The organism is Myroides sp. WP-1, from assembly GCF_014145635.1.
In the GTDB taxonomy this organism is placed as follows: Bacteria; Bacteroidota; Bacteroidia; order Flavobacteriales; family Flavobacteriaceae; genus Flavobacterium.
Genome location: NZ_JACHTC010000003.1, coordinates 56,698 through 114,368 on the forward strand (window position 1 = coordinate 56,698; position 57,671 = coordinate 114,368).

Annotated in this window: 45 protein-coding genes and 4 tRNA genes (2 of these 49 only partly in view); 5 read left to right on the plus strand and 44 right to left on the minus strand. The window is 36.4% G+C overall.

The genetic code is table 11. The features are described from left to right. The 27 genes from H4K33_RS03750 to H4K33_RS03880 all read right to left on the minus strand — a co-directional run. Nucleotides 1-707, minus strand: the 5' portion of a protein-coding gene (locus tag H4K33_RS03750; protein WP_182647153.1) for a mannose-1-phosphate guanylyltransferase. The gene continues 364 nt to the left of window position 1, outside the view; only the first 707 of its 1,071 coding nucleotides appear in the window; it begins with the start codon at nt 705-707; its stop codon lies beyond the left edge, outside the window. Between the two features lie 10 nt (nt 708-717). Continuing rightward, nucleotides 718-1,341 carry a SprT-like domain-containing protein gene (locus H4K33_RS03755; protein ID WP_182647154.1) on the minus strand — a complete coding sequence of 208 codons (624 nt, stop codon included), beginning with the start codon at nt 1,339-1,341 and terminating at the stop codon, nt 718-720. 11 nt (nt 1,342-1,352) lie between these two features. Continuing rightward, complete coding sequence (locus H4K33_RS03760) at nt 1,353-2,030, minus strand: SDR family oxidoreductase (protein ID WP_182647155.1); 678 nt, start codon at nt 2,028-2,030, stop codon at nt 1,353-1,355. 1 nt (nt 2,031) lies between these two features. Next, entirely contained in the window at nt 2,032-2,979 is a 948-nt protein-coding gene (locus H4K33_RS03765; RefSeq protein ID WP_182647156.1) for a M28 family metallopeptidase, read from the minus strand. A 118-nt stretch (nt 2,980-3,097) separates the two neighbouring features. After that, entirely contained in the window at nt 3,098-4,729 is a 1,632-nt protein-coding gene (locus tag H4K33_RS03770; RefSeq protein ID WP_182647157.1) for a pyruvate dehydrogenase complex dihydrolipoamide acetyltransferase, read from the minus strand. Between the two features lie 9 nt (nt 4,730-4,738). Continuing rightward, nucleotides 4,739-5,737: a pyruvate dehydrogenase (acetyl-transferring) E1 component subunit alpha gene (pdhA, locus tag H4K33_RS03775; protein ID WP_182647158.1), complete on the minus strand. Its 999-nt coding sequence runs from the start codon at nt 5,735-5,737 to the stop codon at nt 4,739-4,741. A 972-nt stretch (nt 5,738-6,709) separates the two neighbouring features. After that, on the minus strand, nt 6,710-7,021 hold the full coding sequence (locus H4K33_RS03780; RefSeq protein WP_182647159.1) for a DUF3467 domain-containing protein: 312 nt from the start codon (nt 7,019-7,021) through the stop codon (nt 6,710-6,712). Nucleotides 7,022-7,024: 3 nt separating this feature from the next. Further along, nucleotides 7,025-11,320 (minus strand): DNA-directed RNA polymerase subunit beta', encoded by a 4,296-nt coding sequence (gene rpoC, locus H4K33_RS03785; RefSeq protein WP_182647160.1) that lies wholly within the window; start codon nt 11,318-11,320, stop codon nt 7,025-7,027. A gap of 70 nt (nt 11,321-11,390) precedes the next feature. Continuing rightward, entirely contained in the window at nt 11,391-15,203 is a 3,813-nt protein-coding gene (rpoB, locus tag H4K33_RS03790; protein ID WP_182647161.1) for a DNA-directed RNA polymerase subunit beta, read from the minus strand. Nucleotides 15,204-15,330: 127 nt separating this feature from the next. After that, a complete protein-coding gene (gene rplL / locus H4K33_RS03795) occupies nt 15,331-15,699 on the minus strand; it encodes a 50S ribosomal protein L7/L12 (protein ID WP_182647162.1) in 369 nt (122 codons plus the stop codon). Nucleotides 15,700-15,784: 85 nt separating this feature from the next. Further along, nucleotides 15,785-16,273 carry a 50S ribosomal protein L10 gene (gene rplJ / locus H4K33_RS03800; protein WP_182647163.1) on the minus strand — a complete coding sequence of 163 codons (489 nt, stop codon included), beginning with the start codon at nt 16,271-16,273 and terminating at the stop codon, nt 15,785-15,787. A 22-nt stretch (nt 16,274-16,295) separates the two neighbouring features. Continuing rightward, nucleotides 16,296-16,985 carry a 50S ribosomal protein L1 gene (gene rplA, locus H4K33_RS03805; RefSeq protein ID WP_002987567.1) on the minus strand — a complete coding sequence of 230 codons (690 nt, stop codon included), beginning with the start codon at nt 16,983-16,985 and terminating at the stop codon, nt 16,296-16,298. An 18-nt stretch (nt 16,986-17,003) separates the two neighbouring features. Further along, nucleotides 17,004-17,441, minus strand: coding sequence for a 50S ribosomal protein L11 (gene rplK / locus H4K33_RS03810; RefSeq protein ID WP_182626779.1), 438 nt, complete (start codon nt 17,439-17,441; stop codon nt 17,004-17,006). 54 nt (nt 17,442-17,495) lie between these two features. Then, on the minus strand, nt 17,496-18,050 hold the full coding sequence (nusG, locus tag H4K33_RS03815; protein ID WP_002987569.1) for a transcription termination/antitermination protein NusG: 555 nt from the start codon (nt 18,048-18,050) through the stop codon (nt 17,496-17,498). 13 nt (nt 18,051-18,063) lie between these two features. Continuing rightward, complete coding sequence (gene secE, locus H4K33_RS03820; RefSeq protein ID WP_002987570.1) at nt 18,064-18,261, minus strand: preprotein translocase subunit SecE; 198 nt, start codon at nt 18,259-18,261, stop codon at nt 18,064-18,066. Between the two features lie 15 nt (nt 18,262-18,276). Continuing rightward, nucleotides 18,277-18,347, minus strand: a tRNA-Trp gene (locus tag H4K33_RS03825). A 57-nt stretch (nt 18,348-18,404) separates the two neighbouring features. Continuing rightward, nucleotides 18,405-19,592 carry an elongation factor Tu gene (gene tuf / locus H4K33_RS03830; protein ID WP_182647164.1) on the minus strand — a complete coding sequence of 396 codons (1,188 nt, stop codon included), beginning with the start codon at nt 19,590-19,592 and terminating at the stop codon, nt 18,405-18,407. 58 nt (nt 19,593-19,650) lie between these two features. After that, nucleotides 19,651-19,722 (minus strand) — tRNA-Thr (locus tag H4K33_RS03835). Between the two features lie 23 nt (nt 19,723-19,745). Next, nucleotides 19,746-19,826: transfer RNA gene (locus H4K33_RS03840), tRNA-Tyr, on the minus strand. A 31-nt stretch (nt 19,827-19,857) separates the two neighbouring features. After that, nucleotides 19,858-19,931 (minus strand) — tRNA-Thr (locus H4K33_RS03845). A gap of 93 nt (nt 19,932-20,024) precedes the next feature. Then, nucleotides 20,025-20,324, minus strand: a complete 300-nt coding sequence (hpf, locus tag H4K33_RS03850; protein WP_182647165.1) for a ribosome hibernation-promoting factor, HPF/YfiA family — start codon at nt 20,322-20,324, stop codon at nt 20,025-20,027. Nucleotides 20,325-20,346: 22 nt separating this feature from the next. Next, on the minus strand, nt 20,347-21,246 hold the full coding sequence (locus H4K33_RS03855) for a tyrosine-type recombinase/integrase (protein ID WP_182647166.1): 900 nt from the start codon (nt 21,244-21,246) through the stop codon (nt 20,347-20,349). A gap of 68 nt (nt 21,247-21,314) precedes the next feature. Beyond that, nucleotides 21,315-21,509: a 30S ribosomal protein S21 gene (rpsU, locus tag H4K33_RS03860; protein ID WP_182626785.1), complete on the minus strand. Its 195-nt coding sequence runs from the start codon at nt 21,507-21,509 to the stop codon at nt 21,315-21,317. 159 nt (nt 21,510-21,668) lie between these two features. Continuing rightward, nucleotides 21,669-22,415 carry a LytTR family DNA-binding domain-containing protein gene (locus tag H4K33_RS03865; RefSeq protein WP_182647167.1) on the minus strand — a complete coding sequence of 249 codons (747 nt, stop codon included), beginning with the start codon at nt 22,413-22,415 and terminating at the stop codon, nt 21,669-21,671. Nucleotides 22,416-22,420: 5 nt separating this feature from the next. Further along, nucleotides 22,421-23,497: a sensor histidine kinase gene (locus H4K33_RS03870; protein ID WP_182647168.1), complete on the minus strand. Its 1,077-nt coding sequence runs from the start codon at nt 23,495-23,497 to the stop codon at nt 22,421-22,423. Between the two features lie 22 nt (nt 23,498-23,519). Then, entirely contained in the window at nt 23,520-24,140 is a 621-nt protein-coding gene (locus H4K33_RS03875) for a tetratricopeptide repeat protein (RefSeq protein WP_182647169.1), read from the minus strand. Between the two features lie 47 nt (nt 24,141-24,187). Further along, a complete protein-coding gene (locus tag H4K33_RS03880; RefSeq protein ID WP_182647170.1) occupies nt 24,188-26,320 on the minus strand; it encodes a TonB-dependent receptor in 2,133 nt (710 codons plus the stop codon). Between the two features lie 340 nt (nt 26,321-26,660). Between H4K33_RS03880 and H4K33_RS03885 the strand changes: the two genes are divergently transcribed. Continuing rightward, nucleotides 26,661-27,860 carry a dicarboxylate/amino acid:cation symporter gene (locus H4K33_RS03885; protein ID WP_182647171.1) on the plus strand — a complete coding sequence of 400 codons (1,200 nt, stop codon included), beginning with the start codon at nt 26,661-26,663 and terminating at the stop codon, nt 27,858-27,860. A 66-nt stretch (nt 27,861-27,926) separates the two neighbouring features. On the opposite strand, the gene H4K33_RS03890 is transcribed toward H4K33_RS03885, so the two are convergent. The 10 genes from H4K33_RS03890 to H4K33_RS03935 form a co-directional block, all read right to left on the minus strand. Continuing rightward, nucleotides 27,927-29,069 (minus strand): acyl-CoA dehydrogenase family protein, encoded by a 1,143-nt coding sequence (locus tag H4K33_RS03890; protein ID WP_182647172.1) that lies wholly within the window; start codon nt 29,067-29,069, stop codon nt 27,927-27,929. An 11-nt stretch (nt 29,070-29,080) separates the two neighbouring features. Further along, the gene (locus H4K33_RS03895) at nt 29,081-29,983 is read right to left on the minus strand and encodes a helix-hairpin-helix domain-containing protein (protein WP_182647173.1); all 903 of its coding nucleotides are present in this window, start codon (nt 29,981-29,983) and stop codon (nt 29,081-29,083) included. 41 nt (nt 29,984-30,024) lie between these two features. After that, nucleotides 30,025-30,246, minus strand: a complete 222-nt coding sequence (locus H4K33_RS03900; RefSeq protein WP_182647174.1) for a PspC domain-containing protein — start codon at nt 30,244-30,246, stop codon at nt 30,025-30,027. A 27-nt stretch (nt 30,247-30,273) separates the two neighbouring features. Then, nucleotides 30,274-31,566 (minus strand): DUF2851 family protein, encoded by a 1,293-nt coding sequence (locus H4K33_RS03905; RefSeq protein WP_255493537.1) that lies wholly within the window; start codon nt 31,564-31,566, stop codon nt 30,274-30,276. 96 nt (nt 31,567-31,662) lie between these two features. Next, nucleotides 31,663-33,471, minus strand: a complete 1,809-nt coding sequence (locus H4K33_RS03910; protein ID WP_370576661.1) for a putative porin — start codon at nt 33,469-33,471, stop codon at nt 31,663-31,665. Between the two features lie 340 nt (nt 33,472-33,811). Next, nucleotides 33,812-34,108, minus strand: a complete 297-nt coding sequence (locus H4K33_RS03915) for a hypothetical protein (protein ID WP_182647176.1) — start codon at nt 34,106-34,108, stop codon at nt 33,812-33,814. Nucleotides 34,109-34,372: 264 nt separating this feature from the next. Continuing rightward, entirely contained in the window at nt 34,373-35,893 is a 1,521-nt protein-coding gene (locus H4K33_RS03920) for a RagB/SusD family nutrient uptake outer membrane protein (RefSeq protein WP_182647177.1), read from the minus strand. An 18-nt stretch (nt 35,894-35,911) separates the two neighbouring features. Continuing rightward, on the minus strand, nt 35,912-39,145 hold the full coding sequence (locus H4K33_RS03925; RefSeq protein WP_182647178.1) for a SusC/RagA family TonB-linked outer membrane protein: 3,234 nt from the start codon (nt 39,143-39,145) through the stop codon (nt 35,912-35,914). Nucleotides 39,146-39,762: 617 nt separating this feature from the next. Further along, the gene (locus H4K33_RS03930) at nt 39,763-41,283 is read right to left on the minus strand and encodes a RagB/SusD family nutrient uptake outer membrane protein (RefSeq protein WP_182647179.1); all 1,521 of its coding nucleotides are present in this window, start codon (nt 41,281-41,283) and stop codon (nt 39,763-39,765) included. A 6-nt stretch (nt 41,284-41,289) separates the two neighbouring features. After that, complete coding sequence (locus H4K33_RS03935) at nt 41,290-44,343, minus strand: SusC/RagA family TonB-linked outer membrane protein (protein ID WP_182647180.1); 3,054 nt, start codon at nt 44,341-44,343, stop codon at nt 41,290-41,292. A gap of 446 nt (nt 44,344-44,789) precedes the next feature. On the opposite strand from H4K33_RS03935, the gene H4K33_RS03940 reads away from it, so the two are divergent. Next, a complete protein-coding gene (locus H4K33_RS03940; RefSeq protein ID WP_182647181.1) occupies nt 44,790-45,389 on the plus strand; it encodes a ribonuclease HII in 600 nt (199 codons plus the stop codon). A 58-nt stretch (nt 45,390-45,447) separates the two neighbouring features. On the opposite strand, the gene hemL is transcribed toward H4K33_RS03940, so the two are convergent. The 3 genes from hemL to H4K33_RS03955 are packed head-to-tail and all read right to left on the minus strand — an operon-like array spanning nt 45,448 to nt 48,541. Then, nucleotides 45,448-46,728 (minus strand): glutamate-1-semialdehyde 2,1-aminomutase, encoded by a 1,281-nt coding sequence (hemL, locus tag H4K33_RS03945; RefSeq protein WP_182647182.1) that lies wholly within the window; start codon nt 46,726-46,728, stop codon nt 45,448-45,450. Between the two features lie 6 nt (nt 46,729-46,734). Then, a complete protein-coding gene (locus H4K33_RS03950; RefSeq protein ID WP_255493540.1) occupies nt 46,735-47,631 on the minus strand; it encodes a glucosaminidase domain-containing protein in 897 nt (298 codons plus the stop codon). A 25-nt stretch (nt 47,632-47,656) separates the two neighbouring features. Continuing rightward, a complete protein-coding gene (locus H4K33_RS03955; RefSeq protein ID WP_182647184.1) occupies nt 47,657-48,541 on the minus strand; it encodes a 1-aminocyclopropane-1-carboxylate deaminase/D-cysteine desulfhydrase in 885 nt (294 codons plus the stop codon). A 216-nt stretch (nt 48,542-48,757) separates the two neighbouring features. Here H4K33_RS03955 and H4K33_RS03960 point away from each other — a divergent pair, with 216 nt between their 5' ends. Both H4K33_RS03960 and H4K33_RS03965 read left to right on the plus strand, forming a co-directional pair. Next, entirely contained in the window at nt 48,758-50,746 is a 1,989-nt protein-coding gene (locus tag H4K33_RS03960) for a urocanate hydratase (RefSeq protein ID WP_182647185.1), read from the plus strand. Between the two features lie 23 nt (nt 50,747-50,769). After that, the gene (locus tag H4K33_RS03965) at nt 50,770-51,327 is read left to right on the plus strand and encodes a DUF4136 domain-containing protein (protein ID WP_182647186.1); all 558 of its coding nucleotides are present in this window, start codon (nt 50,770-50,772) and stop codon (nt 51,325-51,327) included. Nucleotides 51,328-51,659: 332 nt separating this feature from the next. On the opposite strand, the gene H4K33_RS03970 is transcribed toward H4K33_RS03965, so the two are convergent. Next, the gene (locus H4K33_RS03970) at nt 51,660-53,009 is read right to left on the minus strand and encodes a carboxypeptidase-like regulatory domain-containing protein (protein WP_182647187.1); all 1,350 of its coding nucleotides are present in this window, start codon (nt 53,007-53,009) and stop codon (nt 51,660-51,662) included. A gap of 345 nt (nt 53,010-53,354) precedes the next feature. Here H4K33_RS03970 and H4K33_RS03975 point away from each other — a divergent pair, with 345 nt between their 5' ends. After that, on the plus strand, nt 53,355-55,103 hold the full coding sequence (locus tag H4K33_RS03975) for an aromatic amino acid hydroxylase (protein WP_182647188.1): 1,749 nt from the start codon (nt 53,355-53,357) through the stop codon (nt 55,101-55,103). Here the strand turns inward: H4K33_RS03975 and H4K33_RS03980 are convergent, their stop codons facing one another. The 3 genes from H4K33_RS03980 to alaS all read right to left on the minus strand — a co-directional run. After that, entirely contained in the window at nt 55,104-55,736 is a 633-nt protein-coding gene (locus tag H4K33_RS03980) for a DUF4230 domain-containing protein (protein WP_182647189.1), read from the minus strand. A 14-nt stretch (nt 55,737-55,750) separates the two neighbouring features. Beyond that, nucleotides 55,751-56,707 (minus strand): GSCFA domain-containing protein, encoded by a 957-nt coding sequence (locus H4K33_RS03985; RefSeq protein WP_182647190.1) that lies wholly within the window; start codon nt 56,705-56,707, stop codon nt 55,751-55,753. A 63-nt stretch (nt 56,708-56,770) separates the two neighbouring features. Next, nucleotides 56,771-57,671, minus strand: partial view of an alanine--tRNA ligase gene (alaS, locus tag H4K33_RS03990; protein ID WP_182647191.1) — the end only. 1,736 nt of this gene lie beyond the right edge of the window; only the last 901 of its 2,637 coding nucleotides appear in the window; its start codon lies beyond the right edge, outside the window; it ends in the stop codon at nt 56,771-56,773.

The window sequence follows — 57,671 nt, forward strand, 5'->3', positions numbered from 1 at the left end:
GCCTTTTCTTGCTCTGTATTAAGCAAATCATAGCCTGCATCGAAAAGTTCGGTCATTTCTGGTTGAAAGTTAGAGAATGCATCTAAAATTGCACTAACACTCCAAACAAATATTCCTGAATTCCACAAGAAGTGTCTACTTTGAATAAACTTTCTCGCTGTAACATAATCTGGTTTTTCACGGAATTGAACAACCTTTTTAATTGGTCGAGAATCGAGTTTATTAAATTCGATATATCCATATCCAGTATTGGGAAACGTCGGTAAGATCCCTAGAGTCATCAATACTTGATCTCGTTCACAAACGTCAAATGTACGCTGTAAATTAGACACAAATTGAAGCTCATCTTCAATCCAGTGATCACTAGGTGCAACGACCATAACAGCATCAGGATTAAGTTTTTTTATTTTCATAGCTGCATACAAAATACACGGAGCGGTATTTCGCATGGCAGGTTCTAAAATGATATTATTGGGTTCTACTGAAGGCAACTGTTCTTGTACAATTGTTTTGTAATTCTCATGCGTCAATATCAAGATATTTTCTTTGGGTATTAACTGAGACAATCTCATGAATGTTTTTTGAATCAGTGTTTCTCCTGATCCTAACATATCGTGGAACTGTTTAGGGAATTCTGGAGTACTAACTGGCCAAAAACGCGAACCAACTCCTCCCGCCATTACAACAGCATAATAATTCGAACTCATACTATTCTTCTTATTGTTTTACAACATAATGTGTCATCATTTCAACTTCGGCATTTGCTTTAAACACAAATAATCGCCCGGTTGCTATCTCCAAACACTCAAATCTTTTTACACGCAATGGACCGCGTTTAAACACCTTGCCATTATATGTTTTGAAATGACTCCCCAAGGGAATTTCATACACAAAACAACGGTTACTACTTTTATCGACTGGGTCGTACATCTTCATCGCTATGGATAAGCGTTCGTCTGTATCGCTACTTGCAGAGGGATTTCTGAAATGATTAGCCAAAAGCGGCAATAACCGATCTGGAAAAACTTCTGGTCTTAAAAAAGGCAACATGAGTAAGCGAAACGTTTGTTTCCACTCTACTCCATGGGGTTTAATATGGCGTCCATATTTTTGAAAAGCTACTAAATGAGCAATCTCGTGAATTAATGTCATTAAAAAACGATAGGGATTCAAATTGGAATTGATGGTAATTAAATGTTTCCCATCCAATCCTCGTGTATAATCTCCATGACGTGTTACCCTTTCATTTACAATTTTTAAATGAATGTGATAATGCTTAATTAATTCAAAGGCTGCCTCTAGCGCTGGTTCAGGTAAATAAGGCTTGAGTATCGTAATCAATATTCTTTTTTTTAAGGGGTAGTACTAGATGCTTGTAGTACTTTTCCATTAAAATATTTATTTCCCGTAAGTGCAAAATCACTTATATATTCACCTATTTCTTCTGGCATCAATGGTGCTTGATATCCAGGAAATGCTTCTTCTAACATTTCGGTTTGAACTGCTCCTAATGCGATTACATTAAACGCAATTCCTTTCTCTTTGTATTCTTCTGCTAAGAGTTCGCTTAGTATAATCACTGCTCCTTTACTTGAGCTATAAGCTGCTAAGCCCCCAAACTTCATTGTTCCTTGAACTCCTCCCATGCTACTGATAGTAACAACATGGCTATTCACCACAAAATAAGGGATACACAACTGAACCAAACGAGCTAACCCAAATACATTTACTTTATACACCCATTCAAATTCATCTTGCGTGATCTCTTCAAAAGGTTTATTCACTAAGGCACCTGCATTGTTGATCAAAATGTCTATATGTCCCCACTGTGTAGCGACATATTCTTTTACTTGTTGTAGATCAGCCTCAATAGTAAGATCTATCTCTAGACAAGTTACATTTTCTAATACAGCTAAATCAGCAGATTTCTTGCGAGAAATAGCGAGTACTTTGTGTCCTTTAGCTGCTAATATCTTAACTGTTTCTAAACCAATACCGCGGCTTGTTCCCGTAACAATAATATGTTTCATTTTAGTTTTTCAATCTAATTTCACCAGAAGGTAAGTTAATCAATTTTTCTACGACAGGAACAAATTTCTTTGTTAGTTCTGTCATAAAAGGTACATCCATCAAATGCGCTTCATCCTTGACATGATGATAGTATATAAAATTTTCAAAGTCAGAAGAGCTAAAAGTTTGACTTGGTATTTTATAAGCCTGATAAAAAGGGTAATTATCAGAACGCATAAATAGTTTCATTTTTTCTGCATCTTCAAATCGTCCAGCAAGAGGTTCTCCTGCTAACGCATTTATTTTTTCTGCTAGATTGCTTTGATCGTACCCGGTAATAAAAGTGGTATACTCTCTTTTCATAGGAACTCCAAGCATTTCGAAATTCAGCATGAGTACAACATTGGCATTTTCATTTTTTAAGCGTTTTGCTAAGTGTTCTGATCCTAAAAGCCCTAATTCTTCAGCAGTAAAAAAGCAGACAACAACGGTGCGCTTTAAATCTTTTTGAGACAAATTACGCGCTAGTTCTAACAGAACACTTACTCCCGAAGCATTGTCATTAGCACCATTGGCAATAGAATCACCTGCAATTGGTTTTTGAATGCCAATATGATCATAATGTGCACCTAGAACAACTATTTCGTTTTTCAATTTTGAATCTGATCCAGGAATCACTCCCACTACATTCCAAGTATTTTCAACAGCAGTTAGCTTGTCTTCATAACTTTCATAATAAGGTTGAATACCATACTCCTTTAACTCTTTTGCCAAATAAGTAGCTGCTTTCACATTACCTTCATGTCCCGAATCTCTACCTAGTAATTCATCAGACGCCAAATAATTCAGGGATGTATTAATTTTTACCGATGAAACCTCTACTTGAGACTCATTTGGCAGATTAGACGATACACTACAAGAAGTAGCTACGATCGCCACTAAAAAACTAAAATATTTCACTTTAAACATGGCTCAAAAATACAAAATACACTTGTTATTTTACAGTATTTTAGCTTTAGTTTGTATTAAAAAAACAAAAAAAAGCTTGCAATATGCAAGCTTTTTGATTTTATTCTGTAAGAATTGACTACGCCAGCATTGTAACTGGGTTTTCAATATAACTTTTCAGTGTTTGTAAGAATTGTGCACCTGTAGCACCATCAACTGTTCTGTGGTCACAAGCCAACGTTACAGTCATTGTATTACCTACAACAATTTGTCCATTTTTAACTACTGGTTTTTCTACAATAGCTCCAACAGATAAAATGGCTGAGTTAGGTTGATTGATGATCGATGTAAACGATTGAATTCCGAACATTCCCAAGTTTGAAACTGTAAATGTACTTCCTTCCATCTCTGCAGGTGTCAATTTTTTTGTTTTTGCTTTACCTGCCAATTCTTTTACTTTTGTTCCAATATGCGTTAACGACATTTGATCTGTAAAAGGCAATACTGGCACAACTAGTCCATCCTCTACTGCAACAGCAACTCCCACTGCAATGTGGTTATTGTAGATTGTAGCATTGTCAGTCCATTGTGTATTTACTTGTGGGTGTTTACGCAAAGCCATAGCACATGCTTTAACCACCATATCATTAAACGATACCTTTGTATCTGGCATCTCGTTAATCAACTTACGAGAAGTCATGGCGTTATCCATGTCAATTTCGATAGTCAAGTAATAATGAGGTGCTGTAAATTTAGATTCCGCTAAACGACGTGCAATTGTTTTGCGCATTTGAGAGTTTTTCACTTCTTCGAAGCTTACTTCTCCAGCAGGAATAAAAGGTTTTACCTCAGGTGCAGTAGCAGTTGCTTGAGCAACTGGAGCAGCCGTTGAAGTAGTTGTTTGAGCAGCACTAGGTACGAAATTCTCAACGTCTCGTTTAATAATACGACCATTTTCACCACTTCCTTTTACTTGAGTCAAGTTAATTCCTTTCTCTTCTGCTATTTTTTTAGCTAAAGGCGAAACGAAAACGCGTCCACCTGTAGTAGAAGTTTCAGTTGCAACAGCTACTGTAGTTGATTCAACTGCTTTTGGTGCTTCCACTGGCGCTTCAGTTGTTGTAGCAACTGCCCCTCCATTTTTAGCTCCTTCAACTAAAGCCGTCACATCAGTTCCAGCAGGTCCTAAGATAGCTAAAACACTATCGATAGGCGCTGATTCACCTTCTTGTATACCAACGTATAAAAGCGTTCCTGATTCGAAAGCCTCAAATTCCATTGTTGCTTTATCCGTTTCAATCTCCGCTAAAATATCGCCTTCTTCGATTTTATCTCCTACTTTTTTGATCCAACTAGCCACCGTACCTTCAGTCATCGTATCACTTAAACGAGGCATTGTGATCACTTTCACACCGGCTGGAATAGCTGGTGCTGCAGTGGTGGTTTTTACTTCTGCTTCTGGAGCTTCTACTTCTGCTACTTTTTCAGCAACAGGAGCTGCACCTCCACCAATTAAAGCCGTAATATCCTCACCTTCTTTTCCAATAATAGCAAGAAGCGAGTCAACTGGAGCAGCTTCCCCTTCTTGTAATCCAATGTATAACAATGTACCTTCGTAAAAAGATTCAAATTCCATTGTTGCTTTGTCTGTTTCGATTTCAGCAAGGATATCTCCTTCAGAAATCTTATCTCCAACTTTCTTTAACCAAGCTGCAACAACACCTTCTGTCATGGTGTCGCTTAAGCGTGGCATTGTAATTACTTCTGCCATATTATTTTATTATAATCTATGAGGTAAAAAAGGGTAATTCTCTTGTTCGTATACTACGTCGTACATTACGTTTAGTTCTGGGAATGGAGATTCTTCAGCGAATTTCTCACATTCAGCAACTAAGTCTTTTACGCGTTGATCCATCGCTTCGATTTCGCTTTCAGTTGCATAACCGTTTGCTTTAATTACATCTAATACTTGTGTAATTGGATCTATCTTTTTGTACTCTTCAACCTCTTCTTTTGTACGGTAATGTTGAGCATCTGACATCGAGTGACCTCTGTAACGGTATGTTTTCATTTCAAGTAGTGTTGGTCCATCTCCACGACGCGCTCTTTCGATTGCTTCGTACATAGCCTCTGCTACTTTTACAGGGTTCATTCCATCTACTGGTCCACTAGGCATTTCATATCCTAATCCCAATTTCCAGATCTCTGAGTGATTTGCTGTTCGTTCTACTGATGTTCCCATTGCATATCCATTATTTTCAATAATAAATACTACAGGTAACTTCCAGTTCATTGCCATATTGAATGTCTCGTGCAATGATCCTTGACGTGCAGCCCCATCACCGAAGTAACACATCGTTACTGCTTTTCTATCAAAATATTTATCTGCGAATGCTAATCCAGCTCCTAAAGGAATTTGTCCACCTACAATTCCATGTCCTCCATAGAAGTTATGTTCTTTAGAAAAGATGTGCATTGAACCTCCCAAACCTTGAGAAGTACCTGTCCCTTTTCCTAACAATTCAGCCATAATTCTTCGTGGATCAACGCCCAGTCCGATTGGTTGTACGTGATTTCTGTATGCTGTAATCATTTTGTCTTTTGACAAATCCATTGCGTGTAAAGCTCCAGCCAAAACCGCTTCTTGCCCGTTATACAAATGTAAGAATCCTCTTACTTTTTGTTGAATATATAAAGCTGCAAGCTTGTCTTCAAACTTTCTCCAAAATAGCATGTCTTCATACCACTTTAGATAAACTTCTTTTGTAATTTCTTTCATATGACTTTACTTTTCATGAGTAGTGAACCTACTCTAAATACAGACTTTGCTAAATACCCACTATACTGTGGAAAGGCAAAAATAGCACATCTACTTTAGATTGAAAAATTTATTTGAAGTATTTTAAATTGTAGGTATTATTCTTTATATTTTTTAAGAAAACATTTCATTTTTATTGAACATCCCCTCTTAACAATACTATTAATATAGTACACCAACTAAGTTTAGACCCCATTATTCACATTCATTTTATTCTTTTTATACGAAAGTTATACTCCAAACTCGATACGCTATTCTTTTCCTAAAATTCACCTTCTATCTATTTTGATTCCAAGCATCATTATATTCTATTTTAATCCATAATTCACAGCATTTTATCCAAAAAATAAGCCCTTTTAGAGAATTTCTCTTCAAGGGCTCGATTCACGCTTAAAATAAAATATAAATTAGGTCATTACTTTACTGCTTGTATCAAACGAGTGGTAACAACGACTATCCTAATTTGGGTTTTATTGTAAGATCAAAAGAAATACACCAGCGCTCACTTAATGCTCGCTTATTTGGATTCCTATACACTTACTTCTCCATTTTTGTTGTGTTGCGTAGTTCTTTTATTTTCGTGAGACAAAGCAAGTCAATTTCAGCACAACTTCCAATTAATTCAAATTAAGGTATAGTTAACCGATATCAATTTTAAGTTATCAAATTAAGCGATCACCGCAGATCGCTGTGACAAATCAGATCCGTTAGGTATTTCAGATAGGAGCAAATATCAAAAATAATGTAACTGGCTATTCAATTCGACTACCAAAACCATGGATTTAGCAATAAAACAACACTAATAAGAAGAAACAAGCAATAACAAGAGAATTTTAAAAGGTTAATACAGGGGTAACACAAAGCAAGACGAAGCAGAACTACATAAAAAAAGCCTCACACTTTCGTGCGAGGCTTTTCTTTATATAGCGCTAATTAAGCTTCTCCTTTTGGACCAAAGTTGATAGGAGGCATTGCATTATTACTTGAATCGTAATCTTTAATTGCTCCATTAGACTCTTCGAATCTACTGATATTATCTTCCAGTGCTCGTAATAGTCTTTTAGCATGTTGCGGTGTCAAGATAATTCTTGATTTCACTCTAGCTTTTGGTACACCCGGCATGATGTTCACAAAATCGACCACAAATTCAGTGTTTGAATGATTGATTATTGCCAGATTGGAATAAGTTCCTTCTGCCGTTACTTCATCCAATTCGATATTGAAGTTATTTTGATCTTCAGCCATGTCTTAGAAGTTTAATTCTTGTTCTTGCGTTAATAAATCTCCATTTTCATTTGAAGAAACAATGATACTTTCATACTCACGCATACCAGTACCAGCAGGGATTCTATGTCCAACAATTACGTTTTCTTTTAATCCCATTAATGTATCAATCTTACCAGCTACAGCTGCTTCGTTTAACACTTTTGTTGTTTCCTGGAATGACGCTGCAGAGATAAACGACTTCGTTTGTAACGAAGCTCTAGTAATACCTTGTAGAATTGGAGTACCAGTAGCTGGCATAACATCTCTAGCGATTACTAAGTTTTTATCTTCGCGTTTTAACAATGAGTTCTCATCGCGTAATTCGCGCATTGAAACAATTTGTCCTTCTTTCAAGTTCTCAGATTCACCAGCATCAACAACAACTTTCATACCGAATAAACGATCGTTTTCAACGATAAAGTCACTTGTGTGAATTAATTGATCTTCTAAGAACAAGGTATCCCCTGGATCTTGAATTTGAACTTTACGCATCATTTGTCTAATAACAACCTCGAAGTGTTTGTCATTAATTTTTACCCCTTGTAAACGGTAAACTTCTTGAATTTCGTTTACTAAGTACTGTTGAACAGCTGAAGGTCCTTGGATACGTAAAATATCATCTGGCGTAATTGCTCCGTCAGACAATGGTAAACCTGCTCTTACGAAGTCATTCTCTTGAACTAAGATTTGGTTAGAAAGTTTAACTAAATACTTTCTTACATCTCCTGTTCTAGATTCAACAACGATCTCTCTGTTACCTCTTTTCACTTTACCGAAAGATACTACCCCATCAATTTCAGAAACTACAGCTGGATTCGACGGATTACGCGCTTCTAAAAGCTCTGTAATACGAGGTAAACCTCCTGTAATATCCCCTGCTTTTGAGGTATGACGAGGAATCTTAACTAAAACTTTACCAGCTTTAATTTTCTCTCCGTCATTTACCATTAAGTGAGAACCTACTGGTAAGTTGTATGAACGAATTAACTCACCGTCTTTACCGTAAATTAATAAAGTAGGAATTAATTTTTTGTTTCTTGATTCGCTAATTACCTTTTCTTGGAAACCAGTTTGCTCATCGATTTCAACCATGAACGTTTGTCCTTGTTCGATATCTTCATAAGCAACTTTACCTGTGAACTCAGAAACGATTACACCGTTATAAGGGTCCCACTTACAGATAATAGCTCCTTCTTCAACAACATCTCCGTCATTTACAAAGATTGTAGAACCATAAGGGATATTGTTTGTTGTTAACAAAATTCCTGTATTTGAATCGTACAATTTCACCTCTGTAGAACGAGAGATAACGATGTTGATCTTCTTTCCTTCGTGGTCTTCACCTTCAACTGTTCTAAGTTCTTCGATCTCTAAACGACCTTTAAACTTAGCGTTGATTGTAGAAGTTTCAGAAATATTTCCAGCAGTACCCCCAACGTGGAAGGTTCTCAATGTTAACTGTGTACCAGGCTCCCCAATTGATTGAGCAGCAACAACACCAACAGCTTCACCTTTTTGAACCATTCTTGCTGTAGCAAGGTTACGTCCGTAACATTTCGCACAGATACCAACTTTAGCCTCACATGTCAATGGAGAACGAACTTCAACCGATTCGATAGGAGCTGCGTTGATTGCTTTAGCGATTGCTTCAGTGATTTCCTCACCTGCACCAACGATTACTTCTGAGTTTAAAGGATTCACTACGTTGTTTAACGCAACACGTCCTAATACTCTTTCTCCTAATGTTTCAATTACCTCTTCGTTTTTCTTTAATGGCATTACATCAATACCTCTCAAAGTACCACAATCCACCGAGTTAACGATTACATCTTGTGCAACGTCATGTAGACGACGAGTTAAGTATCCAGCATCCGCTGTTTTTAACGCCGTATCCGCAAGACCTTTACGAGCACCGTGAGTAGAAATGAAATACTCTAAAATCGATAGACCTTCTTTAAAGTTAGAAAGAATCGGGTTTTCGATAATCTCACCACCACCTGCTGTTGATTTTTTCGGCTTAGCCATCAAACCACGCATACCAGTTAACTGACGAATCTGCTCCTTAGAACCCCTCGCTCCAGAATCCAACATCATGTATACTGAGTTAAATCCTTGTTTATCTTCGCGAATGTTCTTCATCGCTAATTCAGTTAACATAGCGTTTGTCGATGTCCAAACGTCAATAACTTGGTTGTAACGCTCATTATTTGTGATAAGCCCCATGTTATAGTTCATAGTAATATGATCTACTTGTTGGTTTGCATCATCAATCAAATCTTGTTTTTTCTCTGGAACGATAATATCACCCAAACTGAATGACAATCCTCCGCGGAAAGCGTAACCATAGCCCATTCCTTTGATATCATCTAAGAATGCAGCTGTTGTAGGTACGTCAGTTGTAGCTAAAATACCTCCAATAATATCACGAAGTGATTTTTTCGTTAATACCTCATTGATATATCCTGCTTTTTCAGGAACTACCTCGTTAAACAAGATACGTCCAGCAGTAGTTTCAATGATTCTATACGCTAATTCACCTTTTTCGTTATAATCTTTCGCACGTACTTTAACACCAGCATTCAAGTCAAGTTTCCCTTCGTTGATAGCAATGTGTACTTCCTCAACAGAGTAGAATGTTAATCCTTCTCCTTTTACAATTTCTTCTGGTGTAGACTTACGTAACTTAGTCATATAGTATAGACCAAGTACCATGTCTTGAGAAGGTACTGTAATAGGCGCACCATTCGCTGGGTTCAAGATATTGTGTGAAGCCAACATTAACAATTGAGCTTCTAAGATTGCCTCTGGTCCTAATGGCAAGTGAACTGCCATCTGGTCACCATCGAAATCCGCGTTAAACGCCGTACACACTAATGGGTGTAACTGAATCGCTTTACCTTCAATCAATTTCGGTTGGAATGCTTGAATACCTAAACGGTGTAACGTAGGGGCACGGTTCAATAGAACAGGGTGTCCTTTAATCACGTTTTCTAAGATATCCCAAACTACTGGCTCTCTCTTATCAATAATTTTCTTCGCAGATTTTACTGTTTTTACGATACCTCTCTCAATCAATTTACGGATTACGAACGGTTTGTAAAGTTCAGCAGCCATATCTTTTGGCAATCCACACTCGTATAATTTCAATTCAGGTCCAACGACAATTACCGAACGAGCAGAATAATCCACACGTTTACCAAGTAAGTTTTGACGGAAACGTCCTTGTTTACCTTTTAATGAATCAGATAATGATTTTAATGGACGGTTAGACTCAGTCTTAACAGCAGAAGATTTTCTTGTGTTGTCAAATAGTGAATCTACAGCCTCTTGAAGCATACGTTTTTCATTACGCAAGATTACTTCAGGAGCTTTAATTTCCATTAATCGTTTTAAACGGTTGTTACGGATAATCACACGACGATATAGGTCATTCAAATCCGACGTTGCAAAACGACCACCATCTAATGGCACTAATGGACGTAATTCAGGTGGAATAACAGGAATCACTTTTAGGATCATCCATTCAGGTCTATTCTCGCGATTCTCGTTTGATTCACGGAAAGCCTCAACCACTTGAAGACGTTTTAATGCTTCGGTTTTTCTTTGTTTAGATGTTTCGTTATTAGCTGCGTGACGCAAAGTATAAGACAATTGATCTAAGTCAGTTGTCGCTAATAAATCCATAATACATTCAGCACCCATTTTAGCGATGAATTTATTTGGATCTGTATCATCTAAGAATTGATTTTCCATCGGAAGAGAATCTGCGATATTCAGATATTCTTCTTCAGTTAAGAAATCAAGGCGATTTAGCGCTTCACCCTCGGCATTTTTAGCAATACCTGGTTGAATTACGACATAACGCTCGTAGTAGATGATCATATCTAGCTTCTTAGACGGAAGACCTAAGATATAACCAATTTTATTAGGTAAAGAACGGAAATACCAAATATGTGCAATAGGCACAACAAGGTTGATATGCCCTACTCTATCTCGACGTACTTTCTTTTCAGTAACTTCAACACCACAACGGTCACAAACGATTCCTTTGTAGCGAATTCTTTTATACTTACCACAAGCACACTCGTAATCTTTTACAGGACCAAAAATACGCTCGCAGAATAAACCATCACGTTCTGGTTTATGCGTACGATAGTTAATTGTTTCTGGTTTTAAAACTTCCCCTCTTGATTCAGCAAGAATCGATTCAGGTGAAGCTAAACCAATTGAGATTTTATTAAACCTTTTTACGGTATTTTTCTCTTTATTTCTATTCATGGTAAACTTACTTGTTAAAGTGTATGATAAAGAGTAAGCAGCAAAAACTGCTTACTCTAAAATCTATAGTTTATTCTTCTAATCTGATGTCTAATCCAAGACCTTTTAATTCATGCATTAATACATTGAATGATTCAGGCAATCCTGGTTCTGGCATAGTTTCACCTTTAACGATAGCTTCGTAAGTTTTCGCTCTACCAATAACGTCATCCGATTTTACCGTCAAAATCTCACGTAATGTACTTGATGCTCCGTATGCTTCTAGAGCCCAAACCTCCATCTCTCCAAAACGCTGACCTCCAAATTGAGCTTTACCTCCTAATGGTTGTTGCGTAATTAAAGAGTATGGTCCGATTGAACGCGCGTGCATCTTATCATCAACCATGTGTCCTAATTTCAACATGTAAATAACTCCTACTGTTGCTCTTTGGTGGAAACGTTCTCCTGTTCCTCCATCGTACAAATAAGTATGTCCAAATCTAGGAATACCAGCTTCATCTGTAAGCGCATTAATTTGATCTAATTCAGCACCGTCGAAAATTGGAGTAGCATATTTTTTACCCAATTTTTGTCCAGCCCATCCTAATACAGTTTCATAGATCTGACCAATGTTCATACGAGATGGTACCCCTAATGGGTTTAACACGATATCCACTGGCGTACCGTCTTCTAAGAATGGCATGTCTTCATCTCTAACGATTCTAGCAACAATACCTTTGTTACCGTGACGTCCTGCCATCTTATCCCCAACTTTTAACTTACGTTTTTTAGCAATATAAACTTTTGCAAGTTTTAAGATTCCAGATGGTAATTCATCCCCAACCGTAATCATAAATTTCTCTCTACGTAAAGCACCTTGTAAGTCGTTCAACTTAATTTTGTAGTTGTGGATCAAATCAGTAATCATACTGTTTGTCTCTTCATCAACTGTCCATTGTCCTTTCGTTAAGTGAGCGAAATCATCTACAGCATGTAACATTTTTTGAGTGAATTTCTTTCCTTTCGGTAAGATTTCCTCTCCTAAATCATTCAATACACCTTGTGATGTTTTACCATTCACGATGAAGAATAATTTTTCAACCAAACGATCTTTTAACTCATTAAACTTCACTTCGAATTTTGTTTCTAATAAAGCTAAATCATCTTTGTCTTTTGAGCGTTTGCGTTTGTCTTTTACAGCTCTTGCAAATAATTTTTTATCTAACACAACTCCTCTTAATGAAGGCGAAGCTTTTAACGATGCATCTTTAACATCTCCAGCTTTATCACCGAAGATTGCGCGTAATAACTTCTCTTCAGGTGTTGGATCAGACTCACCTTTCGGTGTAATTTTACCAATAAGGATATCACCAGGCTTAACTTCAGCACCGATGCGGATCATACCGTTTTCATCTAAGTCTTTTGTTGCCTCTTCACTTACGTTCGGGATATCATTAGTCAACTCTTCGTTTCCTAATTTAGTATCACGTACCTCAAGTGTATAGTCATCAATGTGGATAGATGTAAAGATATCTTCACGCACTACTTTTTCAGAGATCACGATAGCATCCTCGAAGTTGTACCCTTTCCATGGCATAAAAGCCACTTGCAAGTTACGTCCAAGCGCTAACTCTCCGTTTTGTGTAGCATATCCTTCACATAATACTTGTCCTCTTGTTACTCTATCTCCTTTGCGAACAATAGGTTTCAAGTTGATACAAGTACTTTGGTTGGTTTTTCTAAATTTAATTAGATTGTATACTTTTTCGTCTGGATCGAAGCTGATTAAACGCTCTTCATCCGTACGATCGTATTTAATAATAATTTTTTGAGCGTCTACATACTCAACAACTCCTTCACCTTCAGCGTTAATTAAAACACGTGAATCCGAAGCAACTTGTCTTTCTAAACCTGTACCTACGATTGGAGAATCCGCACGTAATAAAGGCACAGCCTGACGCATCATGTTTGATCCCATCAACGCACGGTTGGCGTCATCGTGTTCTAAGAACGGAATCAATGAAGCTGAAATTGAAGCGATCTGGTTAGGAGAAACGTCAGTATAGTGTAATTCTTTAGGTTCAACCACTGGGAAATCCCCTTCTTCTTTTACAACTACACGTTCTTCTGTAATGTTTCCTTCGCTATCCATTGGAACGTTCGCTTGAGCGATTAACATTCCTTCCTCTTCTTCAGCACTTAAATATACTGGATCGTTCACGATATCCACTTTTCCTTCCACTACTGGACGGTATGGAGTTTCGATGAATCCCATGTTATTCACTTTTGCATACACCGCAAGAGATGAGATCAAACCAATGTTTGGTCCCTCTGGCGTTTCAATAGGACATAAACGTCCGTAGTGTGTATAGTGAACGTCACGTACCTCGAAACCAGCTCTTTCTCTAGATAAACCTCCAGGTCCTAAAGCTGATAAACGACGTTTATGTGTAATCTCTGCCAATGGATTCGTTTGATCCATGAACTGAGATAACTGGTTCGTTCCGAAAAATGAATTAATCACTGAAGATAATGTCTTCGCGTTAATTAAGTCGATTGGAGTAAACACTTCGTTGTCACGTACGTTCATACGCTCGCGAATTGTTCTAGCCATACGTGCTAAACCAACACCAAATTGAGCTGATAATTGCTCACCTACAGTACGTACACGACGGTTTGATAAGTGGTCAATATCATCAATCTCAGCCTTCGAGTTAATCAATTCAATCAAGTATTTAACAATAGTGATAATATCTTCTTTTGTCAATACCTGTTTGTCAATTGGGGTATCAAGATTAAGTTTTTTATTCATTCTGTAACGACCTACCTCACCTAGATTGTAACGTTGGTCGGAGAAGAATAATTTATCAATAATACCGCGTGCAGTTTCCTCATCAGGCGGTTCTGCATTACGCAACTGACGGTAGATGTGCTCTACTGCCTCTTTTTCAGAGTTAGTAGGGTCCTTCTGTAACGTATTATGAATGATGGCATAATCTGCCTGATTATTGTCTTCTTTATGTAGGAGGATATTCTTAACGTTCGCCTCAATGATTTCTTCGACATTATCTTTATCTAGGACTGTATCACGGTCTAAGATAATCTCATTTCTCTCAATTGAAACTACTTCTCCTGTATCTTCATCTACGAAGTCTTCATGCCAAGTGTTTAACACACGTGCAGCAAGTCGACGACCGATGTATTTTTTCAATCCTGTTTTTGATACTTTTACCTCCTCTGCAAGGTCGAAAATCTCTAGGATATCCTTGTCTCTTTCGAATCCAATTGCACGGAATAAGGTAGTAACAGGTAATTTTTTCTTTCTATCAATATAGGCGTACATTACGCTATTGATATCAGTAGCAAACTCAATCCATGATCCTTTGAAAGGAATAACTCTCGCCGAATACAATTTAGTTCCATTAGCATGGAATGACTGTCCAAAGAACACACCAGGTGAACGGTGTAATTGAGACACTACCACACGCTCAGCTCCATTGATTACAAATGTACCGCTAGGCGTCATATACGGTATAGTTCCCAAATACACATCTTGAACGATAGTCTCGAAATCTTCGTGTTCTGGATCAGTACAGTACAATTTTAAACGCGCTTTTAACGGAACGCTATACGTTAGTCCTCTATCAATACATTCTTCAATTGAATAGCGAGGAGGATCAACAAAGTAATCAAGAAACTCCAATACAAACTGATTTCTCGTATCAGTGATCGGGAAGTTCTCCATGAAGGTATTATATAAACCTTCATTACCTCTTTCTTCTGATTTCGTTTCTAACTGAAAGAAATCCTTAAAAGACTTAACCTGGATATCCAAGAAATCTGGATAAGCAGGAATATTCTTTGTAGAGGCAAAATTTAATCTTTCATTCTGATTTGTGATCATCAATGGACAATAAATTTTGTTTATAATGTTTAATAAGATTTACGCACAAATCGATTTATACGCAAAATGGTTTAGGCCTTTGGGATTGCTCCCAAGACCTAAACCTAAAATATTTTGGTTAAAAAGCTTATTTAAGCTCAACAACAGCTCCAGCTTCTTCCAATGCTTTTTTAAGACCTTCAGCCTCATCTTTAGAAACACCTTCTTTGATGTTTGCAGGAACTGAATCAACCATATCTTTAGCTTCTTTAAGACCTAAACCAGTTAATTCTTTAACTGCTTTAACTACTGCTAATTTAGAAGCACCAGCGTCTTTTAATACTACTGTGAATTCAGTTTGCTCTTCAGCAGCTCCAGCGTCTCCACCAGCAGCTACAACTACAGCAGCAGCTGCAGGCTCAATTCCGTATTCATCTTTTAATATAGTTGCTAATTCGTTAACTTCTTTAACTGTTAAGTTAACTAATTGTTCTGCGAATTGTTTCAAATCTGCCATTTTTTCTATCGTTTAAATGATTTGTAAAAATATAATTTATTAATGTGCGTTCGTTTATGGAACATTCAAACACAAGAATCTTTTTTTATTCTTCGTCTTTGAATTGATTTTGTAGAGCTGAGATAACTCTTTGAGCAGGTGATTGTAGTAATCCGATGATTTCTCCAATAACTTCCTCTTTAGATTTGATAGCTACTAACGAATCTAATTGGCTATCACCGATATAGATTTCTTCGTTAATGTAAGCTCCTTTCAATAAAGGTTTGTCGCTTTTCTTTCTAAAATCTTTGATAATTTTAGCCGGTCCGTTAGCAACGTCCGAAATAAAGATCGCGCTGTTTCCTTTTAATACTGAAGGTAAATCCTCATAGTTTTTCTCAGATGATTCCATTGCTTTAGCAAGCAACGTATTCTTAACTACTTCAACTGTGATACCTGCTTTATTACAAGCTCTTCTCAAGTTTGTAGTAACCTCTGCATTTAATCCTGAAATATCAGCTATATAAAAGATATTAGCATCTGCTAATTTTCCTTTAATGTCTTCTATCGCTACTGCTTTTTGTTCTCTAGTCATACGTAAAAATTTTTTCTACCAATTATACTGCTTTAGGATCTAAAGCAATAGCAGGGCTCATAGTACTAGATATATGAATAGACTTAACATAAGTACCTTTAGCTGCTGTTGGTTTTAATTTGATTAATGTTTGAATCAATTCAGCTGCATTTTCTTGAATCATATCAGCACTAAACGATACTTTTCCAATACCTGCGTGAACGATTCCCGTTTTATCAACTTTAAAATCGATTTTACCAGCTTTCACTTCTTGAACTGCTTTCGCTACGTCCATAGTTACAGTACCAGTTTTAGGGTTTGGCATTAATCCTCTAGGACCTAAAATACGTCCTAATGGTCCTAATTTACCCATAACAGCAGGCATAGTGATGATAACATCAACATCTGTCCAACCGTCTTTGATTTTTTGTAGGTACTCATCTAATCCAACATAGTCTGCTCCAGCAGCTGTAGCTTCAGCTTCTTTATCCGGAGTAACTAATGCTAACACTCTAACATCTTTTCCAGTTCCGTGTGGTAAAGTAACTACCCCACGCACCATTTGATTAGCTTTACGTGGATCTACACCCAAACGTACAGCGATATCAACAGATTCGTCAAATTTTGCAGAAGCAACTTCTTTAATTAAAGCAGAACCTTCTTTTAAAGAATAAAATCTACCTTTCTCAATTTTAGCAGCAGCTTCCTTTTGCTTTTTTGTTAATTTTGCCATTTCTTTTTTCTTTTACAATTAAAAAGGAGCTGTTCCCGTTACTGATATACCCATAGATCTTGCAGTACCCGCGATCATTGACATCGCTGATTCAACAGTAAATGCGTTTAAATCCGGCATTTTGTCTTCTGCGATAGCACGTACTTGTTCCCAAGTTACGCTAGCTACTTTTTTTCTATTAGGCTCACCAGATCCAGATTTCACTTTTGCAGCCTCTAATAATTGAACAGCAGCAGGTGGCGTTTTAACAACAAATTCGAATGATTTGTCTTTGTACACAGTAATTTGTACTGGTAAAACTTTACCGGGTTTATCTTGTGTTCTAGCATTAAATTGCTTACAGAACTCCATGATATTAACTCCAGCAGCCCCCAAAGCAGGTCCAACCGGTGGCGAAGGATTCGCAGCACCTCCCTTAACTTGTAGTTTAACTACTTTACTAATTTCTTTTGCCATTTCTAAAAAAATTTAGCACATCTCTTTTGGAAGCAAAGATGCGTCTATGTAACATTATATTTTTTCTACTTGTGTAAAGCTTAATTCCAAAGGTGTCTTTCTTCCAAAAATCTTCACCATTACCTCTAGCTTACGCTTATCTTCATTTATGTTTTCGATGGTTGCATCGAAACCTTTAAATGGACCATCAGTCACTTTTACTGACTCACCAACTTCATAAGGGATTGCACCTGAATCAACTTTCACAGCTAATTCATCGACTTTTCCTAACATGCGATTAACCTCAGACTCTCTTAAAGGCACGGGATCTCCTCCTCTTGTTTCTCCAAGAAAACCAATAACTCCTGTTATTGATTTAATAGCATGCGGAACTTCTCCTGTCAAGTTAGCCTCAATCATCACATAGCCTGGAAAGTAAACGCGTTCAGTTGTTTTCTTCTTACCATTCTTATCTTCAGAAACCACTTTTTCAGTTGGTACTAAAACTTGCGAAAGATAATCTGACAACCCTAAACGAGAAATTTCAGTTTCGATATAATTCTTAACTTTATTCTCCTGTCCACTTACCGCACGAACCACATACCATTTTTTGACATTTGTATCAGCCATAATATTTTTCTCCTTATGATCTTATCCAATTATAAAACTTCCCTAACAAGTCCCCAAACAAACTATCTACTCCCCAAGTAGCAAGTGCCAATACGATTGCAAAAATTGCAATCACGATGGTATACTTTTGCACTTCAGCCCAAGGAGACCAAGTTACATTTGATTTAAGTTCTGTAAAAGCTTCTGATATGTAATTAAATACCTTTGCCATGTTATATTGTTTTTGCACGGGTGGAGGGATTCGAACCCCCATCAACGGTTTTGGAGACCGCTATTCTACCCTTGAACTACACCCGTTTGTTATAAAAGTCAGCGGTTACCCGCTGACTTTAAAAATTTATTTATACTAAATAATTAGTCTAAAATTTCAGTTACCTGACCAGCACCTACTGTTCTACCACCTTCACGGATAGCGAAACGTAAACCTACTGATAAAGCGATTGGGCTTAACAACTCAACAGTGATAGTTAAGTTATCTCCAGGCATAACCATCTCAGTTCCTTCTGGTAATTGGATTGTTCCAGTTACGTCAGTTGTACGAACGTAGAATTGAGGACGGTAGTTGTTATGGAATGGAGTGTGACGTCCACCTTCTTCTTTTTTCAAGATATAAACCTCAGCTTTGAATTTAGCGTGTGGTTTAACTGAACCTGGTTTACAAATAACCATACCACGACGGATATCAGTTTTGTCAATACCTCTCAATAATAAACCTACGTTATCTCCAGCTTCTCCACGGTCTAAGATTTTACGGAACATCTCAACTCCTGTAATAGTAGAAGTTAATTTGTCAGCTCCCATACCGATGATTTCAACAGCATCTCCTGTATTAGCAACTCCAGTTTCGATACGTCCTGTAGCAACAGTTCCACGTCCTGTAATTGTAAATACGTCTTCTACTGGCATTAAGAATGGTTTTTCGTTGTCACGTACTGGCTCTTCGATCCAAGCGTCAACTTCATCCATTAATTGCAATAATGCATCAACCCATTTTTGCTCTCCGTTTAAAGCTCCTAAAGCAGAACCTTGAACTACTGGTCCATTATCACCGTCATATTGGTAGAAAGATAATAAATCTCTAACTTCCATTTCAACAAGCTCTAATAACTCAGCGTCATCTACTAAGTCAACTTTGTTTAAGAAAACAACAATTCTAGGAATACCTACTTGGCGTCCTAATAAGATGTGCTCACGAGTTTGTGGCATTGGTCCATCAGTAGCAGCAACTACTAAGATAGCACCATCCATCTGAGCAGCACCAGTAACCATGTTTTTCACGTAATCCGCGTGACCTGGACAGTCAACGTGTGCATAGTGACGGTTTTTAGTTTGGTACTCTACGTGAGAAGTATTAATTGTAATACCACGCTCTTTTTCTTCTGGAGCATTATCAATTGAATCAAATGAACGAGCTTCTGAGAATCCTGCGTCAGCTAAAACTTTAGTAATAGCAGCAGTAGTAGTAGTTTTACCGTGGTCAACGTGTCCGATAGTACCGATGTTTAAGTGCGGTTTCGAACGATCAAAAGTTTCCTTTGCCATGATCTAATAATTTAATCTTAGTTATATAATTAGTGTTCAAATATAATAAAAAAACCTGAGCCAATGACGGGATTTGAACCCGTGACCTCTTCCTTACCAAGGAAGCACTCTACCCCTGAGCTACACCGGCTTATGCATTTTTATATTTAGTCGTGGGGAGAGCAGGATTCGAACCTGCGAAGGTTTCCCAACGGATTTACAGTCCGTCCTCGTTGGCCGCTTGAGTATCTCCCCTCAAACCTTTGGTTTTCACTTGTTTCTTTTGAGCCGATGGAGGGACTCGAACCCACGACCTGCTGATTACAAATCAGCTGCTCTAGCCAACTGAGCTACACCGGCATTTTACTCAATAGAAAAAGTCCGCTATTTCTAACGGACTGCAAATGTATATATTTTATTGATTAAAAAAAACAATTTACTGATTTTTTTCCATTAATGTGCTTTCATTTTCTCTTTGTACTTCACAACCATGCGTTCGATAGCATCCGCACCTAAATCAACTCCCTCTTCAAATGTTTTACACGTTTTTTTCGCAAGAATATCATCACCTGGAACTAATAATTTAACCTCAACTGTTTTGTTTTCTTTCTCATTTGTATTTTCCAATTTTAAAAATACGTCTACAGAAATCACTTTATCGTAAAACTTACCTACTTTTAGCATTCTCTCGTTGATAAAATCCACTAGTTTACGATCCACATTAAAATTAACTGCTTGAATGTTTACTTTCATAACGTTTTGTTTTTAAGGTTCTTTATTTGTTTTTCCTCAACCTCGGATGCGTCTTCATATACGTTTCTTTCAATTCTTTTAGATTTACATGCGCATAAACTTCAGTAGAAGCTAAGCTTTGATGCCCCATCAACTCTTTGATCGAATTAATATCAGCCCCGTTTTCTAAAAGATGAGTGGCAAATGCATGCCTTAACATATGAGGACTATTTTTTTCCTTGGTTGTCGTCTTACTAAAATATAAATTAATCACTCGATAAACAAATATTTCATCAACTTTAGCACCCTTACTATCTATTAAAAAATAGTTAATTTCTTGAAAATCTCTCAAAACGTTCGCACGTTCAATCAAATAGCGTTTTAAAAGTGCGATTAAAGTATCGATCATAGGCACGTAACGCACCTTATTTCCCTTTCCAGTGATGCGAATCATTTTGGTGTAAAAATCTACATCAACCACTTGTACTCCACAGAGCTCACTCCGACGTAAGCCCAGACAATACAACATCTCCACAATAACCAAATCGCGCAAAGCATCAAACCCCTCTTGCTCTTCTAAGTCAATGCGAACTGCATCAACTTCTACCATTGAAAAAGGCAATTGCAATTTCTTCTCGACTTTTAAGGTCTTGTGCTGTTGGAGCGGACTTACCTCTACTTCGCTAATTTTCATCAAAAACTTATAAAATGCTTTTAATGCACTCATCTTTCGATTAATGGATCGCTTACTCATACCTGTTTCCATCAATACGACAATCCAAGAGCGAACTGCATCGTATTTGATCAACAAGTAATTCTTTTCACTTTCTTCCAAATAACCCAAAAAAACAGCAATATCATTTTGATACGCCTCTATCGTATGCCGCGAGTAATTCTTCTCTTTCGCTAAGTACTCTAAAAACTTTTCTAAATTTTTGTCCATAAAAAAACCGTTGTAACAAAGATAATACTTTATTACAACGGCCTTATACTTTAATCCTACGTTTAAGACTAGATTTCTACTGAATCTCTTAAGTGTTGGATATATGCAGCTTTTTGCATTTTGTCTCTTTTTAAAACAGACGGTTTAGTAAAGTGCTGACGAGATCTTAATTGACGTAACGTACCTGTTCTGTCAAATTTTCTTTTGTAGCGCTTTAGTGCTCTATCAATATTTTCTCCGTCTTTAATTGGAATGATCAACATGTTTTCATACACCTCCTCTCATTTGGTGATGCAAAAGTAATGCTTTTTTTATACAACACAACAAAAAAACACTTTTTTTCTACTCTTCCCTTTTATTTTACATTAATTTTTCCTTTTGCTAATTCCTTCAGCTACAATTTAAAACAAGTATATTTTAAACTAATTAGCCCCTAACCACAGCTTAAAATCACTTATTCGTTCTCTACTAACCATCACTTCTTCCTTATAATTCAACAACGTTACTTTTAATCGCGATGTAGAAAGGTGAATCATCTGCTCAATAAAATCTATAGCTATAATTTGGTACCGGTTGACTCTAAAAAATTGAGATGGATCTACCATTTTCACAATAGCCTCTAACGAAGATTCGTCTAATAGATGACTTTTTCCTTCCTTCGTTACAACATACACTCCTCTATCTTCTCTATAGAAACAAACCACATCTTCAACCAAGATCATTTTTAATTGCATGCCTATCTTGACCATAAATCGCTTGGGATATGTAGCCTTTGGTATTGTGCGTCTCAACTGCTCTACCTGCTGCCCTATTCGATGGCAATGCGCCTTAAACTTAGTGATCGCCCCCAACAATTCACTGGAGTCTATCGGTTTCAATAGATAATCAATGCTATTGAGCTTAAAAGCTTTTATCGCATAATGATCAAAACTTGTTACGAAAATAATAGCGCTGTGTTGCAGTTCTACTTGTTCAAAAATTTCTAAAGACAAGCCATCTGTCAATTGTATATCGGCAAAAATCAAATCGGGCTGTTCATTTTGAACAAACCAAGGAATTGCTTCACTAACAGAATGCAAGGTTTGTTGCACGCTAAAGCCTAATTTGTCTAACTCGCGTATTAACAATCTTGCTGCGGGTTTTTCGTCTTCAATAATAACTATATTCATCGATATTACTTTTTTTGTAAGGGAATACTCACGCTAAAACTAGCTATTAAATCTTTAATTTCAATTTCTCTTTTGAACAACAATTGACATCGTCTTGATAGATTCGATAATCCTACTCCTGTAGAATACTCCTGTTTTGGTTTACTGTATTTTTGATTTTCCATGACCAAATGTTCCTTCTCCACCTTTAACGTCACCGTTATTTTTCCTTCTGATGGAATTGCGTTGTGCTTAACCACATTTTCAATTAACAATTGCAAGCTCAATGTTGGTATCTGTACCTCCCCCCAATTAGTCACTTCATCGTCAATGAGAAAATCAATGGCTTGATCATATCTAACATTGAGAAGATAAATATAATCTTTGATAAAGGCGACCTCTTCCCCTACGGAACAGGAAGAATTGTCTAAACGTTCCAAAACATAGCGGTATATTTTTGAAAAAGAACGAGCAAATTGTTCTGCTTTAATCGGATCTTCTTGAATCGTGCTAATAAGCACATTGAGATTGTTAAACAAAAAATGCGGTGACAACTGTTCCTTCATATGGGCAATTTGGCTTTTCTGTAACGCAATTTCCATCTCTTTATTTTTAAGTTCTAACGCTCTTAATTGATCGTTGTATGAAAAAACAAAGACAATCATAATAATGAAAAAACTCACAAGAATAACACCTAAAAAATCGCTAAGGTGTAAATGTTCTGTGGTATAGAAGGACTGGAAAGGCACTTGGAAAAAAAACCACAAGAAAAGACTCAAGAAGAAATAGTATGATACAATAGAAACAAATAATCCGTTGGTAAAAAACAAAATATTTCGAACCATTCGACTAAAAGGAATTTTCCTCTTTCGATTTATTTTATTCAAAAGAAGATCTAACAATATGCTTGCACCGACATTTGCCCCATAAATACACACGGTAATCAAAAAAGACAACCATGCATTTTTTGAAAAAAGATAGTCTGTGTAAGACGCATGACTAAGATGTTTAGTCTTGTTAAAGAAATAGTATGAAGTAGACAAACTACTCATCACACCAAAATTAATCGCTAACACACTGTGTCTATACCAATTGATTTTCATTGTTCCTTCTGTTCTTTGTTACTTACTTTTTCTCATAGACTGTTAGTGTTTTCAACGCCCATTCTCTTCCCCAAGATGGATAAAATGGCTCCTGCTCTTTTTGTTGATCAAATAGCTCAATGGATCTTCGCAAATCTTTTATACATTGTTCCTCATCGATTTTCATAAATTTCGAACTATTCAAATAAAAATTCGCCAAAGAATAAACGGCTCTAGGATTATCCGAATCGAGTTTGATTGCCTTTTGATAGGCTGCAATGATTATGGGACTTTGGCTCATGCCTTTGTTCATAGGATCAGTCATAAGGTCAAGTGTTTCATTCATTCCTTGCAATACATACCACTCATCGTCCTTTTTGTCCAACCATCGTTCAATAAGCATGCGATTCTGTTCGACGATAGACGCTACTGTTTCGCTTCTTGGATTTTGGAATCCTTGCGTTATGTTTATCAATACCTGATAATATACAGGAATCCAATCGGCTGGTTTTGCATCAGAGATTCGCTCTAATACAGCTAATGCCTCTTTGGTGTTTCCCTTATGCCATTCATTCATTGCCTTTTTCATTCCCTTCTCATAATTGGTCTGTCCGAAAGACAGGATACTCCAAACACTAAAAAATAAAATTAATACCTTTTTCATTTGATTAAATATTTAAATGTGAAATAAATTAATAGGACTCGTTCAAACTAGAGATTCTCTAACTGGTTTGTTTTTTTGTTGGCACTGATTGTCCACATGAACCCCACATAGACAAATCGTTTAGCAGATGCTTGCACCAAGTCTGGTTGTTGCTTTGTTGTATTAAATTGATATGCGTATACTGGATTTCGCCCCAATAGATTATCGATCGATAAGTAGAGAATTTTTTGAGGTCGTACTAAATAGGCCCAACTCATACTTAAATTGTGTATAGGGCTACTTTTATAGGTTGTATATTCTGTGGTATTTGGAGTGTGAAACAATCGAGGCGTACTGTAATTATAGGTCATACTTATCTGAGATTTCCACGTGTTAATCCAGTATTTTGTAACGATAGATAGGTTGTGTTTCGTTACATAAGAGGGTTGTATATTTTCTTTACTATACATTTCCTTTCTTTTGGAATCCATATAGGTATACGTAATCCAATAGCTGAAATTCTCGATTGTGTTTTGATCTTTCCAAAAAAGATCAAACCCTTTGACGTAACCTTTTCCTTCTTGATTATACGGATTTGTTGAACTGGAATCTACAAGTAACAACTTTGTATAATCTTTATAAAAGGCTTCTATACGCAACAAGCGTTTATTAAAATTGTAGGTATAATTAAGGATATAATGCTGTGCCTTCATCCACTCTTGTGGTTTTACGTCTATCAGGTATTCTGAACTCAACGCTTGGTGAAATACCCCGTAAGATCCTACTAATTGCTGTTTGGAATTAATTTGATATAGCAAAGTAGTTCTAGGTTCAATCACTCCTTGAGATATTGCGGAAAACTTATTTATTCGCACTCCAGCTTTCCATGTTAAATCAGTCGTTATACGCCATTGATTCTCGAAGAAAAAAGCTAGTTGGTTGGCCGTCTTCTCATCTTGTTGTTGTAGTTGCTCTATCGCTTTTTTCACTTTTAATTGTCCTATTTGAAAATCTATCCCCAAAAAAGAGTGCCAACGACCACTCCATTGATAGGATAATTTAAGCTTCTGATTCAAATCCCAATTTTTAGTATTGATGTACTTTTCATTTATCTCTCCACTATAAGTAGAATACCCTATCCCTGTTCCGATATCGACTCGCATAAAAGGGGTTATTTTTTTAAAATACGCACTGTTCATATACAGATTGTTATTGTTCATTGACAGGGCATCAATGCGATGACTCGGGTATCTTTCTTGCTCATACGCTATTGATGAATGATCTATCGCTGCATAGAATTTATACCCTGCGTCTTTAAGTTCTCTTTTATACACTATTTCACCTGACTGTGTTGAAAAGGGTTTCTTGGTTTTATATCGCTGTTCAACAAGTGCGGTATAAGCGCCCAAATTGAGATAATTAACATTGTAAGACAGCGAATTCTTCTTCCATTGATGTGTTTGTCCAAAACTTCCTCCAACGGATGAAATTGAAATATCTTTACGTGAGGGATCGATCTGTTCTGTGGTTTCCATCTCTAATATCCCTGATAATGCTCCTCCAAACTCAGCACTATATCCCCCTGCTGAGAACGACATACCTTTAAATAAAAAAGGATTAAACTTAGATCGTACAGGCATGTTTTCTATTGTAGCGGTATAAGGTTGGAAAACTTTAATGCCATTGACATAAATACCGCTTTCTTCTGCTCTACCTCCGCGAATTAATAATCGTCCATCTTCTCCATTAACCTGAGCACCTGGTAAAGTGCTCAATGCGCCTATTATGTTTCCTGGACTCCCTGCGGTACTCACTACATCCATTGCATTTAGCTCCAATCGTTCGCTGTTCCCTCTCTTGGCATTACTTGTTGTCTTAATGACAATTTCTTCTAAGTAGTCTTCTCCTTCCTCCATCACAAACGAATAGTTACTGTCTTGTGTTACGCGAATAGGAAGTACTATACTGGAATAATTAACGCGCTTCAATTTGAGCGTTCCTTCAACAAGACTGTCTTGTACTGCAAATACAAAATATCCTTGTTTATCAGATAACGCTCCATCGAAACTCTCTTCTATATACACATTAACTCCTTCGATGGGTTTGTTTTTCCTATCTACAACGGTTCCTGAAATTTGAAGAGATTGAGCCTGCAAAAAACTTCCAATTAATAACAACAACAAACTAAATAGTGTTCTCATTTTACGTGTAATTCTACATTAGATTACAAACGTAATTTACCTGTATTGCTCTTCAAAAAAAGTGTGCGCGAATGGTTCTTTTAACTGTCCGAACGGTAGATAACGTTGTATTACTTCTTTAATTCACCGCTTTTGTGGTTGATCATCATCTATTCCTAGTTAAAAAACAAACTTCTTCTACTTGATTGCTACAGAAAATTAATTACAATATTTGATTACATAAAGCAGCACTTCCGTTCTTAGAGCAGGAACTACCATCTATATGGTATTTTATTACTAACGCAATAAAAAAATAGTACTTCCTTTTTATTTTTACATCAAATTCTTAAAAATAGTACAGATGCGAAAAATATTAAACAACACCATATTCAGATTATTGATAGGGGTAGTACTTGGACTTATCCTAGGGAAATATTTAAATGAAACAGGTTTACAGATTACTCTATCAACTCGACATATTCTAGGTCAGCTTATTCTGTTTTTAGTTCCTTTAATCATTTTGGGTTTTGTGGTTTCTTCTATTACCAAACTCAATAAGGATTCTGTCAAGATTATTAGTTTTTCTGTTCTTCTTGCGTATGCCTCGAGCATAGGGGCTGGTTTTTTCAGCTCTACGTTAGGATATGAATTGATTCCCCGATTAGAAATTGCCAATACAGCTGAGGAACTCAATGAAATTCCAACCATGCTATTTACTTTAGACATTCCTCCGGTTTTTGGTGTTATGACTGCACTTACTTTAGCGTTGATGATTGGAATTGGAATTTTATGGACGGAATCCAAACCTTTAGAAAAGGCCTTTGATCAATTTAAAGATATTGTCCTACTATTAGTCAATCGCTTTTTAATTCCCATCTTGCCTTTTTACATTATGAGTAATTTTGCCTTACTGAGCTACGAAGGGTCCATACAATCGCAATTACCCATATTTCTAACTGTCATTTTAATTGTTATTGTAGCTCATTTTGTTTGGTTAGCGGTTCTTTATACACTTGCGGGAATTTACAGTAAAAAGAATCCGTGGGAAGTTTTAAAGCACTATGGTCCTGCTTATTTAACAGCTGTAGGAACGATGTCTTCTGCTGCTACTTTAGGTGTCGCTCTTCATTCTGCTCACAAAAGCAAGGTGTTGAATCCATCCATCACAAATTTCACAATTCCATTTTTTTCCAACATTCACTTGTGTGGTTCGGTACTAACAGAGGTATTTTTTGTCATGACTGTTTCTCAAGTTCTATATGGTTCTCTACCTGATCTGGGAACTATGGTGATCTTTATACTACTATTGGGTATTTTTGCTGTTGGTGCTCCAGGGGTACCGGGCGGTACAGTAATGGCTTCTTTGGGAATTATTGCTTCGGTTCTAGGTTTTGATGATGCTGGAATTGCATTAACACTTACCATTTTTGCATTACAAGATAGCTTTGGTACGGCTTGTAATATTACTGGTGATGGGGCTTTAAGCTTAATGGTCACTAGATTTAATGAAAAGAAAAGGGAAGATGAAATCGGAGTTTCATTGAATACCCCAGAAAAATAACTCAATGAGATATAAATAAAAAGGTCAGCCGAATGGCTGACCTTTTTATTTATATCATTAAAGAAACTAGTCTTTCAAGATGTTTCTAGAAATAACTAATTTTTGAATTTCTGTTGTTCCCTCTCCAATTGTACACAATTTAGAATCACGGAAGAATTTCTCCACTGGGAAATCTTTCGTATATCCGTATCCACCGTGAATTTGGATTGCATCAGTAGAAACCTTTACACATACTTCAGAAGCATACATTTTTGCCATTGCTCCTATTTTTGTCATCGGTTTATTATTATTTTTTAAGAAAGCTGCTTTGTGTAATAACAATTCAGAAGCTTCGATTTCTGTAGCCATATCTGCCAATTTGAATCCGATTGCTTGGAAATCGCTGATTGGTTTTCCAAACTGCACTCTTTCTTTTGAGTATTTCAATGCTGCTTCATAAGCTCCTTTAGCAATACCTAAAGACAAAGCTCCGATTGAGATACGTCCACCATCCAATACTTTCATTGCTTGGATAAATCCTTCTCCAACTTCACCTAAACGGTTTGCATCAGAAACACGACAGTTGTCAAAAATCAACTCTGCTGTTTCAGAAGCGCGCATTCCCAATTTATTTTCTTTTTTCCCACTTGAAAATCCTGGCGTTCCTTTTTCAATTACGAAAGCAGTCATTCCGCGTGAATCACCTTTTTCTCCTGTACGTGCAATAACTACAGCAACATTACCAGAAATTGCGTGTGTAATGAAGTTTTTTGCTCCATTTAATACCCAATAATCTCCATCTTTTACAGCTGTAGTACTCATTCCTCCAGCATCAGATCCTGTATTGTGCTCTGTCAATCCCCAAGCACCAATCCACTCTGCAGTAGCTAATTTTGGCAACCATTTTTTCTTTTGCTCTTCATTACCGAAAGTCAAAATGTGATTTGTACATAATGAATTGTGAGCTGCTACAGATAAACCAATAGATGAATCTACTTTTGAAATCTCTTCTACGATTGTAATGTATTCGTGATAATTCAATCCTGATCCTCCATATTCTTCTGGAACAAGTACTCCCATATACCCCATTTCTCCAAGTTTCTTAAATAAATCAACTGGAAAAATCTGCGCTTCATCCCACTCCATAATGTATGGACGTATATTCTGTTCTGCAAAATCTCTAATAGACTCAGCAATCATTGCTTGAGTTTCATTGTATTCAAAATTCATGGTTGTTTAATTTAATTCCTAATTTCCAAATATAAACTAATTATATGAATCCTGTCAAGTGGAATTTTTTCAATTTCTTTTAATTGTTCTTTATTAACAAAATCACCATGCAAACTTCTGTATTTCACAATCTCTCTTGCGAGATAATAATTCAAATACGGGATATTTTTCAATTCATTTACCCCTGCTTGATTGAGATCAACTTGATTTATTTTTGGAGGAGTGAGAACGGAATACTGTTCTACTAGCTTTTCAACCACTTGTTCTGATAAACCATACACCCATTTGAATTGATCTTGATGTACATATCCTCCCCATCGATCTCTATCTTCAATAATGCGCTTGGCTAATACGGGGCCTATGCCGTAAATTTCTTGTAAACTCTGTTGGGTCGCTTGGTTGATGTCTTTTAAAATTAAGGAGGTGGGTCTTGCTTCTTTTTTAACTTGTAGATATTGTTTGGTTGTATGGTGTCCTTGAGTACCTGATGGAGAACGAAATACAAAATAGGAACTATACTTCTTCATCCATTCATCCGAAACAGCTGTTACCCGTTGAAAGTCTTCCTTGGAATTGATATACTGTTGCTTTTTTCTAAACGCGAATAATCGATCAATTTCTTCGACAGATAGCTCCAGAACATAGCCTTTAAAGTCCGTAATGTAATTCGGGTTAAATGGATAAATCGTATCTTTCTTATTTGCGGCTTGAAGACGCAAACGATCGACTTCTTTCTGAAGTTCTTGTTGTTCTTCAGAGGTTAATGTATCTTGGTATTGTACTTGAGGTCGATAATACGCCATCAGACACAAACTCAAATGGATCGTTAGTACCACAATAACAAGCGCAATAAACCCACGTCTTTGCGATTGTGTATAATAATACCATTGATAGAAATAGGGATTTGATTTCATACACAACAGTTTTTGTGTACTACATCCAAACTTTAGAACGATTAAAGATCAAAAACAGAGCTTCTTTTTGTATACACCAAATCTTTTAGGCGAACAACAAAAGCGAGTGTGAGGTATAAGGCAAAAGCCAGTCCTAAAGTAAAAAAGGAAAGGTAGATAAAAAACAAGCGAATATTAGTTACCCGAATTCCCAAGCGATCTCCCAAACGGGTAGATACTTTGAATCCGTGTTTCTCAAAAAAGTAACGCAAATTAGTTATCATTTTTTCGTTTTTTATTGCAGTACAAATTTAGTTCTTTTTATTTAATATTGCCATACCGATTGCGCAAGACAAACACCTATTGAGATCGCAATATTTCTTTTTTAGTTGAATAATTGCTTGACTATCATTTGCATTTTGAATTTCTACTCCTTCTCGTTTAAACAGATCAGTAATAGCATTCGATTCCGCTTGTAAAAAAGAGCTCATTTCAATGATTTTTTCAACATCATCTACTGCATTTTTATAGCTTGCCCACACATATTGTAAAGGGATAATAGTATTGAGCAGCACTAATTCTTTAAATGCTAAGGTTAACCTTTTCTTATGGGGTTTACTTTGCTTATCAAAAGTATAATGCGTTTCCCAATAGGGGCTAACTGTTGCATCTACTAACTTCAACAACGTTGATTGATCTCTACTCTCCCACAATTGATAAAAGTTGTGCTTCTGATAAAAAAACCACGAAGACAACTGAGCCAATCGGATTGTAGGAAAATTAGCAGGTCTTAGCTTAAAGAAATGCATTGCCTTGTCGTTACGTGGTAGCAATTGATACTTATGTTGATAAAACTTCCATCGCTTGACGAGTTCTTCATAATATCGATCTATTCGGTCATTATTTTCATTTAAAAAACCAGCCATACCAAAAAACAGCGCTTCTATATTGATCAATTCATCACCTTCTTTAAATAACAGCTGAATAGGCAATGCTTTTGCAAGATCAAAAAAAGCGTCTCCATTCATGTTCAATCCAAAACTTTTGGCCACCAAACACAGCAAAACTTGATTCCAATTGAATGTAGTTTCTTGCAAGAGCTGTTCAATTTGTAACGTTTTGTCTTGTAATCGTTCAACGTAGAGTGTTTCCTTCCATTTATGCCAATATACTGGAGTTAAAGCGTTTTTTAACAGGCGCTGGCAATTGATTGTTGATTTAGGAGCAAAGAGCTCTTCGGCTCGTTGCATCACCCCAGTTTGTACGTACTTTGCTACTACCAAGGTTGGTATTTCACTACCTCTAGAATTGTATACGGGTGTATCGTACTCCCAAACCACATGTAAGATCACATTGTCATAGCGGGAATCTCTTTCGTGGTGATGGCGATACCAATCTGAAGATTGGAGGTGAACTTCCACATTACCAGCCCAACGTTGACCATCAAGAAGAATTTGCGCATAGAAAAAATCTGGTCCAGCAAGTGTAGACCATTGTCCCGTATGAATAACAGACAGGGTATGTTTCTGTTCTGTATGCATCGTTAACGTTACAAACAATTGTTTCTCCCACACATATTGTACAAAGGCTTCTTTCATCATCATGGTTTTAGTACGACTATCCTACACCAAAACAAAAATCTATCCAAAACCAAAGCCATAGGTATAAAAAAAGGCTAGCTGATTGCTAACCTTATCTTTTTAACTAAAGAAGTTCCATACTAACCCAAATCTAAAGGTAAAATCCTTGTAAGGATAATTAGGTGCTGTATAATATTTGTATCCAGACATGCTACTGTTAAAGTGCTCAAGGATGAAATAAATACGAGCCGTACGAACTTTCATATCAATAAAAAAGTCGAACACCGGGTAGTCTCCGATTTTTACTTTGTCTTGTACATAGAAATCCCCTATAACGGGATTGTAATCATTTCCGTAGAATTTACTAAAATAGGTAAAGGTAATTCCCGTTTGAAATTTCAATGCCTTATTAAACATTGCTCCTTTGTAGTAAAACGTATTACGCGTTAGTAGCTTTGGTACATTGAGAATTGCATCTGCTTGATCTACTTCTTGGTAAAGGATGGTATTATCTAGTCCAAATCGTCCAAACTTAATTTCTTTAGACGCTTGTAGGGAAAGATAGTTGATTGTGTTTCCATATTGTTTTGGAGTAATCAACAATTGTTTGGCAATTCCAAATTCATTGTAATCAGGATTGTCGTTAGAGAAGTACAACTTATCTTTGATCACTTGATAGCTACCTTCTAATGTTACCCAAGGTGTTGTCAACTTTGCGTCAAATTGATTGATTTTCTCATTGTTGAAACTATTATTCCAGTTGTAGTGCAAGTAGTCACTTTGATATAAATAATAGTTGAGATTTCCCATGCGACTTAATTTCTGGTATCCCGCTTGCAAACCGATATTTTCAGCTAATGAATAATCGATATTAGCCTGTATATTGCTTGTATTATCACTTCCCAATGAATTATACACTAATAGGAAGGCTTTCCAATTTTCTTTTTTATAGGTATACTTTCCTCCAATGAGCGTAATATTCTTTTCAAGTAAATTTGGAATAGTTGCATTGTTAATAAAAGCAACACTTCTATAGTTGTAGTTGTACTTATAAAAATCTGCATACACTTCTACACGGCCCAACAATCCCGATTGAAATGCCGCTCCCACTTTATTAGATAGGGTATAATACCTTGTTTTATTGTCAATCGTCGTTTGAAAAGAAGTTCCAAAACGCTCTTTATCGGTATAGTTGCTATTCAAGTCCTTTTGGGTATACTGAAAGAATTTATCTTCATAGGTAAATTCATGCGTCAATAGAATCCCATTAGCTAGCGAACTGTTTAACTGATATTCGTGATGCAAAAACAAGCGCTTTCCTTTCAACAAGGTTTCTCCATCGCGGAAGTATACGTTTAATCGTTCTCTTTTATTGTAGGGTTTCTCACTTGATTCAAATAAGTCTAAATCGGTAATTCCGCCATTCTCTTGGTTGAGGATATCTTGCGCTACAAAGTGTGTAAATAGCACATAGCGTTTATTGGGAGAAAAGTAACTTCCACCAATTCGGAAGTTTCCAGTAGAAGACAACTGACTCATGTATTTCCCTAGAGAACGAAGTCCTTTATACGCTACAAACATATTGAGGTGTTCACTTGTATTTAAGGTAATAAATGCATCCAAGCTCTGTCCTTGCTTCATCACGGTTTTGTAGTACAACTCCGTACGTGGTGTTGGACTAGAATGGTAGGTAATATCTTCAGCTTTGAGGTAATTAAACTGTTTGGCTTCGAACCCAAAATCAGGTAATACCGCATTAGCTTTTAAGTTGTATTTTAATGTAGCATAGGTTTGCCCTTCATTTGCAAAAGGCAACAAGCCAAAATTGTCTTTTCTCAAGTAATTAAACTTGTAGTAACTTTTGAGCGCTAAAGTGGTATCCACAGAAACCGTATCACGGAGAATCGTAATGATTTTATAGTCCTTCATAGGTGCTATAGAATCTTTCTTTACCTTTTCACGTAAACTTCTTTTTTCCTTTGGTCCCTCTTGAGGGTTTTGGTCGTTTGGGTCGCCAAAATTATAGTTTGGATCATTTGGATCACCAAAATTTGTTGTATTACCTCGATCTAATCTTGCTGGTTGAAATTGAGCATGAGCTACAAAGCTAAAGCACAGCAAACAAAAAAACAAGTAAAGACACTTTCGCATAAAAATCTAAATTTAAGCAAAGGTAAATTTATTTTTATTATAATGGTGGTACAGTGTCAATTTAAGGAAAAGAAAAAACCTTATCTTACGCAGATAAGGTTCTTTACAATACCTATAATTATATATCACATTCATCTCCACTTATGATAGTATATCTATAGAATTTTTGTGCTCTTTGAAAGAAATCAAAAACAGCTCTAGTTGCCTCTGCTCTTGTCATACAAGCGTGATCTTGAAAAATCAGTTGTTCATAAGGTCTATCATTCATAAAAACATCTTCATATATTTCTATAAGATACATTCGCTTAGTTTGAACTATCTGTTCATTCTCTACCGTCAAATCTTTTACATTATCCCCTGCAAATACAGTGGAAGTAAATAAACACAAAAACAAAATAATAAATAAATTTCTCATAATTAAGTTTTTTAAAATTACTACTTTCATAAATATAGCAAAAAATTAACAATAACACAATCTCACATAACACGAACTCTTTTTCAAAAAAGGCATACAATATACAACTGTTCGCGATTAAAGAACCTTTATTAAAAAGCACAACTTCCTAAAAGTCAACTAAGCTCCAAATACCCTATAATGTCAGACAGGTTCAAATACTCCTCATAAGAAAGATAGAGGGTAAAAAATAAGAGGGTGGCCCTAGGGCCACCCTCTTTATGTTTAGTTATTGTAAACTGGGTTGTTTAAAATTTCTGCTTGTGGCACTTTAAAAGTAACTCGAGCATCATTATATGGAATTATATTATTTGAGTAATACAAATGATTTGATCCATATTTAAAATCTTTCTTGTTACGTTTAATTGCTGCGTATGTTTTTCCTTCTCCCCAGAACTCAATTCTTGTTTGTAAAAGAATTTCATCTAAAAGAGCTGATCCACTTAAACCATCAATGTAAGAAACATCAGGCAAACGAATTTCCATGAACTTCTTCAAGGTTGTCTGTGCCACTCCGTCATTGTTTAAACGTGCATTAACTTCTGCATTTAACAAATACATTTCTTCCACACGCATATACACATAATCCGATTGAATGATACGAGCTCCCATTAATATTTTTCCGTCAGAAGCAAAGAACTTTCCAACAGGAAGGATTGACAACTCACCGTAATCTTCCGAATCACCGTTAATATCTTCAAACTCTGGACCTTCCTTAAATTGTTGTTTACGAACATCATTATCAGGAATTGCTTCGAATAAATCTCTACTAATTCCTTTAGTATCTCCTACAGCAGCGTAGCTATAAGTGTAAATATCTACTTGTCCCCACCAAGATACTAAGTCTAAGTTAGTTTGAAGATCAATTACTCCAGACCACATCCAGTTTGGATTATCATTAACCTTGTTAAAACCTTTCACTAATACATCTTTAGTTGCTAAAGGATATTTAGCCATAACATCCTCTGATAATCTAGCTGCTTCAACCAAAGCCTCATTCGTTCCTTTACTAGCATAAACATACGCTAACATCGCTTGTGCTACATTGTAATCAACAGTTCGTCTTTGATTCATAGTTGCACGACCAGCTGCCTCATATAAAGCCAATGATTCTTTCAAATCATCAATCATCAATGCATATACCTCTTGTGTGTGTTTTGCAGGAGTATTAAAGGCTACAGGCGCCGTATAAATAGGTAAGATCTTTTCATTTGCATCATATCCTAATGTATACATATTAACTAAGTTATAATACATATACGCACGAAGTGCTTTTGCTTCAGCAACCACTGCCTTATCTTTATCAGATTCAGGAATTTTCTTTCCATCCACTCCAGCAAAATCCGTAATAATTTGATTTGTACTGCGAATCATGAAGTAGTAAAAACGCCAAGGTTTAAAGTTGGGATTTGCAGCATAGTTTTGCATGTCCGTAAAATTGGCAATTCCTCTGTACCATCCGTAGATCGCACTATTCAAGTTCATATCTCCACTCAACATATCGGTGTAGATATCATATCCTTTTTGTCCAAAGTCATCATGTCCTGTAGTTCCTCCACTAAAGGCCAACATATTATACGCATAAAGACCATTTAAACTTCCATCTTTTAAATGCGGTGAATACTTCGAAATCTCATCAATATCACTTTTTGATATATATCTCGTAGAACTAATGTCTAAATAATCTTTAGAACACGCTCCCAAAAGCAATCCTGCTCCAAGAGCAACCATCAATATTTTTTTCATTTATCTATTTCTTTTGGATTAAAACTTAACTCTTACACCACCAGTGATAGTAGTTAAAGGAGAATATCTATAAGTATCAGAAGTACCAAACTCATTTGTAGCAGGATTAAAACCGTCGCGTTTTGTAAACAAGAATAAGTTATCTCCAGAAACATAGAAGCTCAAATCAGCTAAGCCCATATTTTTCACTACATTCTTAGGTAAAGTATAACCTAAACGAATATTGTTAATGCTTAAGTAATCTGCTTTAGTCAAATAACGCGTTGAAATTGATGCGTAGTTTGGATCTACACCACTTGATAAACGAGGTACATCGGTAATGTCACCCGGTTTTTGCCAACGGTTTTCGATATCTTTATGCCAGTTATTTCCACCAATTTGTCTATTGTCCATTAATCCTGCATAAGTATCATCATATGCATATCCACCCAAGCTGTATAAAGCTTGAACGCTTAACTCCCATCCTTTGTATCCAGCATTTAAGTTAATACCTCCTCTAAGGGTAGGGATTGCAGATTTCCCAACAAATTTCTGTGTTGCATCAGCATAACTCGTTGTTGTTTCTCTTTCAATAGTTCCTGCCAAGTTTGGATTTCTATCCAAAAAGTCAGTCATTGATTCAATTTTTTGTCTATCCCCATTTGCATCTTTATAGGTATACATATACCATTGTGCTTGACCTGTTTGAGCATCAACACCAGCCCACTCTCTCATATAGAAATCTCCGATAGAATGTCCTGCAGCACGTCCAAATACACCACCAATATCCACTGGTTTTTCACTATTAGTCATTGGATCAATTGGCATATTGTTTAACTTATTTTTCAAGTGCTCCCCGTTAATTGATAAATCAATATAAGCATCTTTTGTTTTCAATAAATGCCCTACCACATTAAATTCAATACCTTGGTTTGTTAAACGTCCGTCATTTACTGTCAACCCTTCATAACCAACAGAAGGTCCTAACTTACGATTGAAGATTAAGTCATCTGTTTTCTTCAAGTAGTAGTCTACGCTTGCATCGATATATTGACCTAAACTGAACTCAAGTCCTACTTGGAACATTTTAGACTTCTCCCATGTCAAATCAGGATTACCTACTTTATCTTCATAAATTGCTAAACCACCGTTGTAGTTCCAAACTTGCCATAAGTTTTCACCTGGGTGATAAGCCTCTACGTTTTTACCATCGATCATCGTATATGACGTTTGATCCCCTGTTAAACCGTAACTCGCTTTTACTTTCAAGTTACTGAATAAGTTTTGATCCATCATAAATTCTTCACGTGTTACAACCCAAGCAGCACCAACTGAACCAAAAGTTCCCCATTTGTCGTTTTTGAATTTAGATGATCCATCACGACGGATAACACCTCCAAGGTAATATTTCCCTTGGTAATCGTAATCTACTTTTGCGAAATAACTCTCTAAAGCGTATTGATCTAACCAACCAGCACTCGGGCTACTAATTGCCGCATTATTTAATTGCGTAGAGCTTGGATCAGCTAAAGCGTTTTTACTCATTTGGTTTACTCTAAATTCATAAGAGCTATTCTCGTGAGCAGCTAATACTTCTAATCCATGATCTCCGAATACATTTTTATAACGCAACATTTTTGTCCAGTTGTAAGTAAATAATTCTGATTTCACTTTGTAAATCGAACCACCCATAGATGCCGCTGAACCGTAGAAAACACTGTTCAACACATCTCTTGTATTGCTGTAGAACTGTCCTCCGATATTAGTTTCAAATGTTAAACCATCGTAAATGTCTACCGTAAAAGAAGCATTTGCAGAAATTTCGTCTTTTGTGCTTTTATCTTTTCCATACATTGCATCACCAATAGCATTAGTTAATGCACCAAATCCACGACCTGAACCATAATCATACTGGCTTCCACCATAGATATCTGGAATTTTATTTCCTTTACTATCTCTTGTAAATAAAGGATAGATTGAAGGAATATTATCCGTAAACCAGAAAATACTTCCAGAATCTTCTGTTTGTCCAGGGCTATTTGTTTCAGCATGCGTATATCCTAAATTCATTTTAGCATCCAACCATTCTTTTGGTTTGTGCTGTAAATTTAAACGCGCAGTTAAACGCTCATAATCTGAATTAACTGAATATCCTTCATCTTTCAAATAACCTAATGAACTGAAATAAGAGGTTTTCTCTGTAGATCCTCCCATTGTCAAGTTCGCTTCAGTACGAATAGACGCTTTAAAAGCGTGATCTTCCCAATTTTCAGGGTTGTATTTTCTTGTAACACCTGGACGAACTCTTCCTGTAGTAGGATCTATCAACTCTCCACCATCAGCTACATTCCACATATTATATCGTGGATGAATTCCATACCCTTGGTGAAATAACGTATTATTTGCCCAATCTGTTGCCTCAGCATCTTCATATAACAAACTAGGGTGATATTTTCCAAATCCTTTAGCAGCTTCCCAAGAAAGCTCTGCATAACGCTCAGGAGATTTAATCACATCATAACGAGGTAAAGCTCTCCAGTTCACCCCTGTTTTAGTTTCTACTTCGATAAAAGAATCAGACCCTCTACCTGTTTTTGTGTTAATGATTACAACTCCGTTCGCTCCACGAGAACCGTAGATTGCGGTAGCTGTAGCATCTTTCAATACAGTCATTGAACCGATATCCGAAGGGTTAATTGAACTGATACTTCCCATAAAAGGAACACCATCTACAATGTACAATGGATTTCTGTTTCCGTTTACTGATCCAAATCCACGAATACGAACTGTTGGTTCAGAACCTGGCTGACCACTTGTTGTAATTACGCGAACCCCAGCAGCCTCACCTGATAAAGCAGATACCGCATTAGAAACGTTTTTGTTCTCAATACGTTTGCTATCAATTTGAGTAGCTGAACCTGTAAACGATTCTTTTTTCGCTGTACCGTATCCTACAACGATTACTTCGTCAAGTACATTGTCTTCTGCAGACATTGTTACATTGTGCATACCTGCATTTCCTACAGTATACTTAACGTCTTGCATACCAATAAAAGAAAACACAAGCACTTGTCCTGGTTTTGTTTTTAAGGTATACTTTCCATCTAAATCGGTTTGTGTCCCCTCCTGGGTTCCTTGAATCACAACCGTTACTCCTGGTAGTGGCATACCATCCTCAGTCACCACTCCAGAAAGTGTTTTCTCTTGTGCAAACCCCACTTGTACAAGTAGGATCATTATGCACGCATAAATCCACTTAATCTTCGATCTCATTCTTAAAAAATTGATTAGTTAGTTAAACAAATCTAAACATTTTTTCCCATACCTCCTAAATCATTTTCACTAAATCAAGATAAAAAAGCAGTCACAAAAAGATAATATCTAAAAAATCTTTAGTTTTATTGCTAATTTAAAAGGATTCTCTCAACTCTATTTCAATAAAACAAATAGTATATGTAAGACTCTAAATATTAGACTAATCAATTATTTAATATATTTTTAGCATAATACTAGAATTTTCATTAACGATTCTAATCTAAACTTTACTTCATAATAAGTATTAAAAGAAATATATTAAATAAATAAAAACAACCAAAACCAACTAAAATGACAATATCAACTCCCAAATCAACAGCAATACCTAACTAATGTTAAAAACTCTATTTTTCAGTCTATACTTTATGTATAAAACACCAAGCGGTATACTATGGCACTGTTTTTAAGCAACTAAGCTTCACTTGCTGACAGTCATTTTAAAAGACTACCAAAAACACGAAAATAAACCTCTTAAGCTTCATTTGCTTACACAAATAAAAAAACCCCGTCTCCATAAGAGACGAGGTTTACTTGCAAGAGAATTTTCTCTACTTGTATCTACTACAAAAGAATTATTAATATCCTTTGTTTTGATCAATTTTACTAGCGTTAATCTCATTACGAGGAATAGGGAACGCCAATTTTGCTGCTCCATATTTCATTCCGTCTTTTGATTGTGGTGTACTTGCTAGGTTTTCTTTATTACGCATTTGATCTTCGAAACGGAAACCTTCAAAAACCAACTCTTTGCGTCTTTCATTCAGCACCTCCGCTAACGTAAGTGCATTATATTTAGCTGAAGGGTTTCCTTCATAACGCTCAGCAGCAATTTTATTCAACAACGTTAAAGCTGCTCCTTCTTCTTTTTTCAAGCGAACAGCGGCTTCGATAAAGTTAAATGCTAACTCTTCATAACGCATTACTTTAATATTTGAACTAATCACTGTGTATTTACCAAAATTACGGTATTGTTCAAAGTTATAGCGAATTGCTGGGTCTACAGGAACAGTTCCGTCCAACTCTTTATCTGTTAATTTGATGTATTTGTTCTCACCTACTTTTTTGTAGTTTCCTTCTGCATTCTGCACTAAATTATTATAACCTTGCATTTCTAAAGAAGAACGAATATCAGTTTGATCTTCGAACAAATCCTGTAAGTTTCCTCCTAATCCTACAACGTCTCCATATCCATTGTATGAATAGATGTTATACAAAGAGTTATTACCTGGATTATTGATATTATCTTGTGCCAATTCAAATACTGCATTACTTTGTGGTTCTTCTGCTCTAAACGAAGCAACGTAAGCACTTCTTTGAACAATACTTCCACCTAAGTCCATAGCTGATTTAGCACTTTCTAATGCGATGTTGTAATCGCTTGGATCAAAAGCACCGAAGAACAAAGCTACTCTTGATTTAACTCCTTGAATAGCTTGCGCTGTAAAACGCTTTTTATTAGCAGCATTTTTATCGATCAACTCCAAAGCGGTATCTAAATCTTTGTAGATATTATCTCTCACCTCACGTACAGAAAGTCGCTTGTAATTTTTACTATCTAACTCTCCAAAACGCGTGATATAAGGAACTCCCAATCCATCTAACCCACTGTCATCCACATATTGCTGACCGTAGATACGCAACAAGTCAAAGTGAGCCAAAGCGCGAATAGCATAAGCTTCTGCTTTTCCTTGTTTAATATCTTTTTCACTTCCTGTTTTGATATCAGCACCAATAGCCAAGTTAGCTGAGCTGATCACTTCGTAGATTTTCTTCCACGTATCTGCAGGGAATGCATGTGTAGCAGTTAAATTAAATCCAGATACATTTTGGAAACGGTTAGAAAATCCAGCTGCTGCATAAGCATTGTCACCTCTCACCTCACTGTAAATAACGATATCACGACCATAGTATGCTACATTAACCATTCTATAATAAGCACCAGATACCGTTGCGCGTAAATCAGTTACAGTTTCTATTGGTTTCGCTTCAATATCGCGAGCCCCTTCTAAAGTAGCATCAAGACGGTCATCAGAACAACTTGTCAGTCCAGAAGACAGCAATACTACTGCTAAAATTGAAAATATAATCTTTTTCATAACTTTTTAAAACTTAACATTTAAAGAGAAAACAATTGATTTCACTGGTGGAGTTGCCACATTCACATATCCTAAAGCATCAACTTCCGGATCGTAGTTCAACCCTTTGTCTTTAACCCAAGTCCATAGGTTTGTTCCAATTACAGAAAGTGTTAATCCATCAACATTCAATGTTCTTGTAATATTTGAGTTGAAGTTATACCCTAAGGTTACGTTTCTCAATCTAATATAATCTCCATCGTGTAAAAATCTCGTAGATGGGCTAGTGAAGTTTACATTTCCTCCTGTTGGTTCAAATTGAACGATTGGCACATCTGTAATATCACCTGGTTTTTGCCATCTGTCTAACATATCTGCTGAAGCATTAGATGAAACAAGTGCACTTGTTGTTCCTGCTGTTTTGAAAGCATATTGTTCATAGATTTTATGACCACCTGCAAAAGTAAACATACCATCTAAGTAAAATCCTTTGTAATCTACGTGTAAATTAGCACCTCCTGTAAATTTAGGTAAAGCACTTGCTCCTTGGAATCTAGATTCTGCTTTTGTATAATCAGAAGTAGCTTTGTTGTTTTTATCAAACCACATTGGTTGCCCTGTTTGAGGATCAACTCCTGCCCAAGTTGGCATATACCACTCAGACACTGCATGACCTCTAACATCAGCTGTATAAGACTTATAGTCTTCCATTTCTACACCGTTGATAACAGGCATTTCTGTAATTCTGTTTCGAACAGTACCGAAGTTAGCTCCTACTGAAATATTGAAATCTTTTGATCGAACGATATCAGCATTTAATTCTAATTCAATACCACGGTTGTTCATCGCTCCCATATTCATCATTTGAGATTCGAATCCAGACATTTTTGAAAGTGTTTTCTTGTATAACAAGTCACTTGTTTTACTTTCAAAATAAGTTGCGCCTAATGTAAAGCGGTCTTCAAACATTCCCATCATGAAACCGAAGTCCATTTTTTGTTGTTTTTCCCAACCAATTGGTCCACCAATTTGAACTGGTACTAAAGCCGCTTCTCCGTCATAAGAAACGATATCTGCGCGACGAACATATTGGTTCGGGTTAATCTGAGAGTTACCATTTGTACCATAAGACCCTCTGAAACGCATAGTTGAAATAACTTCTTGATAAGCCATCCAGTCTTCTAAGTGCATATTCCACGCACCTCCTACTGAATAAAAATACCCGATACGATCTGTAAACTTAGAAGATCCTTCACGTCTACCAGTTAAATCTACTAAGAATCTGTTTTGATAGTTGTAGTTGATAATTCCTACATAACCTAAGTTAGCATCATCTAAAAATTCGTATGCTGCATCTTTATTTGCTGCTGCTGCCGCTAATGAATTAAATCCTTCCAAAACAATTTGTCCAGACCCTTCTAAGAAACGACGTTTTGATTTTTGATACTCTACCAATACTTTTGCATTGAATTGGTGGCTATCACCTAAATAGAATTTGTAATCTAATCCGTTTTGTGCAACGTAATTGAAGTTACTTCGAACTGCTTTTGCTGCTGTTCCACCGTAATTTTTACCATCACCATGCACAGGATTTCTGTATTCAGAAAAATCTGCTAACGTATAATCAATCGCGATAGATGAAGTGAATTTCAAATCATCAGTAATAGCGTAACTAAGCGAGTTTGAATTAATAACACGAGTTACATCGTTAAGTGTTTGATTATTTTTTGTTGTATAAACTACGTTGTGGTATCCTGAATTTGGCAAGAAGTATGAACCATCTGCATTATACAAAGGATTCCATGGGTTCATAACTAATTTAGTATAGTTCGGGTTAGAGAAATAAGCTCCACCTTCAGAAATACCATTTTGTTTAGTATTTGTTACTTTAATACTTGTATTGAACTCAATCTTGTCCGAAATTTTTTGCATGAAGCTCAAAGAAGCACCAATACGTCTAAAATCAGAACCAATTACTGTACTCTCAATTTTGTCATGAGAAATCGATGCATAAAAATTATGACGATCACTTCCTCCTGTTGCTGAGAAGTTAATACTTGTCAAAGGTGCATCTGCATTTTTCACATATTCACCCCAATCGTTGTTTGGACGACCTGCAGCCACCCAATTACCGTAGTTACCTGATTTAGCATAATTTGCCAAAGCATAAGTTCCTGCTTCTTCGCGACTAAATCCTTCAGCAGCTCCAAAAGTATTGTATAAACCATCTAAAAAGATTTCCTCTTTTTCATTTGAAGTCAATAAACGAGGACCTTTTACTGCATTGTTTTGAAAACCTACACGCGTACTAAAATTGAACTTAGTAGCACCTGATTTTCCTCTTTTTGTAGTAATCAAAATTACCCCATTTGTACCACGTGCACCGTATACCGCAGTTGCACCAGCATCTTTTAATACTGTCATCGATTCAATATCCGCAGGATTTATCGTCGCTAACAAAGACAAAGATGTTGAAGGTGTATCCGTTCCTTGGTTTCCTCCAGAGAAATCTCCATCGTACATTGGAATACCATCAATTACATATAAAGGCTCATTCGTTGCAGTCATTGAGTTACGACCACGAATACGAATGTTTTGTTTCGCCCCTGGAGAACCAGATGAAGCAGACATTTGCAAACCAGCCACACGTCCTTGCAACGCTTGATCAGCAGAAGCCATTGGTGTAGCAGCAACAGCTTCTCCTTTAATTGCCACAGCATTTCCCGTTACTTGGTTTTTTGTTTTCACTTGTCCATAAGCCAAAACTACAACCTCTTCTAACATATCTTCTACTGCTTTCATTGTTACATTGTACGTGTTAGCTGCACCTACTTTATATGTAACATCTTGCAAACCGATAAAAGAGAAAGACACTACATCTCCTTCTTTTACTTTGATCGAATAATTCCCATCTAAGTCGGTTTGCGTACCCATTGTTGTTCCTTTTATAACAACCGTTGCCCCAGGTAAAGGGAATCCTTCCTCAGAAACCACACCTTTTAAAGTCTTTTCCTGAGCGAATGAAAATTGCACAAATAGCGCCATAAACAGCACTAAAGTCCATTTTACCTTTGATCTCATTATTTAAATTGAATTAGTTAGTCCACAAACATAAAAAACTAATCTAAAACCTAGTTAACTTTCCATATCATTAACGAGAAAGTAAACAACAATTTACTAACAAATAAAGATTATATTAAAGAAATTATATAAAAAAAATTAAATCAATAAAAAAACAAGCCAAAAAACCATATAAAAAATATCACGCCAGAAGCTAAAAAACTTAACAAATACTTATTCAAACTCTAACATTTAACACATAAAAAAAACACATAAATACGTTCAAAAACCACAAAAACCTAAGAATCAAGCAACAGGGTTCAAACAAGCACAAAAAGAGAAAAAAATTATTTAATGTTAAATTTTAAATTGTTAGGATTTCTTTAATGGATTCCTTAGTTAATATTACCTTTTACAGATACAGATTCACTTAGAGAATACTACCTTTGTTTATTATTATTTCAATTATGTTACTACATCATTATTCAGACGCATTATACGAAGCAGGAACAGACGAAGCAGGGCGAGGGTGCATTGCAGGCCCTGTAACAGCGGCTGCCGTAATACTACCACCGGATTTTTCGAATGAAATCTTGAATGATTCGAAGCAACTATCCGCAAAAAATCGCTATAAACTTCGCACACTTATTGAAGAACAAGCATTAAGTTATGGAGTAACACACTTACACGAAGCGGTAATTGAAGAATTAAATATTTTGCACGCTGCAATAAAAGCGATGCACGAAAGTGTAGGTAAATTGAAGCCTGTTCCCGATTTTTTAATCGTCGATGGAAATAAATTCACTCCTATTCCCGATATCCCACATCAATGCATTGTCAAGGGAGATGCCAAGTATCTAAGTTTAGCAGCAGCCTCTGTCTTAGCCAAAACATATCGCGATGATTACATGAATCAGATTCACGAAGAATTTCCCATGTACAATTGGCAAAAGAATAAAGGATATCCTACACAAGAACATCGAGCGGCAATTTTAGAATATGGACCTTGTAAATACCACCGAAAATCGTTTAAACTTCTACCTGATCAATTAAAATTGGATTTATAAAAATAAAAAAGACTCTTTTACAGCCGTAAAAGAGTCTTTTTTATTTTATGATGTTTGCTTACGAAAATACGGTTTCAACTGCTTGAATCGTAAAATCAAGATCTTCATATGTCAACGCATCTGTAATAAACCATGTTTCGTAGGACGAAGGCGCGATATACACTCCTTCTTTGAGCAGACCATGGAAAAAAGTTTTAAATGTATCATTATTTCCATAACCAGCTGTTTCGAAATCAACAACTTCTCTTTCGTCAAAAAACACAGAAATCATAGACCCTACTCGATTGATCGTGTAGTTAATTTGCTTTGCTTCTAGTACCTTGCGAATACCTTGTTCTAAATAGGCAGTTTTCTCTTCTAAACGCTTAAATAAAGTCTCATCCTCACTGATTGCTCTCAACATTGCCAATCCTGCAGCCATAGCTAGGGGATTTCCAGCTAACGTACCAGCTTGATATACGGGCCCTATAGGAGCTAAATAATCCATTATTTTGGCAGAACCTGCGAAAGCACCTACAGGTAATCCTCCTCCAATTACTTTCCCAAAGGTCACCAAATCAGCCTTTACACCAAACAGTTCTTGCGCACCGCCTTTTGCTAGACGAAATCCAGTCATTACTTCATCAAAAATCAACAACATACCATGTGCATCACACAACTGACGTAGACCTTCCAAGAATCCTTCTTTTGGTGGCACACACCCCATATTTCCAGCAACAGGTTCAATGATAATCGCTGCTACTTCTCCTTTATTTGCTTCAAGAATAGCTGCCACATTTGCTAAATCATTATACGTTGCTAGCAAAGTATCCTTTGCTGTACCTTGTGTTACTCCAGGACTATTAGGAGATCCAAAAGTTACCGCACCACTCCCTGCTTGGATCAAGAATGAATCTGAGTGTCCGTGGTAGCATCCTTTAAATTTAATGATCTTCTCTCTATCTGTATACCCTCTTGCTAAACGAATTGCGCTCATACACGCTTCTGTACCTGAATTCACAAAACGTATTTTATCTACATTTGGCACCATGGATACGGCTAACGCTGCAATTTCTGTTTCTATTGCTGTTGGCATCCCAAAAGAAGTTCCCTTTTTAGCTTTTTCTATCACTGCTTCTACAACTGGAGGATAAGCATGACCTAATAACATAGGTCCCCAAGAATTGATATAATCAATTAAACGATTCCCATCCACATCATACAGATAAGCTCCTTTTGCTTCGTTGACAAAAATGGGTGTTCCTCCTACAGATTTAAATGCTCTTACTGGAGAATTAACTCCTCCAGGAATAACTTTTTCAGCTTCAGCAAAAAGCTGACTACTTCTTTGATATAACATGGTGTTTTATAATTTTAAACGTTGACCAATCGATAAATTCGTTCCATCGAGTTTATTTGTCTTCTGTAACTTCGCTACCGTTGTATTGTATTTTTTCGAAATGGAATACAGCGTATCTCCCTTTTGTACCGTATGCGTTTTAGCAGACGCTACCTGGGTTTCTGTTTTTTTGTTATCCACTTCTTTTTGTGTTTCTTTTTTTGCCTTTGCAGGTCGATCTCCCAACACTTCGCGATCATATTGATCCAACGTATAACGTTCAATCAAGCTAATCAACTTGTTAGCATACTTAGGATCTGTAGCATAGCCTGCTTTTTTCAATCCGTGCGCCCATCCTTCATAATCGTCTTTATCCAATAAAAACAAATCACTATAACGGCTGCGAGAAACTAAAAATTGCGAGTGATCGCGATAAGATTCTTCCGGTGCTTCATATTTTCTAAAACACTCATCTGGTGCATCATCTGTATGGCGAACAGAAGGTCCATCCCATTCTTTATGACACTTAATCCCAAAGTGATTATTGGCATTTCTACTCAATGTTCCTTGACCTGAACCCGACTCCAAAACCCCTTGTGCCAACGTAATACTCGCTGGGATTCCATATGCAGACATATTGTCTTTGGCAATATCTTTATATTGTAAAATATAGTCTTTTATCATATCTGTCGTTACAGATATACTAGAGGTAGCAACTAAAGTCTCACTAGCCTTGTTAGTTGTTTTGCGTTCTCTTTCTTTTTCTCTCTTTGCATCTTCCTGAACACGACGCTGTTCCTCAACCTTTCGTTGCTGAGTTCTATATTGCTCTTTGGAAACCAATTCTTTAGACTTCACCTTCTTTCCAGTCAACTTCGAATTGTTTTTAACTCCACAACTTACAAGCGTAAGTAGGCAAAACATTAAAAGGGTTTTTCTGTACATATAGCTATTTTATTTTTTCATTCCAACCTTGCAATCCTCCTGTGTGAATAGCGAGAATCTTACTGTTTTGTGCGAACTTATTCTGCTCAATTAAATCAAAGATACCAAAAAGTAGTTTACCTGTATAAATTGGATCCAAAAGAATTCCTGTGTTTTGCTTAAAATCTGCAATAAACTGCAATAATTCCGCATTGTATTTCGCATACCCTCCAAAGTGATAAGCAAGTTGTAAAGTCCAATTTTCCTTTTGTGTATACTTTTTAATTTCGTCAGCTAAGAAATCTCCTTTCAATGCAGGAAACCCGTATACTTGCTGATGATCCCATGATCGATTAATAAGTCCTGCAATCGTTCCGCCTGTACCAACAGCACAACAAATATAATCGTATTGTACGTCCTGATGTTGTATAATTTCTTCGGTTCCCCTTACTGCTTCCTCATTTGTTCCTCCTTCAGGAACTAAATAAAAATCGCCAAACTCTCTTTTTAACTCAGCCAAAAAAGCAAGATCTTCTTTGTTGCGATAAGCAGTACGAGTAATAAATTTAAAGCGCATTCCATCTGCTTCTGCTTTTTTTAAGGTCGGATTTTCACGATATACACCTGCAACTTCTTCACCTCGAATTACACCAATGGTTTCTATTCCTAATAGTCGCCCTGCAGCAGCGGTTGCGGCAATGTGATTGGAGTATGCTCCACCAAAAGTCAAAACCTGCTTAACATTAGCCTGCAAAGCAGCTTGCATATTGTATTTTAACTTCCTGAATTTATTTCCTGAAATCTCTGGATGCAGCAGGTCTTCTCTTCGAATAAAAAGTTCAACTCCATTCGCAAATGGAAGTTTTACTTTTTCTGTTGGCACTATATCGTTTGAAAATAAATCATGCATTCTAAATCACTTTTAACTGTTTTCTCTCTAATATACTATCTATTATATCCATTTATTTGTGAAAAGATTAAAACAAATAATACCAGAGTTTTTAGTAACTTACCTTCGGAAAAATAAAGTAGGAACTAAGATCTAAATACCTCGCAAAACTAGCTAATAGTTTTAAGGTTTTGACTTAAAAAACACATAAATAATTAACCACATAAAACGCATACAATGACTTTTAAGGAACAAATTTTACAAGGGATTCCAAATGAGCTACCTGCAAAAAAGGCGTATGATCCGGCAATTAATCACGCCCCAAAACGCAAAGAAATACTGACAGAAGAGGAAAAGAAACTTGCCTTAAAAAATGCTTTACGTTATTTTGATGCAAAGCATCATTCCGAGTTAATCCAAGAGTTTAAAGAAGAATTAGACACCTATGGTCGCATCTACATGTACCGATTCAGACCGGATTACACGATGTACGCACGACCAATAGAAGAATATCCGGGTAATTCTACACAAGCGAAAGCTATTATGTTGATGATTCAAAATAATTTAGATTACGCCGTAGCACAACACCCGCACGAGTTAATTACCTATGGTGGAAATGGGGCTGTGTTCTCGAATTGGGCTCAATATTTACTAACAATGCAATATCTAGCACAAATGACAGACGAGCAAACGTTAGTTATGTATTCAGGACACCCTATGGGATTATTCCCTTCACACGCTAAAGCACCTCGCGTAGTGGTAACCAATGGGATGATGATTCCAAATTATTCCAAACCGGATGATTGGGAAAAATTCAATGCCTTAGGTGTTACACAATATGGACAAATGACAGCAGGAAGTTATATGTATATTGGTCCACAAGGTATTGTACACGGAACGACAATCACCGTACTAAATGGTGGAAGAAAAATAACGAAAAACGGAGAAGATTTAACAGGAAAACTATTTGTTACCTCTGGTTTAGGAGGGATGAGTGGCGCTCAACCAAAAGCAGGAAACATTGCTGGTTGTATTACCGTTTGTGCAGAAGTTAATCCAAAAGCAGTACACACCAGACATTCACAAGGATGGGTAGACGAAGTAATTACCGATTTAGATGCCTTAGTACAACGCATACAACAAGCGCAAACGAATAAAGAAGTTGTGTCGATTGCCTACCAAGGAAACGTGGTAGAAGTTTGGGAAAAATTCGCAGATGACAATGTTTTTGTTCATTTAGGTTCTGATCAAACGTCTCTACACAATCCATGGGCAGGAGGATACTACCCTGTTGGACTTTCTTTTGAAGAAGCCAACGATATGATGGCGAACAATCCTACACTATTTAAGGAAAAAGTACAAGAATCGCTTCGCAGACAAGCGGCAGCAATCAATAAACACACGGCCAAAGGAACTTACTTCTTTGATTATGGAAATGCCTTCTTATTAGAAGCCTCTAGAGCTGGTGCGGATATCATGGCTAGCAACGGTATTGACTTTAAATACCCTAGTTATGTGCAAGATATTATGGGACCTATGTGTTTTGATTATGGTTTTGGTCCATTCCGTTGGGTATGTGCTTCAGGAAAAGCAGAAGATTTAGCTAAAACAGATGAAATTGCTTGTCGTGTATTAGAAGAAATCATGCAAAACTCTCCAGTAGAAATCCAACAACAGATGGCGGATAATATCCGCTGGATTAAAGGTGCTCAAGAAAACAAGTTAGTTGTTGGCTCACAAGCGCGCATCCTGTACGCTGATGCTGAAGGTAGAATCAAGATTGCTGAAGCCTTTAACAAAGCAATTAAAGAAGGAATTATTGGCCCAGTTGTATTAGGCCGTGATCACCACGATGTATCGGGAACTGACTCTCCATACCGTGAAACCTCAAATATTTACGATGGATCTCGTTTTACAGCAGATATGGCCATTCACAATGTGATTGGAGACAGCTTTAGAGGAGCCACTTGGGTTTCTATTCACAACGGCGGTGGTGTTGGCTGGGGAGAAGTAATCAACGGTGGTTTTGGTATGCTTTTAGATGGTTCTAAAGAAGCCGATGAAAAATTAAAGTCCATGTTATTCTGGGACGTAAACAATGGTATTGCACGACGCAATTGGGCTCGAAACAAAGAAGCTACTTTTGCCATTAAACGCGCCATGGAAGCAGAGCCTCTACTCAAGGTCACTCTTCCTAATATCGTTGATGAAAGTTTATTAAATTAACTCACAAACAAAATAAGTAAGCGATGAAAACAGTATCTAAATTTCTCATTCTTGCGGCTGTCAGCATTTTTTCAGCCTCTTGTAGTAGTGTGCGTGTTTCTGCTGATTACGACAAAAACACGAATTTTACTTCGTATCAAACCTATGCTTTTTTCAAAGAGGGAATTGACAACGTAAAATTAAACGACTTGGACAAGAAGCGCATTCTAAACGCAATTGACCAAGAGATGGCAGCAAAAGGCTTTACTAAAACGGATAGTAATCCTCAGCTATTAGTGAATATCTTCACTAAATCACAACAGCAAGTAAATGTTACAACCAATAACGACTACTTCTACTCAAGATACGGATATTACGGTTGGGGTTATGCTCCTTATTGGGGAACACCTACAACAACAGTATCCACTTCAATTGAAGGGAAATTGTACATCGATTTCATCGATACAAACAAGAAAGCTTTAATCTGGCAAGGAATTGGAACAGGCTATATTGACAATGCCAATACACCGGAAAAGAAAGAAGCTAAAATTCAAGGGTTTGTACAGAAAATATTAAGTACATATCCACCTGATAAAAAATAAAATCACAAAGAAGAAAGGGGCTAAAACAATGGTTTTAGCCCCTTTCTTCTTTGTGATTTGTTTGTGTTTAAAGAAAACAAATCTTAGTCTATGTATCTCTCCGATAGAAATCCAACACTATTCTCGAGAACTAACTCTTAAATAAAAATCACCTCTCGCTATTTATTAGTATAATACCATAAAAAGCGACGATAATTGTAAAGCAACAAAAATCATATACAAATACAATAGCTTATCGATTCATACATTCAAAAGAACACTCTTATCTCTAAAAAAAAGGAGATTTAACTTTCGTTAAATCTCCTTTTCTATTTAATAAGATATAAATCAAATTAGTATTTTGCTTTTAATAAAGGCTTACCTACTTTCAAAGCTCCTCCTTTTGTACCTCTAGCAGAAGCACCAGCTTGCCACTGAACTTGTTGAGCATCTCCACTCACAGTTGATACAGAGTTTTTACCATTAGAATATGTAATACTGTTGTTAGTATCTACTTTATCGAAAACCTCAGAAGATCCAGCACCAAGTGTTACTTTGTATGTCATAGCCATGTTAGCACTTTCTGCAACTTCGTTTCCAACTCTTTCTGGGCTACCTAATGCTGATCCACCACTTTGAGAGAAGATCATGATATCAAATGCCTCAATTTGTCCAGTATAGATACCACCATCAATAACATTTTCTTCTTCATCTAATTCAACAACACTGAAGAATCTTTTTTGAAGAACCCAAGACTCAGTTATCGTTTGAGTTGTCCAAACAGCGATTAGTACTCCACCTTCTCCTTCAATAACTTGAGATACACCGTAAACTTCTTCAAGTACATTTTCAGTTCTACCGTCAAATTGAACAGTACCTGTAATAGTTGGTCTGTTTCCAGCTTTTACTACTACGTTAACAACAGCACTTTTAAGAGACTCATATGTAGCGTGAACTTTATAAGTACCTTCTGGTGCACCAGTGATAGTAAGTCTACCATCTCTTGTAGGGAATGGGTTTGGTTGTCCTTCAATAACAATACTAGATCCTGTTACTAAATCACCATCTTGATCTACTACAGAGAATCTCATACCTGTATCTTCAGTTGTATTTTCTGGATCTTCAACTACTAATACAATTGATGTAATTTTCTTAACTACTTTTACAGTTACTTTTGCAGGATCAAATCCTTCTTTAGCTGCTGTAAATTCGAAAGAACCAACAGCTGTAGCTTTCCAAGGATTAGAAACCTCTGTACCTGCTAAAGTAATCTTAGCACCATCAATGTTATTACCTTCTGCATCTTTAATTGTAAACGTAACATTTTCTCCTACACCAACTTCATTACTTGAAGCTGTAAATGTCATTTTTTTATTTTCAGTTCCTCCTTTAGTTACTGTAATTTTTACAGCTTGGCTATCAAGTGAACCTTTTTTCTTAGCAACGATATTGAATTCACCTTCTTCAGTAAATTTGTAAGGGTTACTAATTTTAGTACCATCTTTGTAAAGTTCTGCACCAGTTTCTGCTTTACCAGCTACTTCCACTGTAAATTTCACAGTTTCGTCAACTTTAATACTTGTTTTGTCAGCCTTCAACGTCAATTGTGGATCTTTTCCTCCACCATTGTCATCGCTGCTGCTACAAGAAGCTCCGAATGTAGCCAAGCCCGCTACAGCCAAAAACATAAATAATTTTTTCATAAATATTTGCTTTAATTAGTTAATAATTGTGTTGCAATATAAAAACATTTTTGAAACTAAAAAAAAAATAAGTTAATATTATCTTTAATGTTCCCTAACATTCTAAAGTTTAAAGCAAATCTTATATAATATACCTAAACACACATCAAAATAATTAACAACAAAAATCAATTATACATAAATATTTAACCTTTATAATACATATTGCGTATTTTAACATTTTATCACACGATTAAAAACAACCTTATTTCATTATTATTCCTCATTCACCTCAAAAAATAAGAGCTTTTTATTCATTCATCTTTTTCCTTATATTTACCGCAACCAAACTACTATTTGAATACTATGGACGCAAAAGAATACGAAAGCAATGAATTAATAGACCGCTTACCACCTCATTTAAAACAATTTATCAAGCCTCAGGACTATGAGGATTACACCCCGATAAATCAAGCGGTATGGCGATATGTTATGCGTAAAAACGTCGATTATTTATCGAAAGTTGCGCACGACTCCTATTTAGAAGGATTAAACAAGACGGGAATTTCTATCGAGTCTATTCCAAGTATGTATGGAATGAACAGGATTTTAAAGGAAATTGGTTGGGCTGCAGTAGCTGTGGATGGTTTTATCCCACCTAACGCCTTTATGGAGTTTCAAGCTTATAAAGTATTGGTAATTGCTTCAGATATCAGACAATTAGAGAATATCGAATATACACCTGCTCCAGATATCATTCACGAAGGAGCTGGACATGCACCTATTATCGCCAACCCAGAATATGCGGAATACTTAAGACGCTTTGGAGAAATTGGTTGTAAAGCAATTTCTTCTGCACATGACTACGAGATTTACGAAGCTATTCGCTTGTTATCGATCTTAAAAGAAGCAGAAGGTGTAGCAGAAGCGGATATTAAAAAAGCAGAAGACGAGGTAGATCGCTTACAAGCCATCACTACTGCTCCTTCAGAAATGGCCTTAATTCGAAATTTACACTGGTGGACGGTAGAATATGGTTTAATCGGAACAGTTGATAACCCTAAGATTTATGGAGCTGGATTACTGTCTTCTATTGGAGAAAGTGCTTGGTGTATGACCGATAATGTAGAAAAACTTCCTTATACTATAGAAGCAGCTAACCAAGGGTTTGATATAACCAAACCTCAACCTCAATTATATGTAACGCCTGATTTTGCTTATTTAAGTGAGGTATTAGAGAACTTTGCTAACAAAATGGCATTGCGCAAAGGTGGCTTAGAGGGAATTCAAAAATTAATTGGCTCTAAAGCGTTAGGCACAATAGAACTAAATACAGGCATTCAAATTTCAGGTCACTTTACCAATGTAATTGATCATAATGGCAAACCTGTGTATGTACAAACGACAGGAGCAACAGCTTTATCTTATAGAGAAAAGGAATTAGTTGGACATGGGATCCAAACACATCCGCATGGTTTTGGTACAGCTTTAGGTTGTTTAAAAGGTATCAACCTAGCCATCGAAGATATGAGTCCTCGAGACTTAAAAGCTTACAATATATCTGAAGGACAACCTGTTACTTTAGAATTTAAAGGAGGAATCACTGTTTCAGGTACGATCATTACAGGAATCAGAAATATTCACGGTAAAATTATTTTGATCAGCTTTAAAGACTGTACAGTTAAACACGGCGATACGGTACTATTCCAACCAGAATGGGGCACGTATGACATGGCTGTTGGTGCAGAAGTAATTTCTGCTTTCTCAGGTCCGGCAGACTACAGAAGTTTTGATTTAGTGAATCACGTTCCTTCGTCAAAAACAATCAAAGCGGTACGCGATGAAGACAAAATTAAATTAGAAGGGCTATATCAAACGGTGCGTTTGATGCGTGAAGAAAATAAAACAGCTGATTTGCAAGCCATTTTAGATACACTGATTCAATACTACCCAACAGATTGGCTATTGACTGTTGAGATTCTTGAGCTAGCAAAACGCAATAAAGAAGAAGCTTTATTCGAAAAAGCGATGCATCGATTAGAACAACTTAAAGTAGATCGTCCAAAAGTTGCCCATTTAATTCAAGATGGTATAACTATTATACAACAAGCATAATTACAAAGGGAAAGTGACTAATAAGTCACTTTCTTTTTTTATAATATTTCCTTGATATTCTAACGTCCATCCTAGCATATTAGTTACAACTAACAGTTTACCCAACTCACTCATCAAGCGATTTTCCGCATTGGATTTTAAAGTAGAAGCTTCAATCTTCTTTTGTAAATCTTCCTTGATCTTTGCATTGATCTTATTGTAATCAGCACCTGTAAAAGGATTAAACGTACTCGTTTCTACATCATACAGTTTATAATCGGGATAGATATGGATTTCTGGCTCAGGAATGTGTACTAACTGCACAACCTTGCGTTCTTCATCAATCTGGTATTGCAACTGTGTCAAATCATACTCAACCGTTGCCTTTGCATTGACAATTACCACTGCTTTCTTTGTAAAAGAAACTAAATTCAACAAATACTTTTGCTGGTCTTCATAGGTCATCACTTGAGTATAATTGGCCTCAGTTACAATCAATTTACTGACGTTTTTTAATTGTTCCTGGATCAAATTCGAATTATACTCCACTGTACTGTTCGATTTACCAAAAGTGTATTGATAGACCACTACTCCCATAAACATGAAGAATAGCACAATAAAAAAAGAAAAGATCACTTTAAAGATTGTTCTCATAGCGCTACAACGAATTATCTAAAATTCATAAAAGGGTACTGCTCTAATAAATCGTCAATTTTTTCAATCAACGTATCTAAAAATTTCAAATGCTGTTCTGCTGTTGGGTTAAAAGGACGATGGTTCAATCCTTTCTGTACCTCATCAACTTTCTTCATTACTGCATACATGGATTCATCGATATAATACGCAACAAAACGTTCCCAAATATACTGAATAGCAATCTCATTTGGATGAATCAAATCTGCAGTATAAAATCGATAATCTCGCAACTCGTCCATGACGATTTCATACACGGGAATGTAACTCACTTTTGCATCTTGTAACATAGCTAAGGCTTGATGTAAAGCACTACACAAAATACTTTTACTGCGTTGATTCTCTACAAAGCCATCTTTTGTATGCCGCACAGGTGATATCGTACAAAAAACTTGCGCCTCTGCATTTACTGATCGGATCAACTCTACAATCTTGATATAGCTTGCGACAACCTCTTCATAATTGAGCAATCTCTTTTCAAATTGGACATTGGGAATTTTATGACAGTTGGCTACTATTTCACCCGTTTCCTTGAATACATAAACCCAAGCCGTACCAAAAGTTAAGGTTATAAAATTACTTTCCTTCAGTGCAAGTTGCAAATCAAACAACTTTACGTTTAATTTCGTTACGATGTCTTCTAGTTCTAATTCATTTAAATCAGAATGAGCCGCAAAACAACTCCATATCTCTTGGTGCTCAAAAACGTCCGCAGCCGTAAATTCATATCCTTTAACTGCATATTCAACAACTTTTTCAATTGCTTTTGGATGAAATAGAATTCCAAAAGGATTAATCGTTTGCTGAAATTGATAGGCTTTAAACTTTTCGCCCATATTGACAGCAAAACAAGAACCTAAACACAAGATTTTGTCATCATACGTGATCTTTTTTTCTATGTGCGTTAACGGTACAACGGTACTAAAATTCATATCCAATAGTTTATTAAAGAAAAAAAGATTCCTATTCGTAGGAATCTTTTTTACACATATAAATTAGTTTAAATAATCAATAGCGTGACTGATCGCTTCTTTCATTCCTTCTGGATTTTTACCCCCTGCAGTTGCGAAGAACGCTTGTCCTCCACCTCCTCCTTGGATGTATTTTCCTAATTCGCGAACGATTTGTCCAGCATTCAATCCTTTTGTTTCTACTATTTCTTTCGAAACATAACACGTTAACATCGGTTTATCATTAGCATTAGAACCGAAAACTACATATAAATTGGCGAACTCACTTCCCAACTCATAGGCTAAATCTTTGGTTCCATTTGCGTCTAAATCAACTTCAACCGCTAAGAAAGCTACGTCATTAATCATTTGAATTTGAGCTTTGAGCTCTCCTTTCAAATTCTTTGCTTTCTCTTTCAACAATTGCTCTACTTGTTTTTTAAGTTTAGCATTTTCATCTTGAAGAGAAACTACTGCTTTCAACGTGTCTTGAGGATTCTTCAATACAGCCTTTAGCTCTTTTAATGTATTTTCTTGTTCTGTATAGAACGCTCTTGCTGCTTTATTAGTAATAGCTTCAATACGGCGAATACCCGCTGCTACAGCTCCTTCGCTAACAATTTTAAACTGCCAGATATCTGCTGTATTTTGCACGTGTGTTCCTCCACAAAGCTCCATACTTTCACCAAATCTAATCGCACGTACTTCATCTCCATATTTCTCACCAAAAAGAGCCATTGCTCCTTCTTCCACTGCTTGTGCAAAAGGAATACTTCTTCTTTCAATTAGTGGCAACTGTTCGTGAATACGAGCATTTACAAATTCTTCTACCGCTTGTAACTCTTCTTCTGTTACTTTAGAGAAATGAGAAAAGTCAAAACGCAAATGCGTTGGCGACACTAAAGATCCTTTTTGCTCCACATGCGTACCTAAAATCGTACGTAAA

What these genes read in the sequence shown, in the direction of transcription:
- H4K33_RS03960 (WP_182647185.1), top strand. Translation starts at nt 48,758, where the DNA reads ATGACTTTTAAGGAACAAATTTTACAAGGGATTCCAAATGAGCTACCT.
- rplA (WP_002987567.1), bottom strand. Translation starts at nt 16,985, where the DNA reads ATGGCAAAATTAACAAAAAAGCAAAAGGAAGCTGCTGCTAAAATTGAG.
- H4K33_RS03980 (WP_182647189.1), bottom strand. Translation starts at nt 55,736, where the DNA reads ATGAGAACAATCTTTAAAGTGATCTTTTCTTTTTTTATTGTGCTATTC.
- H4K33_RS03760 (WP_182647155.1), bottom strand. Translation starts at nt 2,030, where the DNA reads ATGAAACATATTATTGTTACGGGAACAAGCCGCGGTATTGGTTTAGAA.
- H4K33_RS03930 (WP_182647179.1), bottom strand. Translation starts at nt 41,283, where the DNA reads ATGAAAAAGATTATATTTTCAATTTTAGCAGTAGTATTGCTGTCTTCT.
- H4K33_RS03940 (WP_182647181.1), top strand. Translation starts at nt 44,790, where the DNA reads ATGTTACTACATCATTATTCAGACGCATTATACGAAGCAGGAACAGAC.
- H4K33_RS03895 (WP_182647173.1), bottom strand. Translation starts at nt 29,983, where the DNA reads ATGAAATCAAATCCCTATTTCTATCAATGGTATTATTATACACAATCG.
- rplJ (WP_182647163.1), bottom strand. Translation starts at nt 16,273, where the DNA reads ATGACTAGAGAACAAAAAGCAGTAGCGATAGAAGACATTAAAGGAAAA.
- nusG (WP_002987569.1), bottom strand. Translation starts at nt 18,050, where the DNA reads ATGGCTGATACAAATGTCAAAAAATGGTATGTGGTTCGTGCGGTAAGT.
- H4K33_RS03885 (WP_182647171.1), top strand. Translation starts at nt 26,661, where the DNA reads ATGCGAAAAATATTAAACAACACCATATTCAGATTATTGATAGGGGTA.
- H4K33_RS03915 (WP_182647176.1), bottom strand. Translation starts at nt 34,108, where the DNA reads ATGAGAAATTTATTTATTATTTTGTTTTTGTGTTTATTTACTTCCACT.
- H4K33_RS03890 (WP_182647172.1), bottom strand. Translation starts at nt 29,069, where the DNA reads ATGAATTTTGAATACAATGAAACTCAAGCAATGATTGCTGAGTCTATT.
- pdhA (WP_182647158.1), bottom strand. Translation starts at nt 5,737, where the DNA reads ATGAAAGAAATTACAAAAGAAGTTTATCTAAAGTGGTATGAAGACATG.
- H4K33_RS03875 (WP_182647169.1), bottom strand. Translation starts at nt 24,140, where the DNA reads ATGAAAAAGGTATTAATTTTATTTTTTAGTGTTTGGAGTATCCTGTCT.
- secE (WP_002987570.1), bottom strand. Translation starts at nt 18,261, where the DNA reads ATGGCAAAGGTATTTAATTACATATCAGAAGCTTTTACAGAACTTAAA.
- H4K33_RS03905 (WP_255493537.1), bottom strand. Translation starts at nt 31,566, where the DNA reads ATGATGATGAAAGAAGCCTTTGTACAATATGTGTGGGAGAAACAATTG.
- H4K33_RS03765 (WP_182647156.1), bottom strand. Translation starts at nt 2,979, where the DNA reads ATGTTTAAAGTGAAATATTTTAGTTTTTTAGTGGCGATCGTAGCTACT.
- H4K33_RS03950 (WP_255493540.1), bottom strand. Translation starts at nt 47,631, where the DNA reads ATGTTTTGCCTACTTACGCTTGTAAGTTGTGGAGTTAAAAACAATTCG.
- rplL (WP_182647162.1), bottom strand. Translation starts at nt 15,699, where the DNA reads ATGGCAGATTTGAAACAATTCGCAGAACAATTAGTTAACTTAACAGTT.
- H4K33_RS03920 (WP_182647177.1), bottom strand. Translation starts at nt 35,893, where the DNA reads ATGAAAAAAATATTGATGGTTGCTCTTGGAGCAGGATTGCTTTTGGGA.
- hpf (WP_182647165.1), bottom strand. Translation starts at nt 20,324, where the DNA reads ATGAAAGTAAACATTCAAGCAGTTAATTTTAATGTGGATCGTAAACTA.
- H4K33_RS03855 (WP_182647166.1), bottom strand. Translation starts at nt 21,246, where the DNA reads ATGGACAAAAATTTAGAAAAGTTTTTAGAGTACTTAGCGAAAGAGAAG.
- H4K33_RS03970 (WP_182647187.1), bottom strand. Translation starts at nt 53,009, where the DNA reads ATGAAAAAATTATTTATGTTTTTGGCTGTAGCGGGCTTGGCTACATTC.
- rpoB (WP_182647161.1), bottom strand. Translation starts at nt 15,203, where the DNA reads ATGATCACAAATCAGAATGAAAGATTAAATTTTGCCTCTACAAAGAAT.
- tuf (WP_182647164.1), bottom strand. Translation starts at nt 19,592, where the DNA reads ATGGCAAAGGAAACTTTTGATCGTTCGAAACCGCACTTAAACATCGGT.
- H4K33_RS03770 (WP_182647157.1), bottom strand. Translation starts at nt 4,729, where the DNA reads ATGGCAGAAGTAATTACAATGCCACGCTTAAGCGACACCATGACAGAA.
- H4K33_RS03925 (WP_182647178.1), bottom strand. Translation starts at nt 39,145, where the DNA reads ATGAGATCGAAGATTAAGTGGATTTATGCGTGCATAATGATCCTACTT.
- H4K33_RS03965 (WP_182647186.1), top strand. Translation starts at nt 50,770, where the DNA reads ATGAAAACAGTATCTAAATTTCTCATTCTTGCGGCTGTCAGCATTTTT.
- H4K33_RS03975 (WP_182647188.1), top strand. Translation starts at nt 53,355, where the DNA reads ATGGACGCAAAAGAATACGAAAGCAATGAATTAATAGACCGCTTACCA.
- H4K33_RS03780 (WP_182647159.1), bottom strand. Translation starts at nt 7,021, where the DNA reads ATGGCTGAAGATCAAAATAACTTCAATATCGAATTGGATGAAGTAACG.
- H4K33_RS03985 (WP_182647190.1), bottom strand. Translation starts at nt 56,707, where the DNA reads ATGAATTTTAGTACCGTTGTACCGTTAACGCACATAGAAAAAAAGATC.
- H4K33_RS03935 (WP_182647180.1), bottom strand. Translation starts at nt 44,343, where the DNA reads ATGAGATCAAAGGTAAAATGGACTTTAGTGCTGTTTATGGCGCTATTT.
- H4K33_RS03955 (WP_182647184.1), bottom strand. Translation starts at nt 48,541, where the DNA reads ATGCATGATTTATTTTCAAACGATATAGTGCCAACAGAAAAAGTAAAA.
- rplK (WP_182626779.1), bottom strand. Translation starts at nt 17,441, where the DNA reads ATGGCAAAAGAAATTAGTAAAGTAGTTAAACTACAAGTTAAGGGAGGT.
- H4K33_RS03900 (WP_182647174.1), bottom strand. Translation starts at nt 30,246, where the DNA reads ATGATAACTAATTTGCGTTACTTTTTTGAGAAACACGGATTCAAAGTA.
- H4K33_RS03910 (WP_370576661.1), bottom strand. Translation starts at nt 33,471, where the DNA reads ATGAAGGACTATAAAATCATTACGATTCTCCGTGATACGGTTTCTGTG.
- rpoC (WP_182647160.1), bottom strand. Translation starts at nt 11,320, where the DNA reads ATGAATAGAAATAAAGAGAAAAATACCGTAAAAAGGTTTAATAAAATC.
- hemL (WP_182647182.1), bottom strand. Translation starts at nt 46,728, where the DNA reads ATGTTATATCAAAGAAGTAGTCAGCTTTTTGCTGAAGCTGAAAAAGTT.
- H4K33_RS03870 (WP_182647168.1), bottom strand. Translation starts at nt 23,497, where the DNA reads ATGAAAATCAATTGGTATAGACACAGTGTGTTAGCGATTAATTTTGGT.
- H4K33_RS03865 (WP_182647167.1), bottom strand. Translation starts at nt 22,415, where the DNA reads ATGAATATAGTTATTATTGAAGACGAAAAACCCGCAGCAAGATTGTTA.
- H4K33_RS03880 (WP_182647170.1), bottom strand. Translation starts at nt 26,320, where the DNA reads ATGAGAACACTATTTAGTTTGTTGTTGTTATTAATTGGAAGTTTTTTG.
- rpsU (WP_182626785.1), bottom strand. Translation starts at nt 21,509, where the DNA reads ATGTTGATCATTCCAATTAAAGACGGAGAAAATATTGATAGAGCACTA.